Source organism: Butyrivibrio proteoclasticus (assembly GCF_900115735.1).
Taxonomy (GTDB): Bacteria; Bacillota; Clostridia; order Lachnospirales; family Lachnospiraceae; genus Butyrivibrio; species Butyrivibrio proteoclasticus_B.
In genome coordinates this window covers 1,694-59,364 of sequence record NZ_FOXO01000010.1, presented here as the reverse complement: position 1 = coordinate 59,364, position 57,671 = coordinate 1,694, and the positions used below count along the sequence as shown (strand labels likewise).

Annotated in this window: 52 protein-coding genes and 1 other annotated feature (1 of these 53 cut by a window edge); of the genes, 43 read left to right on the top strand and 9 right to left on the bottom strand. The window is 39.6% G+C overall.

Annotation, left to right across the window (positions count from 1 at the left end):
• Positions 1–639 carry the 5' portion of an ABC transporter permease gene (locus tag BM146_RS07950; RefSeq protein ID WP_074886963.1) on the bottom strand. 228 nt of this gene lie to the left of the window's left edge, so 639 of the gene's 867 nt are visible here — the first part of the coding sequence; its start codon is at positions 637–639; the stop codon falls past the left edge of the window.
• The gene (locus BM146_RS07945; protein ID WP_083413455.1) at positions 617–1,609 is read right to left on the bottom strand and encodes an ABC transporter ATP-binding protein; all 993 of its coding nucleotides are present in this window, start codon (positions 1,607–1,609) and stop codon (positions 617–619) included. Before BM146_RS07945 ends, BM146_RS07950 begins: the two co-directional genes overlap by 23 nt.
• 161 nt (positions 1,610–1,770) lie before the next feature.
• Between BM146_RS07945 and BM146_RS07940 the strand changes: the two genes are divergently transcribed.
• Positions 1,771–4,233: a clostripain-related cysteine peptidase gene (locus tag BM146_RS07940; RefSeq protein WP_074886957.1), complete on the top strand. Its 2,463-nt coding sequence runs from the start codon at positions 1,771–1,773 to the stop codon at positions 4,231–4,233.
• 15 nt (positions 4,234–4,248) lie between these two features.
• Positions 4,249–5,058, top strand: coding sequence for a YlmH/Sll1252 family protein (locus tag BM146_RS07935; protein ID WP_074886954.1), 810 nt, complete (start codon positions 4,249–4,251; stop codon positions 5,056–5,058).
• Positions 5,059–5,120: 62 nt separating this feature from the next.
• On the opposite strand, the gene BM146_RS07930 is transcribed toward BM146_RS07935, so the two are convergent.
• Together BM146_RS07930 and BM146_RS07925 are read right to left on the bottom strand one after the other, a co-directional pair.
• Positions 5,121–6,056, bottom strand: coding sequence for a 3'-5' exonuclease (locus BM146_RS07930; protein WP_074886953.1), 936 nt, complete (start codon positions 6,054–6,056; stop codon positions 5,121–5,123).
• Between the two features lie 22 nt (positions 6,057–6,078).
• Positions 6,079–6,906: an alpha/beta hydrolase gene (locus tag BM146_RS07925; protein WP_074886950.1), complete on the bottom strand. Its 828-nt coding sequence runs from the start codon at positions 6,904–6,906 to the stop codon at positions 6,079–6,081.
• Positions 6,907–7,063: 157 nt separating this feature from the next.
• On the opposite strand from BM146_RS07925, the gene BM146_RS07920 reads away from it, so the two are divergent.
• A complete protein-coding gene (locus BM146_RS07920; protein ID WP_074886947.1) occupies positions 7,064–7,606 on the top strand; it encodes a glutathione peroxidase in 543 nt (180 codons plus the stop codon).
• A gap of 52 nt (positions 7,607–7,658) precedes the next feature.
• On the opposite strand, the gene BM146_RS07915 is transcribed toward BM146_RS07920, so the two are convergent.
• A complete protein-coding gene (locus tag BM146_RS07915) occupies positions 7,659–9,113 on the bottom strand; it encodes a D-alanyl-D-alanine carboxypeptidase family protein (protein WP_143087451.1) in 1,455 nt (484 codons plus the stop codon).
• 113 nt (positions 9,114–9,226) lie between these two features.
• On the opposite strand from BM146_RS07915, the gene trmB reads away from it, so the two are divergent.
• From trmB to BM146_RS07900, 3 genes are all read left to right on the top strand, one after another.
• Complete coding sequence (gene trmB / locus BM146_RS07910) at positions 9,227–9,880, top strand: tRNA (guanosine(46)-N7)-methyltransferase TrmB (protein WP_074886943.1); 654 nt, start codon at positions 9,227–9,229, stop codon at positions 9,878–9,880.
• The gene (gene trxA, locus BM146_RS07905) at positions 9,880–10,200 is read left to right on the top strand and encodes a thioredoxin (RefSeq protein WP_074886939.1); all 321 of its coding nucleotides are present in this window, start codon (positions 9,880–9,882) and stop codon (positions 10,198–10,200) included. The genes trmB and trxA overlap by 1 nt, the downstream gene beginning before the upstream one ends.
• Before the next feature lie 71 nt (positions 10,201–10,271).
• Complete coding sequence (locus BM146_RS07900) at positions 10,272–11,012, top strand: SH3 domain-containing protein (protein WP_074886937.1); 741 nt, start codon at positions 10,272–10,274, stop codon at positions 11,010–11,012.
• Here the strand turns inward: BM146_RS07900 and BM146_RS07895 are convergent.
• On the bottom strand, positions 10,998–11,447 hold the full coding sequence (locus BM146_RS07895) for a hypothetical protein (protein WP_074886934.1): 450 nt from the start codon (positions 11,445–11,447) through the stop codon (positions 10,998–11,000). The two genes, BM146_RS07900 and BM146_RS07895, sit on opposite strands and share 15 nt — an antisense overlap.
• 30 nt (positions 11,448–11,477) lie before the next feature.
• Between BM146_RS07895 and murI the strand changes: the two genes are divergently transcribed.
• The 12 genes from murI (at position 11,478) to BM146_RS07835 (ending at position 24,961) form a co-directional block, all read left to right on the top strand.
• On the top strand, positions 11,478–12,299 hold the full coding sequence (gene murI / locus BM146_RS07890; protein ID WP_074886931.1) for a glutamate racemase: 822 nt from the start codon (positions 11,478–11,480) through the stop codon (positions 12,297–12,299).
• A 164-nt stretch (positions 12,300–12,463) separates the two neighbouring features.
• Complete coding sequence (gene nrdD / locus BM146_RS07885) at positions 12,464–14,698, top strand: anaerobic ribonucleoside-triphosphate reductase (RefSeq protein ID WP_074886927.1); 2,235 nt, start codon at positions 12,464–12,466, stop codon at positions 14,696–14,698.
• An 81-nt stretch (positions 14,699–14,779) separates the two neighbouring features.
• Positions 14,780–15,331, top strand: a complete 552-nt coding sequence (nrdG, locus tag BM146_RS07880; RefSeq protein WP_074886924.1) for an anaerobic ribonucleoside-triphosphate reductase activating protein — start codon at positions 14,780–14,782, stop codon at positions 15,329–15,331.
• Positions 15,312–16,274, top strand: a complete 963-nt coding sequence (locus BM146_RS07875) for an ORF6N domain-containing protein (protein ID WP_242949365.1) — start codon at positions 15,312–15,314, stop codon at positions 16,272–16,274. The genes nrdG and BM146_RS07875 overlap by 20 nt, the downstream gene beginning before the upstream one ends.
• 568 nt (positions 16,275–16,842) lie before the next feature.
• The gene (locus tag BM146_RS07870; protein WP_074886918.1) at positions 16,843–17,031 is read left to right on the top strand and encodes a hypothetical protein; all 189 of its coding nucleotides are present in this window, start codon (positions 16,843–16,845) and stop codon (positions 17,029–17,031) included.
• A gap of 139 nt (positions 17,032–17,170) precedes the next feature.
• Positions 17,171–18,214, top strand: a complete 1,044-nt coding sequence (locus tag BM146_RS07865; RefSeq protein ID WP_074886915.1) for a Fic family protein — start codon at positions 17,171–17,173, stop codon at positions 18,212–18,214.
• A gap of 3 nt (positions 18,215–18,217) precedes the next feature.
• Entirely contained in the window at positions 18,218–19,630 is a 1,413-nt protein-coding gene (locus BM146_RS07860) for a TFIIB-type zinc ribbon-containing protein (protein ID WP_143087450.1), read from the top strand.
• Between the two features lie 23 nt (positions 19,631–19,653).
• Entirely contained in the window at positions 19,654–19,902 is a 249-nt protein-coding gene (locus BM146_RS07855) for a hypothetical protein (protein ID WP_074886909.1), read from the top strand.
• Between the two features lie 37 nt (positions 19,903–19,939).
• Complete coding sequence (locus BM146_RS07850) at positions 19,940–20,359, top strand: TFIIB-type zinc ribbon-containing protein (protein ID WP_074886906.1); 420 nt, start codon at positions 19,940–19,942, stop codon at positions 20,357–20,359.
• Positions 20,360–21,139: 780 nt separating this feature from the next.
• The gene (locus BM146_RS07845; protein ID WP_074886903.1) at positions 21,140–22,162 is read left to right on the top strand and encodes a sugar kinase; all 1,023 of its coding nucleotides are present in this window, start codon (positions 21,140–21,142) and stop codon (positions 22,160–22,162) included.
• Positions 22,163–22,207: 45 nt separating this feature from the next.
• Positions 22,208–22,440: a binding site (T-box leader), on the top strand.
• Between the two features lie 68 nt (positions 22,441–22,508).
• A complete protein-coding gene (proS, locus tag BM146_RS07840) occupies positions 22,509–23,942 on the top strand; it encodes a proline--tRNA ligase (RefSeq protein WP_074886900.1) in 1,434 nt (477 codons plus the stop codon).
• A 14-nt stretch (positions 23,943–23,956) separates the two neighbouring features.
• The gene (locus BM146_RS07835) at positions 23,957–24,961 is read left to right on the top strand and encodes a pectinesterase family protein (protein ID WP_074886895.1); all 1,005 of its coding nucleotides are present in this window, start codon (positions 23,957–23,959) and stop codon (positions 24,959–24,961) included.
• A 53-nt stretch (positions 24,962–25,014) separates the two neighbouring features.
• Here the strand turns inward: BM146_RS07835 and BM146_RS07830 are convergent, their stop codons facing one another.
• The gene (locus BM146_RS07830) at positions 25,015–26,697 is read right to left on the bottom strand and encodes a GGDEF domain-containing protein (protein WP_074886892.1); all 1,683 of its coding nucleotides are present in this window, start codon (positions 26,695–26,697) and stop codon (positions 25,015–25,017) included.
• On the bottom strand, positions 26,690–28,411 hold the full coding sequence (locus BM146_RS07825; RefSeq protein ID WP_074886889.1) for a GGDEF domain-containing protein: 1,722 nt from the start codon (positions 28,409–28,411) through the stop codon (positions 26,690–26,692). Before BM146_RS07825 ends, BM146_RS07830 begins: the two co-directional genes overlap by 8 nt.
• Positions 28,412–28,507: 96 nt before the next feature.
• On the opposite strand from BM146_RS07825, the gene BM146_RS07820 reads away from it, so the two are divergent.
• The 16 genes from BM146_RS07820 (at position 28,508) to BM146_RS07745 (ending at position 49,423) form a co-directional block, all read left to right on the top strand.
• Complete coding sequence (locus tag BM146_RS07820) at positions 28,508–29,851, top strand: CCA tRNA nucleotidyltransferase (RefSeq protein WP_074886886.1); 1,344 nt, start codon at positions 28,508–28,510, stop codon at positions 29,849–29,851.
• 14 nt (positions 29,852–29,865) lie between these two features.
• Entirely contained in the window at positions 29,866–31,824 is a 1,959-nt protein-coding gene (locus tag BM146_RS07815; protein ID WP_074886882.1) for a PEGA domain-containing protein, read from the top strand.
• The gene (locus BM146_RS07810; protein WP_022772257.1) at positions 31,825–32,064 is read left to right on the top strand and encodes an RNA-binding S4 domain-containing protein; all 240 of its coding nucleotides are present in this window, start codon (positions 31,825–31,827) and stop codon (positions 32,062–32,064) included. It abuts the gene before it with no gap.
• Between the two features lie 71 nt (positions 32,065–32,135).
• Positions 32,136–32,447 carry an FtsB family cell division protein gene (locus tag BM146_RS07805; protein WP_083413454.1) on the top strand — a complete coding sequence of 104 codons (312 nt, stop codon included), beginning with the start codon at positions 32,136–32,138 and terminating at the stop codon, positions 32,445–32,447.
• Positions 32,448–32,519: 72 nt separating this feature from the next.
• Positions 32,520–33,938: a tRNA lysidine(34) synthetase TilS gene (gene tilS / locus BM146_RS07800; RefSeq protein ID WP_074886876.1), complete on the top strand. Its 1,419-nt coding sequence runs from the start codon at positions 32,520–32,522 to the stop codon at positions 33,936–33,938.
• Position 33,939: 1 nt separating this feature from the next.
• Entirely contained in the window at positions 33,940–34,464 is a 525-nt protein-coding gene (hpt, locus tag BM146_RS07795; RefSeq protein WP_074886873.1) for a hypoxanthine phosphoribosyltransferase, read from the top strand.
• A gap of 24 nt (positions 34,465–34,488) precedes the next feature.
• Positions 34,489–36,348 carry an ATP-dependent zinc metalloprotease FtsH gene (ftsH, locus tag BM146_RS07790; protein ID WP_074886872.1) on the top strand — a complete coding sequence of 620 codons (1,860 nt, stop codon included), beginning with the start codon at positions 34,489–34,491 and terminating at the stop codon, positions 36,346–36,348.
• Positions 36,349–36,560: 212 nt separating this feature from the next.
• Positions 36,561–38,654, top strand: coding sequence for an alpha-glycosidase (locus BM146_RS07785; RefSeq protein WP_074886868.1), 2,094 nt, complete (start codon positions 36,561–36,563; stop codon positions 38,652–38,654).
• Between the two features lie 90 nt (positions 38,655–38,744).
• Positions 38,745–39,608 carry a class II fructose-1,6-bisphosphate aldolase gene (gene fba / locus BM146_RS07780; protein ID WP_074886865.1) on the top strand — a complete coding sequence of 288 codons (864 nt, stop codon included), beginning with the start codon at positions 38,745–38,747 and terminating at the stop codon, positions 39,606–39,608.
• Positions 39,609–39,689: 81 nt separating this feature from the next.
• A complete protein-coding gene (gene greA / locus BM146_RS07775; RefSeq protein ID WP_074886861.1) occupies positions 39,690–40,193 on the top strand; it encodes a transcription elongation factor GreA in 504 nt (167 codons plus the stop codon).
• Positions 40,194–40,204: 11 nt separating this feature from the next.
• Positions 40,205–40,720, top strand: coding sequence for a flavin reductase family protein (locus tag BM146_RS07770; RefSeq protein ID WP_074886858.1), 516 nt, complete (start codon positions 40,205–40,207; stop codon positions 40,718–40,720).
• 39 nt (positions 40,721–40,759) lie between these two features.
• Positions 40,760–42,073 (top strand): ABC transporter substrate-binding protein, encoded by a 1,314-nt coding sequence (locus BM146_RS07765; protein ID WP_074886855.1) that lies wholly within the window; start codon positions 40,760–40,762, stop codon positions 42,071–42,073.
• 24 nt (positions 42,074–42,097) lie between these two features.
• Positions 42,098–45,190, top strand: a complete 3,093-nt coding sequence (locus BM146_RS07760) for a response regulator (RefSeq protein ID WP_074886852.1) — start codon at positions 42,098–42,100, stop codon at positions 45,188–45,190.
• A 66-nt stretch (positions 45,191–45,256) separates the two neighbouring features.
• A complete protein-coding gene (locus tag BM146_RS07755) occupies positions 45,257–46,450 on the top strand; it encodes an FprA family A-type flavoprotein (RefSeq protein WP_143087449.1) in 1,194 nt (397 codons plus the stop codon).
• A 78-nt stretch (positions 46,451–46,528) separates the two neighbouring features.
• Positions 46,529–48,181, top strand: coding sequence for a DUF5722 domain-containing protein (locus tag BM146_RS07750; RefSeq protein WP_074886844.1), 1,653 nt, complete (start codon positions 46,529–46,531; stop codon positions 48,179–48,181).
• A 165-nt stretch (positions 48,182–48,346) separates the two neighbouring features.
• The gene (locus BM146_RS07745) at positions 48,347–49,423 is read left to right on the top strand and encodes an AAA family ATPase (protein ID WP_083413452.1); all 1,077 of its coding nucleotides are present in this window, start codon (positions 48,347–48,349) and stop codon (positions 49,421–49,423) included.
• Between the two features lie 84 nt (positions 49,424–49,507).
• Here the strand turns inward: BM146_RS07745 and BM146_RS07740 are convergent, their stop codons facing one another.
• Positions 49,508–50,128 (bottom strand): ECF transporter S component, encoded by a 621-nt coding sequence (locus tag BM146_RS07740; RefSeq protein WP_074886841.1) that lies wholly within the window; start codon positions 50,126–50,128, stop codon positions 49,508–49,510.
• Positions 50,129–50,216: 88 nt separating this feature from the next.
• On the opposite strand from BM146_RS07740, the gene BM146_RS07735 reads away from it, so the two are divergent.
• The 9 genes from BM146_RS07735 (at position 50,217) to BM146_RS07695 (ending at position 57,466) form a co-directional block, all read left to right on the top strand.
• Entirely contained in the window at positions 50,217–51,284 is a 1,068-nt protein-coding gene (locus BM146_RS07735) for a MocR-like pyridoxine biosynthesis transcription factor PdxR (RefSeq protein WP_074886838.1), read from the top strand.
• 91 nt (positions 51,285–51,375) lie between these two features.
• Positions 51,376–51,906, top strand: a complete 531-nt coding sequence (locus BM146_RS07730; protein ID WP_074886834.1) for a hypothetical protein — start codon at positions 51,376–51,378, stop codon at positions 51,904–51,906.
• Positions 51,893–52,084, top strand: a complete 192-nt coding sequence (locus BM146_RS07725) for a helix-turn-helix transcriptional regulator (RefSeq protein ID WP_022772280.1) — start codon at positions 51,893–51,895, stop codon at positions 52,082–52,084. The genes BM146_RS07730 and BM146_RS07725 overlap by 14 nt, the downstream gene beginning before the upstream one ends.
• Before the next feature lie 344 nt (positions 52,085–52,428).
• Positions 52,429–53,181: a helix-turn-helix domain-containing protein gene (locus BM146_RS07720; protein ID WP_074886831.1), complete on the top strand. Its 753-nt coding sequence runs from the start codon at positions 52,429–52,431 to the stop codon at positions 53,179–53,181.
• 36 nt (positions 53,182–53,217) lie between these two features.
• Positions 53,218–54,147, top strand: a complete 930-nt coding sequence (locus BM146_RS07715) for a ParM/StbA family protein (RefSeq protein ID WP_074886827.1) — start codon at positions 53,218–53,220, stop codon at positions 54,145–54,147.
• A gap of 23 nt (positions 54,148–54,170) precedes the next feature.
• The gene (locus BM146_RS07710; protein ID WP_074886825.1) at positions 54,171–54,530 is read left to right on the top strand and encodes a hypothetical protein; all 360 of its coding nucleotides are present in this window, start codon (positions 54,171–54,173) and stop codon (positions 54,528–54,530) included.
• Positions 54,531–55,198: 668 nt separating this feature from the next.
• Complete coding sequence (locus BM146_RS19000) at positions 55,199–55,591, top strand: plasmid mobilization protein (protein ID WP_177201621.1); 393 nt, start codon at positions 55,199–55,201, stop codon at positions 55,589–55,591.
• Complete coding sequence (locus tag BM146_RS07700) at positions 55,540–56,751, top strand: relaxase/mobilization nuclease domain-containing protein (RefSeq protein ID WP_074886821.1); 1,212 nt, start codon at positions 55,540–55,542, stop codon at positions 56,749–56,751. The genes BM146_RS19000 and BM146_RS07700 overlap by 52 nt, the downstream gene beginning before the upstream one ends.
• Positions 56,687–57,466, top strand: coding sequence for a DUF6040 family protein (locus BM146_RS07695; protein WP_074886817.1), 780 nt, complete (start codon positions 56,687–56,689; stop codon positions 57,464–57,466). Before BM146_RS07700 ends, BM146_RS07695 begins: the two co-directional genes overlap by 65 nt.
• Positions 57,467–57,671: the final 205 nt, after the last annotated feature.

Below are 57,671 nucleotides of genomic sequence, written 5' to 3'. Positions count from 1 at the left end.
CAGTAGCGCCATGATGTTTGATCTGGTCATGTATCTGATAACAAGAGAAAGAATGGCGGCTATAACAATGAGAGATATAAGAGCGCCAACTGCTGTTGCTGAAACATAGTCAGAGAGGCTTGCGCAAAAATAATTAAAGAGCATGAAAGCTACGCATATTCCGGCGGCGATTCCCTGTGAATCGGTCAGCGCTGAAATATACATTCCCATGCTTATAAGTGCCATGCCCATAAATATAAAAGCAATCATTGAGCCGTATGAAGTAGGCAGATACACATCCCCAAACTGCGCAAAGATTAGTGGATAAATACAAATAATTATTATTGGAATGAGGAAAACTACAAACAGAGATAAAAACTTTCCGACAATAATGTCAGTAGAAGTTATAGGGAGAGAGTACAGAAGCTGATCTGTTTTCTGTTTCTTTTCCTCAGAAATAATTCTCATGGTGAGAATTGGGACTATAACGATAAATATGATCGAGATAAAATCCAGTACATATTCGAAATTCGCAACGGATGCATTGATGTTGTATAAAAGAGCTCCTATTCCTGTGAAAAGGAGCAGAAAAGCACCAAAGATATACCCCGTCATGCTGTGGTAGAATAGCGAAAGCTCATGCCGTAATACTGCTATCAATTTCTTTTTCCTCCAAAGTTATAATGTTGTTTTCATCTGATTCTGAAGTGAGCTCCATAAAGATATCTTCAAGGTTTGTCTTTACAGGGTTCAGCTTAAACAAAGGAATATCCTTAACTGCAAAGGCGCGGAATATAGCCTTGCTTATATCTGTAACGTCGCAGTTTTCCACATGGAGCTTCAGGATGTGATCATCATCATTTTCACAGGCTTCAAACCTGGTTATATTCTGGATGTCTTTAAGGATTTCTTTTGCCTCATCGGTGGAAACATCTGCACCAATTTCTATAACACTGCCTGATGATGAGTCTTTTCCCAGATTATCAGGGGTGTCGAAGGCCACAAGCTTTCCTTTATATATAATAAGAACCTTGTCGCAGATGGCTTGAACCTCAGAAAGAATGTGAGAACTGAGGATAACTGTGTGTTTTTGTCCCAAATTGTGGATAAGTTCCCTGATTTCCAGGATCTGCATTGGATCAAGACCAACAGTTGGCTCATCAAGAATGATTATCTGTGGATTGCCCAGAAGTGCCTGAGAAATACCAACTCTCTGGCGGTAGCCCTTTGAAAGGAATTTGATGGGCTTATCCAGGACATGATCGATATTGGTTTCCTTTGCGACACGCTCAATTTCTGCAGGTCTGTCTTTTTTGGAAACTCTTTTGGCCTCTGCAACGAAATCCAGGTATTCTCTTGGTGTCTGATCAACATAGAGGGGTGGAATCTCAGGCAGATATCCAATCAGTTTTTTGGCTTCTTTGCTGTCTTCAAATATGTCATAGTCCCCAATCTTGACGGTTCCTTCTGTTGCAGCAAGACAACCTGTAAGAATATTCAGGGTAGTTGATTTACCGGCGCCGTTAGGGCCGAGAAATCCGTAGATATGTCCGTCTTCAATGGTAAAAGACAAATCGTCTACAGCCAGGGTAGAACCGTAGCTTTTAGTCAAATGATCGACAATGATCAACTCTTTTTCCTCCTTAGTTTTGTATATAGTAAGTCAGAATCTAGAATAAAACCCTTACCTAAAACGAACCTAAAAAGGAAACTCTGTAAAAAAATAATTGAAAAAGTGTATACTATACTTAATTGAAAAAGAAAATGGTATGTATCATCTGGGAGGGAACTATGGCAGATAAACCAATTGGAAGAAAGAAAAATGTAGGAACGGGCGGTTCCGGCGTTCATAGAAGAGGAAAAGCTTTAGGAACAGGACCGGTTGGAAATCCTGATGGATACTCATCTTCAAATAAGAATCCGGGAGTTGGTACGCCTCAGAGATCAGGTGGCAGAAGCCCACTGTTTATGATAATTGTCATTTTGATCCTTGTGCTTGGAGGAGGCGGTGGGCTGACTTCATTCCTTGGAGGTGGTGACAGCTATACAACGGAGGAAACTGCACAGCCTGAGTTTAGCAATACAACAAGCCAGACTACCACAGGAAGCGGCGTATCTTCAACAAGTTCAACAGGCTCAGCTTTGTCTACCCTTAGCCAGCTCTTTGGAGGATACAGTGCATATTCAGGTGGAAGCTCATCTTCAGCAGCCTGGAGCGAGCCTGCAAATACAGGAAAATTAAACACAGCAGTGGATGAAAATGCACGCCCTAAACGCACAACAATCCTTGGAGATGGCGAAGACGTCATTACTATCATGGTTTACATGTGCGGAGCAGATCTTGAATCCAGAAGCGCTATGGCAACAAAGGACATCCAGGAGATGATGGCAGCGAGCCTTGGAGAAAATATAAATCTCATCATCTATACCGGTGGAGCAAGGCAGTGGCAGAACAATGTAATCTCAAGCTCAACCAATCAGATCTATCAGGTAAAAAATGGTAAGCTATCTCTTTTGCAGGATAATATAGGAAACCTTCCTATGACAAAGCCGTCAACACTCTCAAGCTTTATTAAGTGGGCAGCCGGTAATTTCCCTGCAAACAGATATGATCTTATTTTCTGGAATCATGGCGGCGGATCAACAGGTGGATACGGCTATGATGAGAAGTTTGCTTCAGCAGGTTCCATGTCTCTTTCAGGGATAAATACAGCCCTTAAAGATGGCGGAGTAACTTTTGATTTTGTGGGATTTGATACATGCCTCATGGCGACTGTTGAGAATGCCCTTGTGGTCTCTAACTATGCTGATTACCTGGTAGCATCAGAAGAGACAGAGCCTGGCATTGGCTGGTATTACACAAACTGGCTCACAAAGCTGTCACAGAATACATCAATGGACACCCTTAGCATAGGAAAGAACATAATCGACGATTTTACAAATGCCTGTGCCCAGAACTGTCCCGGTCAGAAGACGACTCTTTCAATCATAGATCTTGCTGAGCTCTCACAGACAGTGCCAAAAGAGCTTGCTGATTTTTCAAAAGATACAACAGAGAAGATAAAGGGCAATGAATACGGAGAAGTTTCTACAGCCCGCAGCAGTTCAAGAGAATTTGCAGCATCATCCAAGATAGATCAGATAGACCTTGTGGACTTTGCAATCCGAATGGGAACAGATGAGTCAAAAGAACTTGCGGAGACTTTAAAGAGTGCCATCAAATACAACAGAACAAGCACAAATATGACAAATGCTTATGGCTTGTCCATCTACTTCCCATATAAGAAGACATCAAAAGTCGACTCCATGGTTAGTACTTATGACGCGATAGGCATGGATGATGAGTACGCTAAATGTATTCAGAACTTTGCATCCATGGAAGTTGCAGGTCAGGTTGCATCCGGCGGTACATCAAGTCCTGTTCCGTCACTTTTTGGCGAACTGTCATCACAGGGAAGCGGAAGTGCATCAGCCGAGATGATAACGCAGCTTCTTACAACATTTTTATCAAGTGATTTCAGCAGCATAGATGGGCTTACATCGGGCAATACATCTTTCCTTGGAAAGAGCCTTGATGTTGAGCAGGCTGCCGGCTACATCGCATCTAATCAGTTTGATGCATCGAAGCTTGTATGGACCAAAGCTTCAACTGGCGAAGACGCGATCAAGCTCTCAAAAGATCAGTGGCAACAGGTAAAAGATGTTACATATAAAACCTTCTATGATGATGGAGAAGGATATGTGGAGCTTGGCTGCGACAACGCGATTGAGATCGATGACAACGGATGCCTTCTTGCGCAGTCAGATAAAACATGGCTTTCTATTGATGACCAGATCGTGGCATATTATGTTATTGATGTTCAGGGAACAGAAGATAACTATGCGATCACCGGCCGCGTTCCATGCTACCTCAATGGAGAGAGAACCAATCTTATCATCGTATTTGATTCAGAAAATGAAGATGGCTATGTAGCAGGTGCTTGCAGCGATTATCAGAACGGAGAAACTGAAACTATTGCTAAAAATGCCACAGAATTGGTAGAAGGTGATAAGATAGACTTTGTTTGTGATTTTTACTCATACGATAAGACATTTAACGGTGCATATCTGCTCGGAGAAGAGATGACTGTGACAGGTCCTATGTCCGATATGGTCATTATGAATCTTCCTGTTGGCGAAGGCGATGTTCTTGAAACATACTGCTTCACTGATATTTTCGGGCAGACCTACTATTCACCAACAATAAAGTACTAAAGAACGGATAGTAATATGGAAGAAAAAACAAAAGATTTTCTTGCAGGGCGCGTAAGAGATCTTGCCACAAGGGCATATATGAACAACTTCGTCACCCATACAGATTTTTTGTCAGTCTCTGAGATTGCTATGTTTCATCAGATACTCGCAGCTGAGGGCGTGTCGTCCAATGTCCATGAATACTGCGGTGCAAAGTACATTATATATGGCGGATTTGATGAAGCTGAAAGGGCAATGATATGTTTTTTGCCTGATTACATGGATGAAGAAACATTTCTAATGATGGAAAAAAGTGAATCATCTGTCTGTAGCTGCGTAAGGATTAGGCCGATAAATAAGAAGTTTGCTGATGAATTAAACCATAGAGATTACCTGGGATCACTTATGAATCTTGGGATAGAAAGAGATCAGCTCGGCGATATCTTAACCGGAGATGATGTGGCATACGTATTTGCAACTATGGATATTGCCCGGATGATCTGTAATGAACTGATAAGGATAAAGCATACATCTGTAAAGTGTGAGATAGTCACATCGGATGAATGCAATATAAGACCCAAATTTGAGGAAGTAACAGGAAGTGTGGCATCAGAGAGAATCGATGCGATACTGGCTTTTGTTTATCACCTTTCAAGGTCAGAGGCCCAAAAGCTGATAGAAAGTGAATCAGTATTTATTGATGGCAGAACCGCATACAGCGGTGGATATGATCTAAAAGAAGGGTCCAGAGTCTCTGTCAGAGGGTATGGTAAATTCATATATTTGGGAATGCAGAACACCACCAGAAAAGGCAGACTGTTTATTTCAGTTAATAAGTTCATATGATAAAAAAGGCTTTGAAAGAGGTATGTGCCACTTTCAAAGCCTTTTGTGTTTACAAATTATTCCTATGGTGTTGGTCTTTTTTTTGCCTTTTTCTGCTTGGCTTTCATATCCTCGAGTTCATCAGGAGATATGAACCTGCTGGTTTTAACCACAAAAAGACGCCCGTCTTCAGCTTTTTTAATACGAACCTTAGCTTTCATATAGCCATGCTTATCGCAGGCGGCCACAGCATAATAGTGCTTGCCATTTGGTGTGAACCACTTTATCTTTCTGCGGATATTTTTGTGGCATATATAGCACTTGGTACTCATGATCTCCATATTTTCGAGAATGTCTTCTTTTGTATCAAACTCTCTGGAGATGTATTTCTCATAATTGTCAAAAACAATCTTGATCTCCTGCTTCTTGGTCTTTGGAGTGACATAAGTGTCAAAAGAAATTCTTTGTAAAATTCTTTCGCTAAGAAGTTTGAAAATCTCTGCAGTATAAGCTGCATCAGCCAGAGCCCTGTGAAATGGATAATCAAGATTTATTCCTTTTTCTTCTGCGGCGGTAGAAAGAGAAACACGGGATTTACCATCGTCAAATGAAAGGCTGTATAATTTTTGAACATCATAAAAAGCAAGCGGTCTGTCAGATAGAAGAGGAAGTCCAAAGAAATCCAGGTTGCATTGGAACTCTCTAAGATCAAGAGGGCCCCAACTGCAGAATTTGGGGTCTTCTCCGCACCAGTCTAAAAATTCCCTCGCAGCATCCTGAAAAAGTTCACCTTTTTCAAGATCCTCCATAGAAAGATGAATAAGTTTTCCCGTTATCTTATGCATTTGAGTGTAGACCTGAGGCTTTATAAGTCGTGAAAACTCATCTATCTTTTGTCTTTTTTCATTAAGTTTTATTGCACCGATTTCAACAATCTCAAAATTTAAAGTCTTACCATTTGAGACGGTCGGAGCATCACCTTGATTCCATTCAAGGTCAAAAACAATATAATTACTCATAAAAAGTCTCTTTCAGTTTATTTCAAAAGAATCTGTCAAGCCATGTTGTGGCAAGGTCGATCCATGGAGCAGCGGAAGGAACGTCTTCGTTGCCGCCATTGCTGAGAGTGAGCTTATTTGCAAGTGAAAGTCCATGACCACCTTCAGGGAAAATATGGAGTTCAGTGTTGATATTATTTTCTCTGAGTGCAGTAGCAAATAAAAGAGAATTTTCAACAGGAACGCTGCCATCAGTGAAGGTGTGCCAGATAAATGTCTTTGGAACATCACTGTTTACCTGATTTTCAAGTGACATGTCTTCCTTCATATATTCATATCGGTCACCAAGAAGGTTCTCAATAGAGCCTCTGTGAGCGAATTTGCCTGAAGTTATTACAGGATAGCAGAGCATAAGTCCGTTTGGACGAAGCTTTTCTTTTGAAGAGTCTTTAGTGTCACCAAGAAGCGCTTTGGATACGAAATCTCTTTTCCACATACAAGCATAGCTTGCGGCAAGATGTCCACCGGCAGAGCAGCCTTCGATTATGATCGCATTTTCATCAACTTCCCACTCTTTAGCATTTTCTCTGATAGTGAGGATTGATCTTCCAAGCTCTAAAAGAGAAGCAGGAAAAACAGCAGGTGCACATGAATACCTGAGTATAGCTACGTTTAAGCCTTTTGCCATAAATGCAAAAGCAAGTGGTTCAGCTTCTCTATCTGATGTATATGCATAAGCGCCACCGGGACATAGAAGGATAAGTGGCCTTTTGCTAATGCTTAATGACTCGGATGGTTCCTGTATATAAACATTGAGTTTTGCATAATCCAAAGAACCCTCTTCAGAAATTCTAAATTCTTTATAAATCATCTAAAAATACCCCCAATACTAAGCTCTTTCCTATAAACTATAAAATGAAGAAAAAATATTTGCAATAGGTATTGACATTTTAGATTGTGCACAATATAATCATATCAAACCCGAACACAATTAAATTTTATATAATCGAAAAAATGGAGGTATAAACATGGGATTCTACGATTATTCAGTAACAGATAACCAGGGCAACGAAGTTAAGCTTGATCAGTTTAAGGGCAAGGTAGTACTTGTAGTAAACACAGCTACAGGATGTGGATTCACTCCTCACTATAAAGACATCGAAGAGATGTATGAAAAGTTCCATGACCAGGGATTTGAAGTTCTTGATATCCCTTGCAATCAGTTTGCAGGTCAGACTCCCGGAACAGATGAGGAGATTCATGAGTTCTGCCAGCTTCATTACAACACAAAGTTCCCACAGATGACAAAGTCAGATGTCAATGGAGAGAACCAGCTTCCACTTTATAAGTTCCTCAAAGAGCAGAAAGGTTTCGAAGGATTTGGAAAAGGACCTTCAGCTCTTGCAATGGGCGTAATGCTCAAGAAGATCGACAAGGATTACAAGAATAATCCTGATATCAAGTGGAACTTCACAAAGTTCGTTGTAGACAGAGACGGAAATGTTGTTGCACGTTTTGAGCCTACAGAGAAAATGGAAAATGTTGCTGCTTGCGTAGAAAAGCTCATGTAATGATAATAAAAAGCTGTGAAAATGAGAAATCATCTTCACAGCTTTTACTTTTTTAGAATTTGAATTTTTTACTACTCTTATTGAACTCACGTTTCCTTCTATTGTAGCGGACCCTGTCACTTTTACTGATTCCCTTGCGGCTGCGAACTGTTTTTGAGGAAGATGTTCCAATTATAGTCATGATAATGACAAAGACTGCAGCAACGATAAAGAGAATTTTTACATTTATATAGAAGGGCCTTATGGTTGGAGTATTTGTTTCGGCTGAGCTTTCGGAAACACTAAGGGAATAGCAGATCATAGCATTTCCAATGCCTACGTCGTGATAGGTGTAATTAACTTTGGCAATTCCCGTAGGATATTTAGCCCTTTCCTCATCACTCAAGTCGTAGGTAACTTCGTAGTCAGCTTCACTTATCTGAGATGTTTTGGGGAGCACTATAACACTGCTGTCGTCAAGTTTTAAAATCGTTCCTGATTTTCCAAAAACATCGTGATCAGATTCAAAGAAAAGAGAGTCATCCGGCATATAGCGTGTTTCTTCATTGGCAACATTAACCAGGTGGAAGTTATTAAATGCATAATCAAAAAGAGTAACCGTATCTGTAAACTGTGTGGGAGATTCCTCTTTGAATACGACACATACGAGTTTCATCCCATTTTTTTCAGCACAAGTCACAAGAGTCTCTCTGGCCTGATCTGTGTATCCTGTCTTACCGCCAACAATTCCCTCATAGGCTATTTCACCTGTGATAAGTTTGTGTTTGTTATTCAGATAAAAATCATCCGGCTGAGTAGAAGTGGGTTCAAAATGGTATCTGGGTGTATTTCCGACTTTACACAGCAGATCATTGTTGAAAAATTCTTTTGAAATAAGGGCCAGATCATAAACGCTGGTATAGTGGTTATCGTTTTGAAGTCCATTAGTGTTGGCAAAATGAGTATTGGTGCAACCAAGTTCTTTTGCTCTATCATTCATGAGAGTTACGAAATCGTCAATGCTGCCACTCACATGCTCTGCAACAGCGTTGGCGACTTCGTTAGCACTACCAACCATTATTCCATAGAGTGCCTGCTCCAAAGTAATCGACTCTCCAACATCCATTCCAATACTTGAACCATCGTTTGGAACACTAAAAACAGCATCGTGAGAGAATGTTATATTATCGTTTAAACTTGCATTTTCAACAGCCAGAAGACATGTCATTATCTTGGTTGTACTTGCGGGATACAGTTCTTCGTGGATGTTTTTAGCATAAAGAATAGTTCCTGTTTCAGCTTCCATTACAATTGCGGACTCAGCTGATACTTCAGGCCCTTCAGGCCAGTTTGCAATGTCGTTGCTCTGGATCGGAAGAGCCTTCCTTTCCTGGGCAAGGGCTGCGTAGTCAACAGTCTCTGCATCTGCCCTGACCGGGAGGGAAGTGACCATTATTAAAAAAGCTGTTGTGCAAAGAAAAGTCTTATATATAAAATTGTGTTTTTTCCTATTAAATAAATTATCCATAGTATGTAAATAATACAATATTTGAAGAAATATTAAAATCTCAAATAGCTAACTTTTCAACTTTCATCAAATGTTGTAAAATTCTCTTATAAGAATTACAGGTAGGATAAGGAATGCGCTTAAGAAACATCGCAGGATCCCGCGAGGTGATTGCTGATAGCAATTTTACTGTTAAGGATCCGGAGAAGAAAAAAGGTCTTTGGAAAAAAGAAATATTTGGCAATAATAATGAACTTCATATTGAAATTGGAATGGGAAAGGGCAGATTTCTTATGGATCTGGCGGCACTTAATCCCAATATCAATTATGTTGGAATAGAGAAATATTCAAGTGTACTTTTAAGAGCAATCCAAAAACAGGAACAGCTTTTTTTACCAAATGTTAAATTCATCCGAATGGATGCAGAAGATATAACGGAAGTATTTGCTCCGGCGGAAGTAGATAAGATTTATCTTAACTTCTCAGATCCTTGGCCTAAGGACAGACACGCAAAAAGGCGGCTTCCATCAAGGCAGTTCCTTGGAAGATACGACCAAATCTTAAAACCGGATGGTGTCGTAGAGTTCAAGACTGATAATAAGGATCTTTTTCAGTTCGCACTTGATGAGGTGGAACCTGCAGGCTGGAATTTAGATGCAGTAACATACGATCTTCATCATGACCCTGTTATGAATGAGGGCAATGTGATGACAGAGTATGAGGAGAAGTTCTCATCGCTAGGTAATCCAATTTACAAATATATTGTAAGCAGAAAGGGGATTAAATAATGGACTATAATTTAAACAGTCAGAACTTTGATGAGGAAGTATTGAAAAGCAAATTACCGGTTCTTGTTGATTTCTCTGCAGACTGGTGTGGCCCTTGCAAGATGATGGCACCACTTATCGATGAATTTGCTGATGAGTACGAAGGGGAGCTTAAGGTAGGAAAGATAAATGTAGATCAGTCACCTGATGTAGCTCAGAAATATAACGTTATGTCGATTCCAATGTTTGCATTCTTTAAGAATGGAGAGGTTATCGAGACAGCTGTTGGAGCATTAAATAAGGCAAAACTTCAGGGAATTATAGATAAGGTGCTGGCCTAAGGGTCAGCACTTTCTGTTAGGGGAGTAGAGTTCGGATTCAGGCGAGAGTACTGATCATTGGGAGAAACGTTTTGGGAGATAAGATTACTAATTTTTCTGATTATAAAAAAAGAGAAAATAGTGGCAATAAAGATATTAAAGCAGATGAGCCCAAGGATTTATTTGCCACAACAGAGATAAATAACATTGAGATAGAAGATCCTTATTCATTTTTTACAGCAGAAGAGCGAGAGGAGTTCCTTCGTGAGCAGGCCAAAAATCAGGCATCTAAACCTGAAGAGGAGCCAGAGGATAAGGAAGAAAAGCCTGGTCCAAGGCCTCGAAGAGAACGCGATTATCATGAGGATCGTGAAGAAGATGATTATGATGAGGAAGATGACGAGGACTATGATGAAGATGAAGAAGACGAAGAGGAATATGAAGATGAGGAAGAAGAATCTTCGGGTGGTATAACCCCGGAATTCCTTGTAAGAGTAGCATCCATTATAACCGGCGTTTTTATCCTTACAATGCTTGTATTTTTTGTAAAAGTGAAATTTATAGATAGATTTTTGGTTGATCCTGATACTCAGGAAACAGTTGTGACTGCGATTCCTGAGGGATATACATTAACAAATGACACGGTTACACTGACTGCAGATCTCAATCTTCGATCTGTGCCAAGTTCAGAAGATTCAAGCACTATCATAGCGATTGCCCAGAAAGGAACAACACTAAAGAGAGTAGCTGTAAGTAGTGATGGTAATTGGGCGCTTGTAGAGTATGAGAACACGCAGCTTTACGCTTCAATGAAGTATTTATCTACGCCTTGAGTGAAGCCATGTGTAAAACTTGTCCTCAGCTTCAGCAAGATTATTGCTTGAACGCGAGAACGAATCTGCATGTGACAGTACGTCTTCACTTGTAGTGCCTTTAGCGTAAGCGGCAATTTTATCTGCGCAGCTTGTTTCTAAAGACAGATAGTCCATGTTGATCAAAAGAGTATTATGTAGAGATTTTATAGATGAATATATGGCGGGGTATTTTTTTTGTACCAAAGCCATTTCATCTAATATCTGTTCTCTGCTTTGAAGGCAGAACAGAATATAGATCGATTCAACAATCTCAGTAGGCTCAATCTCGTCCTGATATGAGTTGTCCTCATAATCATCCTGAGTAGAATAATACTCACAGATCTCTTGAACAAGAGATCCTATTTTTGTGCTATCATATAGTTTTTGAAGTTCGTCAAATTTTTTTTCACTCATATTACTAGTATAACAAAAGAGGAAAAAATAATGAAGATTGGCATTTTTGATTCTGGTATAGGTGGCTTATCTGTTCTTCACGAAGCATATCATCAGTTGCCGGAACAAGAATTTATTTTTTATGCAGATACAGAACATGTTCCTTACGGATTAAAAACTAAGGAACAGATAATGGAATATGCGATTGAGATAACTGAATTTCTGTTAGGACAGGGGGTTGATGCTATAGTAATAGCTTGCAACACCGCTACCAGTGTGGCTGTAAAGGAACTTAGAAAGCGCTATAGCCTGCCAATACTGGGAATGGAACCAGCTGTAAAACCTGCTGTTGAAGGAACTGATAAAAAGCGTATAATGGTTATCGCTACGCCCGTTACGATCAGAGAAGATAAATTAAAAAATCTGCTTCACAGGGTAGATGAAGATCATAGAGTAGACCTTCTTCCGATGCCCAAACTTGTAGAGTTTGCAGAGAGAGAAGAGTTTGAATCAGAAGAAGTAAGAGAGTACATATACAGTCAGTTTTCTGAGTATGATAAGGATGACTATTCTGCTTTGGTACTGGGCTGTACGCATTTTAATTATTTCAAACCAATATACAGAGATTTTTTTGGACCAGATACACATCTTATAGATGGTAATTTTGGCACAATAAGGCATTTAGCGGATGTACTTAATATTCCCCTTTCATCTGCTCCAGATAAAGTGGTTTATTTTGAAGACTACCACAATATGTTGTGCGACACAAAAACAACATATTTTTTCTCCGGAAAGAACAATTCGGATGAGAAAATGCTGAAACACTTGTGCAGACTGCATAACAGGCTCGAAGATGTTCGAAAAATAAAATAAAAATTATCCTTGAATTAATCAAGATAATGTATTATTCTATTTATAGAACACAACATATAGTAGTAAATGATATTGCTGACATGTTTATTGCTTGAAAAATAAACATGTCTAATTTATGGAAAAAAAAGATAAAACAGGAATAAAAATAACAGAAGGGGGTTCTTATGAAGATCATTAAGAGAAGCGGCAAGGAAGTGTCTTTTGACGGTAATAAAATTCTTGCAGCTATCGAAAGAGCTAATAACGAGGTTACTGAAGAAAAAAGACTTACAGCAGGTCAGATAAGTGATATTGAGAGAGCTGTAGAGAAGCAGTGCGCGACCCTTACTCGTGCGGCAAGCGTTGAGGAAATCCAGGATATGGTAGAGGATGGACTCATGAGATCAGGTAAGCTTGATGTTGCGAGAAAATATATCACATATCGTTACAAGCATGCTCTTATCAGAAAGTCAAATACTACTGATGAACAGATCATGTCTCTTATTGAGTGCAGTAATGAAGAGGTAAAACAGGAAAACTCAAATAAGAATCCTACTGTTAACAGCGTGCAGAGAGACTACATGGCAGGCGAGGTTTCAAAGGATATAACAAGAAGATTCCTTCTTCCTGAAGACGTAGTAAAAGCACATGAAGAGGGCCTTATCCACTTCCATGACTCAGACTATTTTGCGCAGCATATGCACAACTGTTGTCTTGTAAACCTCGAGGATATGCTTCAGAACGGAACAGTTATTTCTGAAACAATGATTGAGAGACCAAAGAGCTTCTCAACTGCCTGCAATATTGCAACTCAGGCAATTGCTCAGATAGCAAGTTCACAGTATGGCGGGCAGAGTATTACTCTTTCTCACCTTGTACCTTTTGTTGATGTTTCAAGACAGAAATTCAGAAAAGAAGTAGCGCTTGAGTTTGAAACTGCCGGAATGAAGATCAACAAGAAGCAGGTAAATGAGATCGCAGAGATGCGAGTTAGAAAAGAAATAGAGAGAGGCTGCCAGGTAATACAGTATCAGGTAATAACCCTTATGACTACAAACGGTCAGGCTCCATTCATCACTGTATTTATGTACCTTGATGAGGTTCCGGAAGGTCAGGAGAGAGAAGACCTTGCTATGGTTATAGAGGAGATGCTCAAGCAGCGTATTCTTGGTGTTAAGAACGAGAAGGGACAGCTCATTACACCAGCATTCCCTAAACTTATTTACGTTCTTGATGAGGATAATATCCACGAGGATTCCAAGTATTGGTATCTGACAGAACTTGCAGCTAAGTGTACAGCAAAGAGACTTGTTCCTGATTACATTTCAGCCAAGAAGATGAAAGAATTAAAGGGCGGTGATGTATATCCTTGCATGGGATGCAGAAGCTTCCTTACACCTGATAACGAGAATGTAGCAGAAGGTCTTTGCAACAAAGATAATAAGGCACATGCTTTGAACTACAAAGAAGGCGATCACAAGTATTATGGTCGTTTCAATCAGGGTGTAGTTACAATCAACCTTGTTGACGTGGCATGTTCATCCAATAAGGATGAAGAGAAGTTCTGGCAGCTTATGGAGGAGAGAACAGAGCTCTGCAAACGAGCACTTATGTGCAGACATAACAGACTGCTTGGAACTCCTTCAGATGTAGCACCAATCCTTTGGCAGAACGGAGCATTGGCAAGACTTGCTAAGGGAGAGACAATTGATAAACTGCTTTTTGGCAACTACTCGACAATTTCTCTTGGATATGCCGGTCTTTGCGAATGTACAAAGTACATGAAGGGTGTATCTCACACAGATCCTAAAGGAAAAGACTTTGCTCTTAAGGTAATGCAGTTCCTTAATGACAAGTGTTCGAAGTGGAGAGCTGAAACAAATATATCTTTCTCACTTTATGGAACACCACTTGAGTCAACAACATACAAGTTTGCTAAATGCCTTCAGAAGAGATTTGGAATCATTCCTGAAGTAACAGATAAGAACTATATTACAAATAGCTATCACGTTCATGTAACAGAGCAGATTGATGCTTTCACAAAGCTTAAATTCGAATCTGAGTTCCAGGCTCTTTCACCTGGAGGAGCAATCAGCTATGTTGAAGTTCCTGATATGAACAACAATATCGAGGCAGTTATTTCAGTTATGAAGTACATCTATGACAACATTATGTACGCTGAGCTTAACACAAAGTCTGATTACTGCCAGTGTTGTGGTTACGACGGAGAGATCAAGATCGTTACTGATAAAGACGGAAAGCTTATTTGGGAGTGCCCTAACTGTGGAAACCGTGACCAGAACAAGATGAACGTAGCAAGACGTACATGTGGTTACATTGGAACACAGTTCTGGAACCAGGGACGTACACAGGAGATCAAAGAGCGAGTTCTTCATATGTCAAACCCTAAATGCAGTTAATACGAGTATGAAAAAGTTTATTATATAAAAAGTGAAGAGCCGGGAGAAATCCCGGCTTATCGCTTATCAGAGAGGTATATTATGAATTACGGGCAGATTATATATACAGATGTTGCAAATGGTATTGGGTGCAGGACATCTTTTTTTGTATCTGGTTGCACGCATCACTGTAAGGGATGCTTTAACGAGATGACCTGGGACTTTAATTATGGTGAGCCATATACAAAAGATATAGAGAACGAGATAGTAGAGTCCCTTAAGCCTGATTATATTAATGGCCTTACAATTCTTGGCGGGGAACCAATGGAAGTTGTTAATCAGAAAGAGGTAAGGCCCCTTCTGGAGAGGATAAAGAAGGAAGTTCCAAAGGCCACAATATGGATTTACTCCGGATACACATGGGAGGAACTAACTGATCCAAACAATAAAAGATGTCACGGGGAAGACACAGACGCCATTCTTTCCATGTTAGATGTATTGGTAGATGGTGAATTCATTTTGGATAAAAAAGATCTGATGCTCAGATTCAGAGGCTCCTCCAATCAGCGAGTCATTGATGTTCAGGAAACCTTAAAGAGCGGAAATATAGTTCTTTCTAAATACAATGACAGAGATGAATCAAGAAAAGCATGACAAGAACCTATACTTTCTTGCGAGTGGCATAAGAGTTATGCTTGATAGTGACATTGCTGTATATTTTGGCGTCGAAACAGGTGCATTAAACAGGGCTAGGAAGCGTAATATAAAGCGTTTCCCAGAAAGCTTTTGTTTTCAGCTTACGGATGAAGAGGTATCGAGATGCCAATCTGTCATCTCGATGCAGACCGAGGGCAAAAAAGGTGGTAGAACATATAACCCTTATGTGTATTCTGAACAGGGCGTGGCAATGCTTACGTCAGTGCTACACACTGATGTTGCAATACAGGCCAGCATAGGAATAATTGAGGCATTTGTTGAAATGTCACATTATATAAGACAGAATCAGCAGTTGCTACCTTATGAGGATCTTAAGAGCCTGGAATTAAGACAACATCAATTGTCTGATAGGATGGAAAACATTGAAAAGAACATGGTAACAAAATCAGAACTATCAGATCTTATGAAGCTCTTTGAGAGTGGAATTACTGATGATGAAATTCTTATTCTCAATGGCGAACCGTTTAAAGCGGATTTGGCGTATCAAAAGATTTATAAGAAAGCCAAGTCTAATCTGATTATTGTTGATGATTATATTGGGACTAAGACATTACAGCATTTGACCCATGTAAAATCTGGAGTAGATATAACAATTATCACTGACAATAAGGGTTATGCAGCTCACAAGAAACAAGAGTTCAATGACTTTATGACAGAATATCCATCAATGAAGAGAAGCTTTATTAAGACAGCAAATAAGTGCCACGATAGATATATCGCTACAGATTACGGTAAGAATTCAATGAAGATGTATCATTGTGGTGCCAGCAGTAAGGACGCAGGCAATAAGATAACTACAATTACTGAGATAAACGAGATGGATAACTTTAAGGATATGATTAAAGATCTTTTATTGAATCCACAGTTAAAGCTGAAATAGTTGATAGTATTATAATATGCACATGAAGCTCTTATAATTATTTATAAGGGCTCCTTTTTTCAATCGTCCTTTTAACGTTTATATTTCATAAGAACGCTCGTCCAAAACCTGGATATAAACATAGAGGACTTTGAAATGTACAGTAAAGCACGGAGAAAAAGCAATCTCAAAGTTTCTAATATGGAAGCATATCACTAAAAAATCTGAACATGATGGAGAAGAAGACCATGAAAAAATGTTTATGAAATCAGCTTGTTTTTTTAAAGCTTCTCAAGTAGAACCAACAATTTAATAATTGACTAAGCAGTCACAGACGGGAATTTATCACAGAAATCCTTTTGGTAGTGGCTGCTTTTTCGCCAGGAGAGCCGAGCCTGGCCCATCTCCTGGAACGCTCCCCCCAAACGCGTCGCAGAGGACGGGAAAATTAAGTGCGCCGTGATAAGATTTGGGAAACCCCGCTCCCCTCTAAAGATGCGCCCCTTCCCCAAGCCCTTTCCAATGAAATTTAAGCAGGGTATATTTATTATAGAAATGACCACGACTTATAAGGAAAGATGGGATTGATATGAGCGAATATTTTTGCAAATACTGTAGAGAAGAAGATGAGGACACCATGGAAGATATGATCTTTGAGGAAGTTCTTAATTTTGAAGTTTGGGGAGATCTTAAGGTTGATGTACACGTATATTCAGATACGAAATCAATGGTTTTAGATATTAACAGAGTTAACACAGTTGTCGGGATAAGAGTCTAATAGGGAAATTGAGAGAAAAGTAAGAATCAATTACTGCCCGTTTTGTGGTAAAAAACTTTAATAGAAGTCTGGTATTATAAATTGATTTACTTCCCAAAAAATTGTAAACTTTAGGAAGTAAATAAAAAGGGAAACAAATATGAGGAAATTTGACTATTCATTTTTAAAAAAAGGTATACCTGGAAATATAGTCGGTACTATAGGCATAATTTCGGATCTTAATGCGAAAAATCAGATACGAAAAATGCAGTATGAACAGGCTTTTGAAGAACTCAGAAAAAAGGCAATAATTGAATCTGTAATAGGTAGTAATGAAATTGAAGGTATCGTTACTACAGAAGAAAGAATAAAGGATCTGATTGAAGGTGCAACACCTGTTACTCATGATGAAAAAGAAATCTTAGGGTATAAAGACGCATTGAATCTTATTCATACTGAAAACAAAAATCTCGATGTTTCTAGAGATGTTATTCTTATGTTCCATAGAATGATGGAAGAAAACGTTAATCCTATCGAAGCAGGGAACTTTAAATCTAGAGATAATCTGATTATGGAGTATATGCCAGACGGAAGCAGAAGGGTAAGATTTAATCCAGTAAAAGCAAATGAGACAGAACAGGCAATAGAACAATTACTTCTTGCTTATTATGACGCTAGACAGGACATGGAAATACCAGTTTTGTTTTTGATACCTTGTTTTATAGTGGATTTCTTATGTATACACCCATTTCTTGATGGAAATGGAAGAGTGTCGCGACTTCTGACAGTACTTATGCTATATATAGCGGGATATGATATAGGAAAATATATTTCTGTAGAAAATCAGATAAATGAATATAAAGAAAGCTATTATGCTGCGCTTGAGCAATCATCTGACGGTTGGCATGATAATAAAAATGATTATACACCTTTCATAGTCAATTTTCTTCAGATACTATATAAATGTTTTAAAGAGCTTGATGAATCATTTATGGATATTTCGCTTAAAAAGGCAAAAAAATCAGAGAGAGTTGAAGCTGTCTTGATGGGTGCAGTTGTACCGATATCCAAAGCAGATATCGAAGGAAAGCTCCCAGATGTCAGTGTTAAAACAATAGAACTTGTTCTTAATAAAATGCTAAAGGATGAAAAAATCGAGAAAATCGGAAGTTATAGAAATGCTAGATACATGAAGAAAAGGTAATGAATGCAATTAAAAACTAACATGATAATAATTTTTTTAAGGGAGATTGTAGGGGTGAATATTAAAAAAATTGATAAATGTGCAAATTGTGGCGCTGAGATTCAAATACATGAGGGTCAGGAAAGAGCATTTTGCCAATATTGCGGTGCTGAATATTTTATAGAAAAAGATAAGCCTGGATTAACAGAGGCTGCATTTTCTTATCTTAACAAAGTTGGTGAACGAAGACAGGATGAATTAAGAAGAAAAGAAGAAGCAAAAGAACGCGAAAAAATCCGTCAAAGACATGATAGCAATAGGGCAATATTGATATTAGCGGGAATAGCTGTATTTTGTTTTATTTTTTCATTTCTTTTTGGAGATAAAAGTACGGAATCAATAGACAAAGAAATCAATGAAAATGCAGCTACATCTGTGACTGAAAACAACATAAATGAAACGAATAAAAAATCAAAAGATGGTTTTGTAACATCAACAAATCAGAAACAGCACGTTGGAATATATGATTTTTATGTCCCTTTATATTACAAAACTAATATAGCTGAAAGTGACAGGTATAGTGCATATGCAGAAACAGACGGTAAAGTGGTTATGTTACAATGCAACTCGATTGCTGATAATGAAACCGTTGATCTGGATTGGTTTAAAGATGAAGAAAATGCAAAGGAGTATGCAGAATCATTTTTGACATCTGTTTCTGGGGGAGAGTTTATAGAGGGATCTATAAAGAAATTTGGAGGAACAGAAGGTTATCTTTTAAAATATAAAATGTCTCCTAATGATATCCCTGGAATTGGCTGGGTGTTCATTTTCCCCTCTATAAAGGATAATAACTGGGTCTCTGTGGTATTGGGACAGACCGATAACTCAGAATATGACTATTATAGTGACTATGAAAAGATTATTTCTTCATTTCAGATAAATGATGAAGTTGGTGTAGAGGCTTCGGAGAAGGAAACCACACAAGAACCAGCGGAAGATATGGACGTATCTTTTGATAAAGAGATGGCTTTGAGAGCGTTTGTTGTTGCAGTTACAAACGCATTTTCTGCTGATATTTTCACAGCAGATGGCAGTACTGTTGATATAAGTAAACTACATAGTTATTCAGATACCAACTGTGAGTTCTATTTTAACATAGTTTCAAAAGGAGAGTGGATCCCATCAGATGAAAATACCTGGCATGGTTATGATATTAAGTTAAGGCCGTGCAGCGGAGCATCTCAAGCGGTAATAAATGATGGAGTATGTAATGTCACATTTGATGGAACTAACTATATTGTAAAAGATTTAAGAGGAGTGTTGGCAATATTCGGCCAAGAAGAATATGGAACAAAACTATCAACTATAGAGGATTGGTCAGATGCTGACACATACTTAGTTATACCGCAGAAACTTATTGAAAAAGACAGATAATAGTTGTGAGGTGAGAAAGAAATATGAGAACGTATAGTGCAGAGCAGATTTTGAATTTTGATAAAAAGAAAATCTCGAGTTTTTCTAGAGAAGAATTAAATGAAATAAGAGAGATAATAAGCCCGATATCTGTTAGAGGTGATGTGGATCCTGCAAAAGGAAGAGCAGCACGTCGCGTAGTCGACATGATTGATGATGAAATTAGTAAAATTGATTGGAAAAATAAGGAAATAGGTTATCCAAAACACAGTGAAGGTGGATGGTACCTATAAAAATAATCACAATAAAATATGGGAGACTATGTGAATTATGAGTTTAGAATCAATGAAATGTCCAGAGTGTGGAGCACAATTGCACTTTAGTGAAGACCAGGATTTTTGTTTTTGCAGTCATTGCGGTACTCAAGTAAGAAAGAACTCTAATAATAGTATTAAAATTCAAAAAACAATTATTAACAGAGATGAAGCTAAGATTTTGGAAGCAGAAAATAAAATCAAAGAATTTGAGTATAGAGAAAGAATGCAGAAAAGAAAATTTAAAATGATTTTGATAATAGCAGCCATTATTGCTATCGCTATTATTGCGGTTATTATTGGAGTGATTATGTTGTATCATACTTTTGGAAGGGAAAGCTTTACAAGAGGTGTGGCTATTGCAGTTTTTTCTATAATAATGATTGCTATGTTTTGGTCACTAGGAACGATTTCATATCCAAATAGTAAAAAATAAGATAATATTGTAATACACATGAATATTTTTACTGATATAAACATTTTTCATATGCGATATCAATGATATTTTCTTTGAGTTACAAGTTTTTTTGAAGATATTATTTTGTTTTGCGGATATTTTCAAATAATCCCGAGTTTGAGTGCGAGTTTATTTATGCATGGTAACAAATTTTTCGAAAGGAGAATGTTATCATGCTATGATCAGGCGGAAAAAGAGGTACAGGACCTTCATCAGCGAACAAAGGAAGGTCTTTATATGTGTAGTAAACCATAAATCCACAAGTGCCCATACCTTTGGATAGAGCGATTTAGTATGAGCAATAGAGACAGTTAATATAAAATAAAAGCCCTGTTTTCTGTTCTGAATAAGCATGAAAGAAAACAGGGCGCATTATTTTATATTTACTGTGTCTTTGCGAATACTCCGAGATCTATCCGAAGGTATGGGCGCTTCTGGATTTTATGCCACTCGCAAGAAAGTATAGTTTTATACAATGTAAAAGAAGACTGTTGGGGACAGTCTTCTTTTTGTGTTAGAGGTTTTTATAAAGGAAATACGTTATGGCGAACGTAAATCGGCTTATTAAGTATCAGCTCTCAGCTGATGATGCAATGATACATTAATATTGCATGCTATGTAAGTGCTTACATGATACAAAAAGTGGAAAAAATGAACGACTCCAAACATTCAGTATTTGCAAGATTTACAAGATGTAAGCACTTTCATTTTCGGCGCTCACGATTTATGATTTAAAATATAGTAAGGAGGGCATTTGATATGGGAGAAAAAAATTTTGATCTGATAACACTTGGCGAGATAATGCTTAGATTATCACCGCCTAATTATGAGAGAATGACAAGAGGCGATGTTTTTGATAAAAGAGCCGGTGGCTCAGAGCTTAATGTTGCTTCCGGAGTTGCTCTCTTGGGACTTCGTACCGGCGTTATTTCCAAACTTCCACAGAATGCGCTGGGAACATTCATCAAGAACAGGATTAGATTTGAGGGTGTTTCTGATGACTATCTTATCTATGATGAATCAGATGATGCCAGACTTGGAATCTACTACTATGAGAATGGCGCAGCACCACGTAAGCCTTCTATTGTATATGACAGAAAGAATTCTTCTATGACAAAGATCTCTTTAGAAGAGATCCCTGAGGATGTTTATACATCAACAAGAATGTTCCACACCAGTGGAATTACACTTGCGCTTAATAAGAACACATGCGAGGTTACAACAGAACTTATTAAGAGATTTAAAAAAGGCGGAGCCCTAGTTTCTTTTGACTGCAATTACAGAGCTAATCTTTGGAGCGAGGAAGAGGCAAGAGCAGCCATTAAGCACATATTGCCATATGTAGATATTCTCTTTGTTTCTGAGGAGACATCACGCCGAATGATGCAAAAAGATGGCGACCTTGCAGACATCATGAAGAGCTACACAACTGAGTATCCTGTTAAGGTAGTATGCACAACTCAGAGAGAAGTAATCAGTCCTAGAAAACATAACTTTACTTCTACAATATACGATGCACGAAAGGATAAGTTCTACACAGAGCAGCCTTATAAGGACATCGACGTTATCGACAGAATTGGTTCAGGTGATGCATATGTATCAGGTGTTCTCTATGGACTTCTTAAGTACGATGATGTAGAAAAAGCCCTTGAATACGGCAATGCTACATCCAGTGTAAAGAACACAATTCCCGGAGATCTGCCTGCAAGTGACCTTAGAGAAATTGACAGTATTATCAAGAATCATAAAGCAGTTGGTCCTACAAGTGAGCTTAACAGATAACTTGACAATGAAGTTAAATCTTAATAAAATCATTTTTAAACATATTTATAGACGTTGAAGAGGAATAGTAGTTTAGCAAAGCGTTTCAGAGAGAGAGCGGTTGGTGCGAGCTCTTACGATAGCTAAGTGAACCTGCCTTGGAGTCCTGTGTGAAAACATTTTTGCGATGGTGCGTAAACACAGCGTTTCCCGCGTTAAGGGTGTCAATGAAGTGAAATCTGCTAATTGGATGCAGATTTAAATAGGGTGGTACCGCCGACTAGCCTTCGGTCCCTGTTTATAGGGATGCGAAGGCTTTTTTCATTATTTTTCGTATCCACTTCATAGATTAAAAGGAGAAAGAAAAATGGCAGACAACAAGAAACTTGTAGCTGAGATCACATCTATGGATGAGGATTTCACACAATGGTACACAGACGTATGTATCAAGGCTGACCTGGTCAGCTATTCCAACATTAAAGGATGCATGGTAATCAAGCCTGCAGGATACGCAATCTGGGAGCTTATTCAGAAACACCTTGATGCAAGATTTAAGGAGACAGGAGTTCAGAATGCATACCTTCCAATGTTCATTCCTGAGTCACTTCTTCAGAAGGAGAAGGATCACGTTGAAGGATTCGCTCCTGAAGTAGCATGGGTTACACATGGCGGACTTGAGCCACTTGCAGAGAGATACTGTGTAAGACCTACATCAGAAACTCTTTTCTGTGACTATTACAAGGGAGAGATTCATTCATATAAAGACCTTCCACAGGTATTAAACCAGTGGTGCAGCGTTGTTCGTTGGGAAAAAGAGACAAGACCTTTCCTTAGAAGCAGAGAGTTCCTCTGGCAGGAAGGACACACAGCTCACGCAACATTCGAAGAGGCTGAAGAGCGTACACAGCAGATGCTTAATGTATACGCTGATTTCCTTGAGAACGATATGGCTATTCCTGTTATCAAGGGTCAGAAGACTGATAAAGAGAAGTTTGCAGGAGCTGAGGCTACATATACAGTAGAGGCTCTTATGCATGATGGCAGAGCGCTTCAGAGTGCTACAAGCCATAACTTCGGTGATGGATTTGCCAAGGCATTTGGAATCCAGTATGCAGGAAAAGATAACCAGCTTCATTATGTAAACCAGACATCATGGGGACTTACAACACGTACAATCGGAGCTATGATCATGGTTCACGGAGACAACTCAGGACTTGTAGTACCTCCTAAGATCGCTCCAATCCAGGTTGTTGTTATTCCTATTCAGCAGAAGAAGGAAGGCGTTTTAGATGCAGCTTACGATATCGCAAAGAGCCTTTCAGCATTCAGAGTAAAGACAGACGATACAGACAGAACTCCCGGTTACAAGTTCTCTGAGCAGGAGATGAGAGGTATCCCGGTTCGTATCGAGATCGGACCAAAGGATCTTGAAGCTGGAAAGTGCGTACTTGTTCGTCGTGACACAAGAGAAAAGATCGAATGTGCTATAAGCGATGTACCTGCAAAGGTAGGCGAGCTCCTTGATCAGATCCAGAAGGATATGTTCGACAGAGCTAAAAAGCACCTTGAGGCACACACATTTGCTGCACACAACAAAGAAGAGTTTGAGGAAGCCTTCAAAGAGACAAAGGGCTTTGTAAAAGCTATGTGGTGTGGATGCCGCGAGTGTGAGGATAAGATCAAAGAAGATTATAACGTAACCAGCCGTTGTATCCCATTTGAGCAGGAAAAACTTTCAGAAACCTGCGTGGTTTGTGGAAAACCTGCTACAAAGATGGTTTATTGGGGAAGAGCATATTAATCCGGGGAGAAACTATGCTGGAAATAAGCGTAAAAAAACAGGGTGGAGATTATTCTACTATTACAGAGGCTATACAGGCAGCAACATATGAAGAGAAGAATGTAATACGCATTGGAGAGGGAACATTCAGGGAAAAGATTTTCTGTGAAAAGTCAGATATAACTTTCATCGGAGAAGGCATTGATAAGACAATCATTGAGTTTGACGATGGTGCCTTTGAAGAGATGGAAGATGGCTCCAAGCGTGGTACATTCCGCACAGCAACAGCCTTTTTTGGAGGCAAAAGAGTTGTTGTAAAAAACATGACCATAAAGAACACTGTTGGAGATGGTTATACACATGGTCAGGCACTTGCTGTTTATGCCGATGCAGATGAGTGTTATTTTGAAAATGTGAAGATGACTGGTTGCCAGGATACACTGTTCTGCGCGCCGCTTCCACTTACTGAGAGACAAAAAAATGGCTTTATGGGACCAAGAGTTTTAAATCCCAGAAAAAAGACAAAACAGTATTACAAAAACTGTGAGATCTACGGTGATGTGGACTTTATTTTTGGCGGAGCGGATGCAGTATTTGATGACTGCTTCATTCAGTGCAATAACAGAAAGCTTCAGCCTCATGGTGAAGACAAGGGCGAAAGATTCATAAATGGTTATATCACAGCAGCCTGTGGAAGTAAGGATGATCTTGGCTTTGTATTCAGGAACTGCACTGTAAAAGGTGAAGATGGCTGCGATGAAGCTTCAGTATTTCTTGGAAGACCCTGGAGAGATGAGGCGAAGACAGTATTTCTTGACTGCAAGATGGATAAGACAGTTGCTCCTGAGCGTTTTTCAGGCTGGGGTGGCATCACTAAAGATGAGCTGGCAGTAACATACGGAGAGTACAATTCCAGAGATATTGCAGATGACAGCGAGATCTCTTTATCCCGGAAAAATAGCTGGATAATGGATATAGACAGTGATAAATACAAAGACCTTAGGAATAAGGCAGACCAGATTGTAAAACTGTTTAATTGATCTATAAGTAAAAATGAGCATACAGGATTAGGCTGATCTTGTATGCTTATTTTTTATCTTTTCATCATATGAGAATAATACTTTCTTTTATAATCGTACATTTTCTTGTCGGCAAGCATGAATGCCGCGTGGGCTTCATTTTCTGAAGTCTCTGAACGGAAGGCATAGCCATAGGAGACACTGTGGTTGATCTCAGGATCGCTTTCATCGAGATCTAACAGTTTCTTATCAAGCTGTTGAAGAAGTGAATCTATGGTTGCCTTATCTGTAGTACTTGTAATAACAAGAAATTCATCGCCGCCAATTCTGTAGCAGGTTCCTATAGAATTAAATGTTGTATAAAGAGCATTGGCAAAAGACTTTAAAAGTCTGTCTCCTGCAGGGTGGCCTGCGTTGTCATTTACCTCTTTAAGCCCATTAAGATCAAGACTTATCAAACAGAAATCATCACCAGTTTTGTCCAGTTCAGCCATTTTTTCATCACTTTTAACTCGGTTAAAGAGGCCTGTAAGGGTGTCCTCAAAAGCAATCTGCGAAAGAGAAGCATATTCTTTTCTCTGAGCAAAAGAATGAGTCATGAAAATAAAGTAGTTAAGGAGCTGCGTAATCACAAAGAATATCGAACCTGTCGGGATCGAGATAGTTGCCAAAAAACTCTGCCTGTAATCAACAAGTTTCATGGAAAGTGCAATTCCAACATATAAAACAAGGCACATACTAAGGACAAATAACCCAAGCATTATGATGTTTACAGAGGCATTTCTTTTGCGGCTGCGAATGTCTGACCAAACATAATAAAGAAAAATCAGTATCCCGGCAAAGGACAGTATATAATATGGATAGATAAAGTGGTTTATATGTACCAGTCCCAGTATATGAAGGAGAATAAACAACACGGAGAAGCCAAGGGTTGAAAAGCCCATTATTTTAAGTATTGTATTATCCTGCCGCTTGTGCAGCTCGTTAAGCAAAAGATAGATACAAGGTATTATGAGGTAAATCGAGCCGTAAGATATAAGTGTCGCTGCGGATTTATTTATCATAAAACCGGATACGTCAAAGGCAGTAATAATCCAAAAACCCAACAATACGCAGATTATAGAGCTGATGATCTGCACTTTTACACCGGAAGTTCTGAGGTAAAAGGTAAGAGAAATAACTAAAAATACCTGTCCAAAAAGAATCAGAAAAACTCCGGTAAACAACGGGAACAAAGCATCATACATAAGCTGCCTTGCCAGATCATCAAAGCTTCCTATTGAGGGACTTACCATATCCACTCGTGTGCTGTTTTCTGTAACATAGAGCTTAATGCATATTTTTTTTCCAACATAGTCTTCTCCGAGGGGAACCATGTTGTAGCCCGTGCCGACAAACCTGTTGGAATCAAGTGCATCCAGGTCTGTAGCTTCAATAAGCTCATCATTAAGAAAAACTTCGTAAGCACAGAACTGAGTCTTGAAAAAAAGATAAGGAAAATTACATTCCAGATCCTGAAGAGGTTTGTTCATGTTAAGAGTAATAATGTCACCTCTTGAAAAAGTGTATCCAATCTGGTCACTAAGACGTTCAAGGTTAGTGTTGATATAGCGCTGCCCCCTGTACATTACGACCCAGCCGTTTTCAAGAGTTTCTATTTTTGATTGGGGAGTGATCTTGAAAAACTGGAGTGAGAAGACTGTAATCAGTACCAGTATTGCAATTGCGAGTCCCAAAAAGGATAGAAGTTTACGCATTTTCTACCTCCTTTCGGTTGTCATTTCTGTGTTCTTTTTTCATTTCATACATTCTGGAGTCAGCAAGCATATATACCTCGCTGGCGAGTCCGTTCGGAACTTCATAGCTATAAGCATATCCATAAGAAGTGCTGTATTGGAAGGACTGTTCTTTACTGTTCCACTCGGCGATTATATTGTAAAGTTCATGAATTCTCTTTGTACAATTGAGCGCGTGTTCGTCAGTCATTACAACGATGAACTCGTCTCCGCCCATTCTTCCTATAAGATTGGCATCCCAGAAGCACTCGGAGAGAATAGTTGCAAAACCGACGATAAGTCGGTCCCCTTCATGGTGGCCAAGAGTATCATTTATCTGCTTTAGCTTGTTTAGGTCGAGACTCACGATAGTATAAGTACCGCGGTCCGCTGAAAGAATTGCCATTACCTGCTCACAACGAGCTCTGTTGGCCAGACCTGTCAGAGCATCGGTGTAAGCAAGATTGACGATATGACTTTGCATGGTTTCAAAATTACTGCTGTAAATATTGTAGTAAAGATAACTGATAAGAAGACAAGACACAAAGATCAGAGCACCTATTGTTGTTATGGTTATATTAGAATTGGTCTCACCAGCAGCAGAAAAGTACTTGTTATAGTTGTAGTTCACAATATCTACCAGGGAGGCAATCATGAAGATTGACAACCCTAATAGGAATATGGAGTCAGACAAAAGAAACTTTTTATCTGAAGAGGCTTTTTTATTGATAAGATTTTTGGCTATAAGGTACATAGCAATAAAGCTTTCGATGGCTGCTAAAGTGTGCAGAGGCATCGTAAAGTCAGTAAAACGAACAGCCTGTGAAATGTGAAGAATAATTATTATGAAGAATAAAGTCAGGTTTGTGATAAACATGCAGCGGAAAAGCTGTTTCTTTTTACCCGAAAAGACCGACATTAAATAGCCCAATATACAGGTCGGGATATTGTAAAGTGAGACATATTCACAAATAGTGTTTATAGTCGGATTCCCAATCAGAAGGTCTATGAGGCCGTAATAGGACATAATATAAAATCCCAGCAAAAGGGAAATAAATCCGCTAAAGACAAGCCTGGTGTCATTATTGTGGTAAAACAAAAGATAAGGTGAAAGAATAATAAGTAAAAAACCAAGAGAGATTAGGAAAAGACCTGATAAAATACTAAGTCTATTCACAATGATACCACCGACAAAAGTGTCTTTTCTTTCGCCTATGTAAAATGAAGATAAACCTGAAAATGCAGAAGCCTTTGCACCTGTTAGAGATATTTTTAAAGTTTTACCGCTGTACTCTCTTTTTAATGGAATAGCACTGTGGGTCTTGGGGACAGTTCTGCCATCTTCATAGGCTTCATGTCCAAAGGAATAGATTACTTCATCATCTATACTGACCTCAATAAGTGAGTGGATTGCATAAAAAGAAAGACAAGGATCTGCGTAATCAGTAATAGAGGGTAAAATAGTTGTCAGTTCAACAACATCACCCTCATTTATTACGCCAATATTTGTCTTGGATGGATTATGTGAATCAAATACGTTGCCATTTAACGAAATTTGCCAGTTATCATTAAGATCAATAATAGAATTAATAAAGGGAGTTTCAATATTGGAAAAAGACCCCATGAGGATAAGCATGGCAAATAGAAGGGCAAAAGCTGCGGCAACGAATAGTTTACGGTCATATTTGTACTTCATTTTGTGTCCTCTTGATATAAGACAAGTATATAACCAACCGTCGAAAAATCCCAGCGAATTATTCACAATTTGTGCATATTAAGCTATTATGAAGGTATGAAGATCAAATTACCTGATAATGTAAAAATGATATTGGACAGGCTTCATGAGGCCGGTTTTGAAGCGTATGCGGTTGGAGGCTGTGTAAGAGACAGTATATTGGGCAGAGTTCCGGGGGACTGGGATATTACAACCAATGCGCTTCCTCAGGATACAAAAAAGTTATTTAAAAGGACCATAGACACAGGAATTGAGCATGGTACAGTCACCATCATGGTTGGAAAAGAGGGCTATGAGGTGACAACATACAGAATAGATGGAAAATATGAGGATTCCAGACATCCAAGTGAAGTGACTTTTACCAAGAACCTTACTGAGGACATGAAAAGAAGAGATTTAACTATCAATGCTATGGCATACAATGAAGAGGAAGGCATAATAGACCGCTTCGGAGGAATGGAGGATATTAAAAAAGGCCTTATTCGATGTGTTGGAAATCCAAAAGAAAGATTTTCAGAAGATGCTCTTAGGATTATGAGAGCTGTGAGATTTGCGGCACAGCTTAATTACTCCATAGAGAATGAAACCCAAGAGGCTATTTCTGAGTTGGCCCATACACTTAAAAATATCAGTGCAGAGCGAATTCAGACAGAGCTTGTAAAACTTCTTTTATCAGATCATCCGGAAAGGCTTTTGACAGCCTATGAACTTGGAATTACAAAAGTAATCCTGCCTGAATTTGACAGGTGCATGGAAACGCCGCAGAATAACCCGCATCATATGTATAGCGTGGGAGAGCATATCATGAAGTCTGTGCAGAATGTGCGTGCCGATAGAATACTCAGGCTTACAATGCTGATGCATGATATGGGAAAATCTGCTACAATAAGTATAGATGATGACGGTATTACGCATTTTAAAGGACATGCAGATGCAGGAGTATCTATCGCAAAAGATATTTTTAGAAGGCTTAAGTTTGACCGTGATACTATGGATAGGACCTGCAATCTGATAAAATACCATGACGATAGATTTCCTGCTACACCGAGAAACGTCAGAAGAGCCATGAACAGGATTGGAGATGATTTTCCACTGTTTATTGAAGTCAGATATGCGGATACACTCGCTCAGAGTGAGCTTTACAGAGAAGAAAAGCTTAAACTCATAGATGATACTTATAATATCTACAAAGAAATATTAGCAAAAAAAGAACCGATAAATATTAAGGATCTTGCTGTTAACGGAAAAGACCTTATTGAGGTGGGAGTTTCCCAGGGAAAGGCCATAGGAGCAGTACTTAAGGCAATGTTGGAAGATGTTCTCGACAATCCCGAACATAACAGCAAGGACTATTTGTTAGAGCCGGAGCGCCTAAAAAGTTTTCTTGAAGGATCAGAATAAATGAGGGGTAGATCATGAGAAACTTTGGATGTACAGTCAGAATAGGTATAGCTTTATGTATGGCAGTAGCAGTTATGATGTCTTCATCAACAAGTGTACAGTCTGTTGCTACAAATAAAGTAGCCGTATCAATGGTGGGCAAATATGATTCTGCAGATACTGCGGCAATAAGATCCATAGACACTGAAAAGAAACAGATACGTCTAAGGAATCATACGACCGGAAAGACATATACGCTTGATTATGACAATACCAGCATGATGTTTGATGCCAGAGGAACAGTTCTTTCGGCTCAGATGCTGGAAGTTGGAGAAATCGTAGACGTTACTTTTTTAAAGAGTACCAAGCACATCACTACGCTTAATGTTTCTAAAGATGCATGGGTGATGGACAGCACCAAAGATCATGAGCTTGTAAGAAATGACGGTACAGCCCGTATTAAAGATGAGATCTATAGAATAGATAACAAGACCCTTGTGATCGCAGATGGAGAACTTGCCATTGCAGAAAACATTCTTTCCACGGATAGAGTAAAGGTATCAGGAATAGGTCGTGAAATATATAGCGTTGTAGTAACCAGTGGGCATGGATATGTTAGTCTCTCTTCAGATAAAGTTGAAGAGCAAAGCCTTGTTGGCGCATGGATTGAGCTTGATAATGAGGTGATACACAAAATATCTCCTAATATGCTGCTTAGTGCACCGGAAGGACAGTACAACCTGCAGATTTTGGGAAATGGTGCCAATTACCAGTCTGAAGTAAATATATCCAGGAACCAGGAAACTGTAGTTGATACTAGTGATATAACCATAGACAAGCCCAAAGAAGGCCTTGTGACATTCGAGATAGTTCCGGAAAATGCAGAAGTTTTTGTAGATGGTCAAAAGCTTCTTACCGGGATACCTCAGACTGTTCAGTATGGGTATCACAATCTGAAGATCATGGCTGAGGGCTATATCACTCAGAACAGATACCTCAAAGTTGGCACTGCAAAGTCCATTGTAAGCATAGAACTTGAAAAAGATTCTGATAGTGAGGAAGCTTCAACCACTTCATTATCTATAAACAATGCTAATGTGAATAATACTGCGCATAACAGCACAGCCCAATCAAGTCTCGCTGTAAAAAAGGCAAATGCCAGCGAGCTTATATCAAAGAAATCTGCAGCGACCAGGGCTTCAACTGTTAGCAGTAATAGTTCCAGTGAATCTTCAAACAAGGTTATTAACGGATACTATATCTATTTCGATAAACCTGTTGATGCAGAGATTTATTTTGATGGATATTATGTGGGCGTGATTCCTACAAAAGTTCAGAAAATATCCGGCAATCATGAAGTTATACTAAAAAGAAGCGGATATGAGACAATAAGTTACAGGATCAAAATCGATAAGAGCGAAGACAACGTATCTTATGGATTTGCTGACATGGTGAAAAAGAAGGGGGACGGTAGCAGTTCTGCAAGTTCATCTGCTTCCTCTGCGAGCAGCTCAGCAGCATCCTCTGCAAGCAGTTCAGCAAGTAGTTCGGCTTCTAGCAGTAGTTCGGCTTCAAGTAGCAGTTCCGCTTCAAGCAGCAGTTCGGCTTCAAGTAGCAGTTCGGCTCCAAGCAGCAGTTCGGCTTCAAGCAGCAGTTCGGCTTCAAGCAGCAGTTCGGCTCCAAATAGTAGTTCGACTTCAAAAAGTAGTTCAGCTTCAAGTAGCTCGGCCAGCACATCAGGAAGTACATCAGGCAGTTCTTCAGGGGCAACAAGCGCTGCAACAAGTCCTGCTTCCGATAAGGGATCAGAGAGTAAGAGCACAGCTACAGGAGAAACAACAAAAGAAACCTCGACTGAAGGAACAACAAATACAACAGATGCTCAGAAAGAGCATATCGACAGTTCACAGAGTGATTCCTCAAGTACAGGTAAAACAACAAATGATTCAGAAAAAAACAGCGACGCAGCTAGTGAGGCATCAGGAGTAAATTAAATGAGACTAGATAAGTATTTAAAAGTAACAAGACTAATAAAAAGGCGCACCGTGGCAAATGAAGCCTGCGATGCCGGAAGAGTACAGATAAATGGAAAACCCGCCAAAGCATCAGTAGATGTAAAGGTCGGCGACAAAATAACAATCAACTTCGGCAACAAGGATGTTAGCGTAGAAGTGCTTGATGTTCAGGAAACAATCCATAAAGAAGATGTCACAAACCTGTATCGTTATATTTGACAGTCGATTTATTAGTGTATTAGAATGTATTTAGAGAATTTATGTGATTCCGCACTATGTGGGGGTACGATATGGCAACCAGAGCACGCTATAAGAGGCGTCGTTCTCAGAACAGAGTTGGTATTCTCTGGGCTAGTTTTGTAGTCCTTATTCTTGTGACCGTAGTTTCTATCAAGAGTATTGGACTTATGCAGAAAGCTGGCGAGTATCAGGCGAGGGAGATGGAGCTCCAGGCGCAGATTGATGCAGAGTATGCCAGAGCAGAAGAGATACAGGAGTTCGAGAGATATACACAGACGCGTAAATATATAGAAGATACAGCTAAAGACAAGCTTGGACTTGTTTATCCAGGAGAAATAATCTTTAGAAATGAAGGCAAATAATTAATTATTGAAACAGGCGCAGACATCGTTACGTAGATTCGTAAGGGGTCTGCGTTTTAATTTGAGAAAAGAATGAATAATTTTGAGAACAAAGTGCTTAACTTTATAAGAGATAACCAGATGGTAATGGCTAGAGATAAGGTAATCGTTGGTTTTTCCGGCGGCGCGGATTCGACGGCCCTTATCACAGTTCTTTTTACGTTAAAAGAGATACTGAAGATTGAAATTATCGCAGCCCATGTTAATCACGGGATTAGAGAAGAAGCAGGAGAGGATGCGGAGTTTACCCGTAGATTTTGTGAAGAGCGGGGAATCAGATATCATCTTTTAGAAGAAAATGTTCCTCAGATTGCTGCGAATAGCAGGCTATCCGAAGAGGAAGCAGGAAGAATAGTTCGTTATGACTTTTTTTCTCAATTAGTGAAAAGCGAAGGCACAGCCAAGATCGCCATAGCTCATCACCAAAACGATGCAGCGGAGACCTTTCTCCACAATATTTTCAGGGGGAGCGGACTTCGCGGCGGTGGAGGAATAAGGCCTGTCAGAGATAACATAATAAGGCCTTTGCTGTGTGTGACAAGAGATGAAATCGAGTATTACCTTAAGGAAAAAGAGATTTCTTTTTGCACAGATGCCACAAATCTTGAAAATATCCACACAAGAAATAAACTTAGAAATAAAGTCATTCCTTATGTGGAAAAAGAAATTAATAGATCAGCAGTTGAGCACATTTACAGGGCGACAAAAGATTTTGCCATGGCTGAGGACTATATCAGAGACCAGGCCAAAAAAGTATTTAATAATATATCTGAAAAAGACAATAGAGAAATAGTGCTTGATCTAAAAAAACTGGATATTGAGCCAGAGATACTTAAAAGGTACGTTATTCTTAAATGCTTTGAGGAGCTCACTCCAAACAGAAAGGATATAACAGCAAGGCATGTGGATGCACTGCTTACACTTATTTCAGAGACTGATGGATCAGCAAGCCTTGATCTGCCATACAATATCAGGGCAGTCAGAAGTTACGATAAGCTAATCCTTTTGGAAAATATTGAAAATTGTGATGGCTGTAATTTGGATGATCAGCTAGTTATAGAGAAACTTGAACTTGGCGATGAAACAAAGCTAAACATTCCTCGATTTGGTGTCGCAACAATTGACATAATGTCGTATAATGGAAAAACATCTATTCCGAGTGATACATATACTAAATGGTTTGATTGTGATAGAATACAAGAAGCTATTTTTAGGCACAGGAAGCCGGATGATTATATCTGTATAGAGCAGAATGGCGCTATCAGGAAAAAGAAATTATCCAAGTTCATGACAGATGAAAAAATACCTGCAATAGAAAGAGATAATATATGGATTCTGGCGGATGGAGACCATTGCATATGGATCCCCGGATATAGAATAAGTTGTTCCTATAAGATTAGTGACAAAACAAAAAAAATACTAGCTATAGCTATAAATAATGGAGGTAATTAAAGTGGCTGAGTCAGTTCGCGTACTGCTTACAGAAGAAGAGGTAGACAAGCGTATTAAGGAGCTTGGAGAGGCAATCAGTAGAGATTATCAGGGACAGACAGTTCATCTTGTCTGCGTTTTAAAAGGTGGTGTATTCTTTATGTGTGAGCTTGCAAAGAGAATTACAGTGCCTGTTACAATGGACTTCATGTCAGCTTCAAGTTATGGAAGCTCAACAAAGTCAAGCGGCGTTGTTAAGATTGTGAAGGACCTTGATGAGCCACTTAAGGACAGACACGTTCTTATTGTTGAGGACATTGTTGATTCAGGAAGAACACTTTCTTATCTAATAAAGATGCTTGGCGACAGAGAGCCGGCAAGCATTAAGCTTTGCACACTTCTTGATAAGCCAGAGCGCAGAGTTACTGATGTTAAGGTTGATTACACAGGTTTTGAGATTCCTGATGAGTTTGTAGTTGGTTATGGCCTTGACTATGATCAGAGATATAGAAACCTGCCATACATCGGAGTGGTTGAGTTTAATTAACTTCTAAAAGGGGGAATTCAGAAGTTGAATCGCACAAAGGGTTATAATTCTATTTTTGCTATTGTAATAGTTTTACTGATAATGATAGTGTTTGTTGAGTATGCGAAGGGATTCATGTCATCAGATACCGGAGCATATTCAAGAACACAGTTAGAGGAAGACATACAGGCAGGAACAGTCAGAAGAGTAGTCATTATGCCTAACACAGAGACACCGACAGGTGCCATCCGTGTTAGCTTTAATGGCGGACTTGACGACGTTACTTTTTATTCTACGGATGTGACAGCTGTTGAAACGCTGGTTGCAGATAATGGCATAAGCTATGAAGTCAAAGATGTGCCGTCTGAAAATGTCCTTATTACCGGAATTATTCCAGTTGTTGTAGGACTGGTTCTAATGGTCTTTATATTCTCAATGTTTACCAATATGCAGGCTTCCGGCTCTGGAAACAACAGAATGATGAATTTTGGAAAGAGTCGTGCCAAGCTTCAGAGTGCTGATGACAACAAGATAAAACTTGATGATGTTGCCGGCCTTAAAGAGGAAAAAGAACAGCTTACAGAAATCATTGAATTCTTAAAGGAGCCCGGAAAATTCACACAGGTCGGGGCAAGAATCCCTAAAGGTGTTCTTCTTGAAGGTGCACCCGGTACAGGTAAGACTCTTCTTGCAAGAGCAGTAGCCGGTGAAGCAGGAGTCCCATTCTTTACAATTTCAGGTTCAGATTTCGTTGAGATGTTCGTTGGTGTAGGTGCTTCAAGAGTAAGAGATCTTTTTGCAGAAGCAAAAAAGAATGCTCCGTGCATAATCTTTATCGATGAAATAGATGCTGTGGCCAGAAGACGAGGAACAGGAATGGGTGGTGGCCACGATGAAAGAGAGCAGACACTTAACCAAATGCTGGTAGAGATGGATGGCTTTGGAGTAAATGAAGGAATTATTGTAATGGCTGCCACCAACAGAGTAGATATACTTGATCCGGCAATTATGAGACCAGGTCGTTTTGATAGAAAGATCACTGTTACAAGACCTGATATCGGTGAGAGGGAAGCTATTCTTAAAGTACATGCCAAGAATAAGCCTCTTTCTGATGATGTAAACCTTAAGCAGGTAGCACAGACAACAGCAGGATTCACAGGAGCTGATCTTGAAAACCTCTTGAATGAGTCTGCTATAAAGGCTGCTACAGAAAACCGACAGTTCATAAATCAGGCTGATATAAATTCATCATTTACAAAAGTAGGAATCGGAACAGAAAAGCGTAGTAAGATCATTTCAGAAAAAGAAAAGAAGATTACTGCATATCACGAGACAGGACATGCAATTCTTTTCCATGTTCTTCCTGATGTGGGACCTGTTCATACAATTTCAATCATCCCTACTGGACTTGGGGCAGCAGGGTATACAATGCCTCTTCCGGAAAATGATGATATGTTCCTTTCTAAAAAGAAAATGCTTCAGGATATTATGGTTTCTCTTGGTGGAAGAATTGCTGAGGAAATCATATTTGGAGATATTACAACAGGTGCTTCAAGTGACATCAGGAAAGCAACACAGGAAGCAAGAAGCATGGTTACCAAGTATGGTATGTCAAGCAATATCGGCGTAATTAACTATGATGAGAACGAGGAAGACGTATTCATTGGATATGATATTTCTCACAAGAAAAATCACAGTGAACTTGTTGCCGGTGAGATTGATAAAGAAGTAAAGGCTATAATCGATAAGTGCTATGCAAAGGCTAAAGAGATAATCCTTCAGTATGAGGATGTATTACATCAAAGTTCAGCACTGCTTATCGAGAAAGAGAAGATTGGAAGAGAAGAGTTTGAGGCTTTATTTGAAGGCAAGACACTTCCGGGAAACATTGAGTTGGAAATTTGATTATACAAAATGCACAAAAACCAAGAGCTGTTTTTAGTATATTTGTGGAGTATTGGTCTTTACGCTAATGGGTGTGGGTGTTAGTATAATACGCGTAACCCCCCAATACATTATATAGTTTTTTGCTATACCCCATAAGAAAGAAATACCTTCTCTAAAAAAGACAGCTACCCGCTGTCTTTTTTGCATTAATAACAAAGTTAGGACTGCCTATGAACAAAAAACTATTATTCCATGATATGACAATGGACTATTTAAGGCCGGCTGAGCCTGATAAGAATAGAATAACTGACTTTAGATTCAGATGTGGTAAAGGAGAGGTTGCAGATATCTTTATCATATGGAACAACGAAAAGCGTGCCATGAAGTATGCGGAGTCAGAAGGGAATTTTGATTATTACGATATTTCTTTTAGTGTCGGTGAAAAACCAGCCACTTATTATTTTGAAATATATGGCAAAGATGGGACAAAGATTTTTTTTGATAAAAGAGGAGCAGTAAGTCAGATTAAAGAGAGTATGCTCTTTAAAATATTCCCGGGCTTTTCCACACCGGCATGGGCAAAAGGTGCAGTTATGTACCAGATATTTGTTGAAAGATTTTGTAACGGTGATACCAGTAATGATGTTCTTTCAGGAGAGTATATTTACAATGGAAGCAGATCAGTACAGGTAAAAGACTGGGAAAAATACCCTGATCCCAAAATAGACTATGCAGAGTTTTATGGTGGTGATCTTCAGGGAGTTATGAACAAGCTTGATTACCTGAAAGATTTGGGAATTGAAGTAATTTATTTCAATCCTTTGTTTGTATCCCCTTCATGTCACAAATATGATACTCAGGACTATGATCATATTGATCCCCATTTTGGAAAGATCGTGGATGATGGTGGAAATCTCCTTGATGAAAACGAGCATGAGAATGTTCATGCGAGTAAATATATAAAGAGAGTGACAAGTAAAAGGAACCTTGAAGAGAGCGATATGCTCTTTGCTAAACTGGTGAGTGAAGCTCACCAAAGAGGCATAAGAGTTATTTTGGATGGTGTTTTTAACCACTGTGGTTCATTTAACAAGTGGATGGATAAAGACAGAATCTATGAAGGCAGTAGTGAATATAATTGCGGCGCATATATTTCTGAGAACAGCCCGTATCATGACTACTTTTCTTTTACCGGTGGAAAGTGGCCATACAACAATAATTATGACGGCTGGTGGGGATATGATACCCTTCCCAAGTTGAATTATGAAGGATCCAAGGCCCTTGAGGAATATATCCTTGGTATTGCCAGAAAATGGGTTTCTGAGCCATATAATGCAGATGGATGGAGACTTGATGTGGCAGCTGATATTGGTCATTCACCGGAATATAATCATCATTTCTTTAAGAGATTTCGAGAGGAAGTTAAAAAGGCCAATCCCGAAGCTATAATTCTGGCAGAGCACTATGGAAAAGCCAAGGATTGGCTACAGGGCGATGAATGGGATACAGTTATGAATTACGATGCCTTCATGGAGCCATTAACCTGGTTTTTGACAGGCATGGAGAAACATAGCGACGAGTTTAGACCTTTAAAATATGGTAATTCCAGAGAGTTCTTCGACACCATGCTTTATGAAGGCGGAGAAAACTTTAGTATGCCGTCACTTTATACAGCCATGAATGAACTGTCAAATCATGATCATTCAAGGTTTTTGACAAGGACAAGTCAAAAAGTTGGCAGATGTGACACTCTTATGTCATCTTCTGCAGAAACAGGCATAAAAAAACCTGTGATGAGAGAGGCTGTAATGGTTCAGATGACCTGGCCGGGAGCACCTACAATTTATTATGGCGACGAAGCGGGAGTCTGCGGATTTACTGACCCTGATAACAGAAGAACATATCCTTGGGGAAAAGAGGATATGGATATGATACGTTTCCACAAGGAAATGATCAGGATCCATAAGGAATGCAGTGAGTTAAAAACAGGTTCTGTAATGGAGCTGCTTGCGGATAATAATATTATTTCTTTTGCCCGTTTTAACAGAGAAGCAGCAACTATAGTTTTTATTAACAACAATGAATTTGAAGTTACCAAGGATATCGATGTGAGTGCTTTGGGAATTCCAAACGATGCATCTTTAAATCAGCTCATCTTAAGCGATGGAAGCGGATTCAGAACTGATATTGGCGGAATCAGAGTAAAAAATAATATTCTTACAATTACACTTTCAAGATTGTCCGGACTTGTGTTACGCTATGACAGCCACGCACCTATCAGCACAGAAGAATTCTGGGCAGACAACACACTTGATTTCGGGTGATTGTGAACTATTTAACTTTATTTTTTAAAATAACGAGTATATAATGATAGTAACCATCAATTACTACATATACAAAGGGAGAAAAACAAAATGTTAGTATCCGCAAAAGACATGCTTGTAAAAGCAAAAGAAGGTCACTATGCAGTTGGCCAGTTTAACATCAACAACCTGGAGTGGACAAAGTCAGTTCTTTTAACAGCTGAAGAACTGAAGTCTCCTGTAATCCTTGGTGTATCTGAGGGTGCTGGTAAATACATGACAGGTTTTGAGACAGTTGCAGCTATGGTTAAGGCTATGGATAAGAGTCTTGGAATCACAGTTCCAGTTGCACTTCACCTTGATCATGGTACTTACGATGGATGCTATAAGTGCATTAAAGCCGGCTTCACATCAATCATGTTTGACGGCTCACACTATAACATCGAAGAGAACGTTGCTAAGACATCAGAGCTCGTAAACGTTTCTCATCAGCTTGGTCTTTCTATCGAAGCAGAAGTTGGTTCAATCGGTGGAGAAGAAGATGGAGTTGTAGGTATGGGCGAGTGCGCTGATCCAGATGAGTGCAAGAGAATCGCAGATCTTGGCGTAGATATGCTTGCAGCTGGTATCGGTAACATTCACGGTAAATATCCAGAAGGATGGCCAGGACTCAGATTTGACGTTCTTGATGCTATTCAGCAGAAGACAGGTGTTATGCCTCTCGTTCTTCATGGCGGTACAGGAATTCCTGCAGACATGATTAAGAAGGCTATTACACTTGGTGTATCAAAGATTAACGTAAATACAGAGTGCCAGCTTTCATTTGCTGATGCAACACGTAAGTATATTGAAGCAGGTAAGGATCTTGAAGGTAAGGGATTTGACCCTCGTAAGCTTCTTGCTCCTGGTGCTGAAGCTATCAAGGCTACAGTTAAGGAAAAGATGGAGCTCTTCGGATCAGTTGGAAAGGCTTGATAATAGTACTATTAAAAAGCGGAGCCCTTTGGCTTCGCTTTTTTCTTACAATAAATCACCAGATCAGGGGGATATATTAAAATGCATAACGAATTGACCAAAAAAGATATAGAGGATATGGAGGCAGAGATCGAACATCGCAAAGTCGTTGTGAGAAAAGAGCTGCTTGAACATGTAAAAGAGGCAAGAGCTCAGGGAGATCTTTCTGAGAACTTTGAGTATTACGCAGCTAAAAAAGCCAAGAACCAGAATGAAAGTCGTATAAGATTTTTGGAAAGAATGATTAAGACTGCGACAGTAATTGACGATAATACTAAATATGACCAAGTTGGAATGAACAAAACGGTTGTAGTAAAAATTGACGATGATGGTTCCGAGGAAACGTACAAAATTGTTACAACAATGCGTCAGAATTCTTTAAAAGGACTTATCAGTGTTGAGTCCCCACTTGGAAAACAATTACTTGGACATAAAGTAGGAGACCATGTTACTATTAAAGTAAGCGATGATTATAGTTACGGTGTAACGATAATTAATATCGAAAATACTGGACTGACAGACGAGGATAGAATTAGGGACTTTTAAAGGAGGACCATATGGGCGAATTACACGTATTTCAACCAGTTAATCCAAATGATCTCGAAACAGGGCCATACAAATTTGTAGGCGACAAGATTCTCATCACGGCTGCTGATGGCAGTAAGGTCAACACTATGTGCGCAGCCTGGGGTGGAGTAGGTTATATCTGGGACAAAAGAGTAACCTTTATATTTGCCAGAAAAGGCAGATACACCAGTGAGATCATCAATGCTTCCGGTGAGTATTCAATCAGTTTCATGAATCAGGAGAAATATCGTGGAACGCTCAAATATCTGTCTATGGTATCAGGCAGGGATGAGGACAAGATTACCAATTCCAGACTCAATATTAATTACCATGATGGAGTTCCTTTTATTGATGAAGCAAGAGAAATAATTATCTGTAAAGTTCTTTATCAGAGGGAATTTGATGAAGATGCCTTGATAGATGACTCCATAAAAGAACAATTTTATTCTAATGGAGATTATCACATTCTTTTTATTGGTGAAGTGAAGACTATTTTACTCAGATAAAACTAACGACTGATGCATATCATATTTTATGAGGGAAATATGGGCGGCGAAAAGCTGAAAAAAACCTTAGTTAGTGTAGTTTTAGATATGGCGCTTATGGCAAGCGCCTTATTAGGCTGCGGTGTACAAAATCCACAGCCTGATCAAATTGAGACTGTAGCAGAAAACGATACAGAAAAAAGGACTGATAGTAATCTAGAAACAATCAGGGTTGCGACCTGGTATGACAGTTCTTATACAGCTAATCTCAGGGCGTATCTTGCCCGCAGGTTTCCAAATTATAAAATTGAATTTGTCTATATAGATAAAGCGCATTATGAGCCAATAATAGATGCTGAGTTCACATTTAACGGCGCACCTGACATTATCTATGTGGATCAGGTAATGGCAAAGAAAAATGCCAGAAATGGGAATATTATTCCATTGACAGAGTACTGCAGTAATTTCGAGGCGGAGAGCCTTGAGGCCTTTTGGTATGACAAGGATACATATGCAGTGCCAAGTACGACATGCTTTGAGTGTATATATCTGAATCAAGGGATATTCGATAAATTTGGAATAAAAGAGCCACATAATAATGAAGAGTTCATTGCAATGTGTGATTTTATCAGAAAGGCCAAGAGGATGAAGCCGCTTTCTGCTGGGATGATGGATTATGAGGCAGTATCCAGCAGCGCACAATCGATACTGCAGGTTAATTTTTTTGGAACTGAGTATGGCAGTGAATTTGGAGCAAGATTGAGAAGTGGCAGATCTATTTTTCATAATGATCTGAATGAATACCTCTCTGATTGGGAGATGCTCTTAAAACATCAGATATTTACAGCAGATATGTACACTATGGATAAGCAGGCGGCCATAGAGGAATTTGTAGCAGAAAAAAGCCTTATGCTTATAGGAGGACCGGAAGATTACAACAGAATACGAGTGGCAAATCCTCAAATGGAGCTAGGAACACTTCCTACAGGATGGGGAAGATATGGTCCGATAATGATTGGCGGATGTAATTGCGGTTTTGCTGTTAACGCAAACAGTAAAAACCTTGATACAGCAAAAGAAGTAGTTGTGTCACTTACAAATAACGAAGGGCAGTTTGCAATCTGGAAAGACCGAGTAGGCAGCAGAAGCTATTTGAAAAAAACATATTTTGATAACCCTGTAGCCTTTGAAGGAATAGAAGAAGTTTTTGCAAAGAATCAATTATACATGCCTGTGCTTCAATGGGGGGATTCAGGCTCTGACATTAACATGATTTTTGGAAAAGAATTACAGCAGGTTCTGAGGGGGAAGGAACCAATTAACATGGCGCTAATGCAAGTGGATATCAAGGTCAACAATATGTATGATAAGTAACCACGTTTAATCTGAGGGCGAGATATGGTTGAGAACAAGAGAAAACTGAATTTCCATAGTTTTAAATTACAACTGCGATTAACATTTATAGTGCTTATTGTAATACCGGTTATTTTTCTGGGAGTATATTCCTACTTTATTGCCAAAAAGAACCTCATAGAGCAGACAAAGGTGGCAATGCATGGCAGTGCCAATGTCATAGCCTATGGTATTGAGAATAATGCCAAAAGAGAAAATGATGTTATAAAGTTCTTTTCGTATGAAGAAAATTTCAGAAGTGTGCTTGAGCATGGTAAAGATGACCCGTTTTCTTTAACAGAGGAACTTACTGAAAAAATAGAGCCGCTTATCTGGTATTACATTGGAAGCGATATGAGTATTGAATCAATACACTTCTATTCAGACCTTATTGGGCAGAATCATATTGGAGAGTTTTTGAGTAAACCTAAGGATGAAATGGAAGAAAGGTGGTACCAACTGTGTCGAAATGATTATGGGGCGCAGTGGGTGGCAGAGGAGGATGGAGGGACATACATCATCAAAGCCCTTCTGGATGTGAGTACATCTTCTAAAGTGATTGGTATTGTAGTACTAAAGGTAAATAATGAATTTTTCTTTTCTATTACAAAGCAGTCCAGCTATCTGAACAACGGAATTATTATAAGTGATGAAAACGGCTCCATAATAACGGAAAAAGAAATAGCTGATTCAAATTTAAATGAACAGATAAAGAAAACAATATTCAGTGGAAACATTGATGGAGAAAGCGAATCATTTATTACCACGGATGACTATTTTCTTATGGCTTCTGGCAAGATGTCAAATGGATGGCGGCTCTTTTACTATGTCGATAGGAGCGAAATTGTAGTTGAAGTTATGTCCATACTATCATCAGTCATGCTGATTGCCGGAGTTATCTTTATTATTGCATTTCTTATTGCCACTATCATATCCAACAGGATGAGTAGTAGAGTAAGTAAGCTTAATAACGCCGCTCATCAGATAAGAAATGGAAATTTTGATATTGAGATACATGACGATGGAAAGGATGAGATAGCAGATCTTTCAAGTTCCATGGAAAACATGGCAGCCAAGCTGAAATACATGGTTGATGAGATCAATCAGAGAAATCAGGAAGATCTTCTTGTAAAAGAGAGCGACATTCATTACAGAGAATGGCTTTTTGATTTTGTGGTTGAAAAAAATAATGACATTCTCGCCGTTGTAAATGAGGATGATTACTCATGCAATTTTCTTACATCCAATGCAGAATCAATTCTTGGAATATCCATGGAAGACATGCAGAAGGACATTAGAGTCCTTACGAAAGCGCAGAGAGAGGGTAGCGAGGAAAGATTAAAAGACATTATTGAGGATTGCAATAATAAAGGCGATGCGAGGAACATTGATGAGATAAGGTTTGAGAATGTTAAGACGGGTGAGCACTTGTACTATCGTGGCGTGGTTATCTGTACAATTGATGATGGTGGAAAAAGAATGGCCATTGCCCTGTATGACATAACACAGGAGATCAGAAGAAATCATCAGCTTCAGGAAGCTCTTAATGCTGCAGAAACAGCCAATAAGGCAAAGACAAGTTTCTTGGCTAATATGTCCCATGATTTCAGAACACCTATGAATGCCATCACCGGTTTTAACCTGCTTATTGATAAACACGCAGAAGAACCTGATAAGGTAAAAGAATATACGCATAAGATAAGTCTGGCATCTCAGAATCTTCTTTCTCTTCTTAATGACGTTCTTGATATGAGTAAGATCGAGAGCGGAAAGACCACTCTTGATATAAAGGAAGTAGCTATAGGCCTTCTTTTGGAAGAAATCAATTCTGTTATAAGCTTCCAGGCCAAGGCCAAGAATCAGGAGTACATAGTAAGAATCGAGGAGATGGAACATGACACATTCATGGGTGATAAACAAAGAATAAACGAAATCCTCATGAATATTCTGGGTAATGCTATTAAATACACCCCTGAGGGTGGAAAAATCGAGTTCCTTATAAATGAGTCACCCTCTTCATCTGAAGGTTTCCAAAATGTCAGATTTACCATAAAAGATAATGGCATAGGAATGAAGCCTGAATACAAAGACAAAATATTTGATGCTTTCACACGAGAAGACAAGGGGGCAACCAAGGGAATCCAGGGAACAGGACTTGGAATGGCAATTACAAAGAGCCTTGTTGAACTTATGGGTGGCACGATCCGCGTTGAAAGTGAAGAAGGCAAGGGAAGTACATTTATAGTCAACTTAAGGCTTAAAGCTGTAGACGAAAAGGATGTTGGCTTCTGGAAAGCTCATGGAATCAGTTGTGCAATGCTTGTTGCGGAAAAACCTGAAAGCTATGAGCAGATCAGAACAGCTCTGGAGGCAGATGATCTGGAAATGATGGAGTCAAAGACCGGTTTTGAAGCGATTCATGCTATTGAAAACTGTAACAGCGCAGGGAAACTGATCGATCTGATCCTCATCGACAATGAAGTAGAAGCTATGTCTGCCGCAGAAATCGTGAAGATGGTAAGGTCAAAAGACAGAAGAAATAACAGTCTTGTGCTTGTTATGGCGGATTCTTATGAGGATGTGGAAGATGAGCTAAAGAAAGCAGGAGCTAATGACATTCTGCCCAAGCCTGTATTTATCTCAACTCTCAAACAGACTGTTGAGGATATGACAGCGAGAGCTTCGGCAAAAGATACAAAGGAGGAAAAGAATCCTCTTGAGGGAATGAAGTTCCTGGCAGCGGAGGATAATGATATTAATGCAGATATCCTCACAGAGCTTATGAGCATGGAGGGCGCAACTGTGACAAGGGGCGTTAATGGACAGGAGGTAGTTGAGATGTTCAAGGAGGCAAAAGAGGGTGATTATGACATGATCCTTATGGACATCCAGATGCCAGTTATGAACGGTTATGAGGCAGCTGCAGCTATAAGGGCAATTCCAACTGACTGGGCGCAGAGGATACCAATCATCGCCATGACAGCCAATGCCTATGCCGATGACGTACAGCAGGCCTTTGATGCAGGTATGAATGCTCATGTTTCCAAACCTATTGATATCAAAGTTGTAGAACGGACTATTTTGGAATTTAAAAAATAATAAATGTCTTTTAGTACATTTTTATGAGAAAATATAAGTATAATCAGCGTAATGGAGGGAAAGACTGTGAGAGGGACAAAAAAGATTACTGAAGATATTATATGGATCGGAGGAAGCGACAGGAGACTGTCAAAGTTTGAGAATATCTTTCCGATTCCTGAAGGGGTATCATATAACAGTTATTTTATCGATGATGAGAAAACAGCTGTATTTGATACGGCAGACATTTCTGTGTCTGATCAGTATTTAGAAAACCTTAAGGAAGTTTTAAACGGTAAGAAGCTGGATTATCTGGTGGTCCTACATATGGAGCCGGATCACTGTTCACTTATTGATACAGTTGTAAACCTCTATCCGGAAGTTACAATAGTCGGGAATTCCAAGACGTTTACATTTATGCAGCAATTCTTCCCGGGAGCAGCAGATTACAAGAAGCTTGAAGTAAAAGAGGGAGATACCCTTTCCACAGGTAAGCATACATTCCATTTTGTGTCTGCGCCTATGGTTCACTGGCCGGAAGTTCTAATTGCTTATGATGATGCCTCAAAAGCTCTTTTCTCTGCAGATGCCTTTGGTACCTTTGGAGCGCTTGATGGTGGAATTTTCGCCGATGAGTATGATTATGAAAAAGAATTTCTGGATTCTTCCAGAAGATACTATGCCAATATTGTTGGTAAATATGGAATGCAGGTACAGGCTACACTGAAAAAGGCAGCAGGGCTCGATATCCAGATGATTCTTTCTCTTCACGGCCCTGTTTGGAGAAAGAATATTGAATGGCTGCTTGAAAAATACGAAAAGTGGAGCACATACACTCCTGAGACAGAAGAAATTGCGCTTGTTTACGGAAGTCTTTATGGACACACCAAAAGTGCAGCTGAGGCGGTTGCTTCAGGGCTTAGGGAAAAGGGAAAGATTGTTAAGGTGCATGATGTATCAGGCACTGACATTTCCTATTTGATCGGCGAAGTGTGGAGATGTAAGACGATTGTTATAATTTGCCCGACTTATAACGGCGGAGTATATCCACCAATGGAGGCATTTCTTAATGACATGATCGCACTTGGAGTTCAAAATCGCATTTTTGCTCTTGGACAAAACGGAACCTGGGCACCGATGACTGTAAAACTTATGACAGATAAGCTTTCTGCGCTTAAGAATATTACTATTTTGGAAAATGCGCTTACAATAAAGAGTGCACTCCACGCTGAAGATCAGGGGCAGATAGATGCTTTCGTTGAAAGTATTGTAAAAGCGTAAATTTTTTTGACATAAGTACAGATAGTAATTATATTATTAATGGTCTAACAAAATTAAGAATTACTTTGGAGGAATGTTGTGAGAAAAGGATCTTTTTTTAAGAAGGTAATGGGTGTAGCGCTCACAGCAGCAACTATTTTTGTGGCTGCTTCAAGCTATAGCCTTGTTACAAATAATGAGGGAGTAGTAGCCCAGGCTGCAGGAAGAGTAGTAAGCATAGGGTCCTGCACTATACAGGGGGATCAGGTTGTTGTTAATGTTTCAGCAAGCACTCTTCCTTCCTCAGATGATGGAAAGTATTATCTTTATGCTGATGAAGTATATCAGGATGGCACGGTTGGAAAGGTAGTTGCCACTACTGAAAGAGCAGGAAATGCAACATTTACATTTCCGCTTAATTTCTATTCAGCAGAGTCAAACTTAAGTAAAAAATTTTTGGTAGCTGTAAAGAGCGGTGGATCAATGGTTCAGGTAAGTGACGAGCACTACATCACAAACCCTGAAGCAATTGCAACGAAGACAGTTGCTCGTAATGACCACGGTATGAAGGGCATCCTTCCTAACAGTGCTGATGAGGCTACTTTCAAGGACCTGGGAATCGCACAGATGGTCTACAATCTTTACATGGGCGATATCGTAGGCCCTGGTGATGGCTCAAACGTTGTTAACTTTAGCTACAATGGAGTTGATTATCAGTTTAACGGAGCTGCTCTTGCACAGTATGATGGATTTGTTCGTTGGTGCTCAATCAATAATTTTCAGCTTACAATGACAATTCTTAATAATAAGACAGAAGCTGGAGCAGACCTTATTCATCCGCTTTCAAGAGATGCGCATGTTTGCCCTGGCTATGCAATGAACACCAAGGAAGATTCAGGAACTCAGCATCTTAAGGCAATTGCAGCTTTCCTTGCTCAGAGATATTCAGGTGGAGCATACGGAACAGTTGATAATTGGGTAATTGGAAACGAAGTTAATGCCAGAACAGAATGGTATTACATGAATTCAACAAACCTTGAGCTCAATGTCAGCGAGTATGTAAAGGCTTTCCGTATATTCTACAATGAGATTAAGGCTGTTAATGGTAATGCAAGAGTGTATACTTCTTTTGACCAGGAATGGTGTAGAAAATCCAATCCAGGATGCTTCATGTCAAAAGAGTACCTTGATAGATTTAACTATTATATAAACCGTGAGGGTAATGTTGACTGGTCACTTTCAGTTCATCCTTACAATGCACCACTTTTTGATCCATATGCATGGAAGCAGCAGTCACAGTATGTAAGTCCTTCACTTAATACTCCTTACATAACAATGGAGAATATTTACATACTAACAGATTATATGTGTCAGGCTTCATTCCTTTCACCAAGCGGGAAGGTCCGTAATATCTCACTTTCTGAGATCGGATTTACATCAAGCTTCGGCGAGGATGCACAGGCAGCATCACTTACCTATGCATATACAATGGCGGAGAACAATCCATACATTTCAAGCTTTATCCTCTTTAGAGAGACAGATAACGCACATGAAATCGAGAGCCATATCGCTCAGGGATTAAAAAATCTTGATGGCAGCAAGAAAATGTCTTATGATTTTTACAAGTACCTTGGTACTGCACAAGCTGCTACATACAAGGCGCAAGCTTCTCAGATCATTGGACAGGATGTTGATGCACTTGTAACTAATAGAACATTCCTTTCAAGAAAAGGATGGTTCTTAAACGATTAATAGCAGATTTAAGGCGGCAGACCAAATGGTCTGTCGCTTTTTCTTTTTTATAAAAAAGTGTTAGGGGAGCTGGTTACCGTTAGCGACCGTATTTTGGTCGGTTACGGTATCCGCATCCGACCAGACTATGTCAGATAATAAACTGGCGTTATTAGAGGAGAAATAATGGATAGAGATTTGTTAGGGAGTATGTATAATGACTTTTTTACCAGTATTCCAAAAACTACTGATGTAAAAAAGTCTGAGGTTAAGAGTGAAGCAGATGCTGTAAAACAGGCAAGAGATGCCATAGATGAAGCAAAAGCACTTGTGAAGTCAGGTCCTACAGTTGAAAAATCAGAAGAAGTAAAAGATCAAGAATCGGAAACAGATCCAATGGAGGATTTAGACAAGCTTATCGGGCTTGATACAATAAAGGACGATGTAAAAGAGCTGACTTCTTTCGTTAAGGTTCAAAAGGCCAGGAAAGAACAGGGACTTAAATCTGTTCCGGTTTCACTTCACCTTGTTTTTACCGGAAATCCCGGAACAGGTAAAACTACTGTAGCAAGAATTATAGCAAGGATTTATAAACAGATAGGAGTTCTTTCAAAGGGGCAGCTTGTTGAGGTGGACAGATCAGGCCTTGTTGCAGGATATGTTGGACAGACTGCTATAAAGACTCAGGAGCAGATAAAAAAAGCAATGGGAGGAGTTCTTTTTATTGATGAAGCTTATTCCCTTGCTCAGAAGGATGATGCATTTGGCCAGGAGGCAATAGATACAATACTTAAGGCAATGGAAGATAACAGAGACGATTTTGTTGTTATCGTTGCCGGATATACAGGGCCTATGAAGAAGTTCATCGACAGCAATCCCGGCCTTAAGTCCAGATTCAATAAATATATTGAATTTCCGGATTATAATATCGATGAGCTTGAGAAGATATTCTATCTCAATTGTGACAAATATGATTACAAAGTTGATGAAGATGCCAAGCATCAGATAAGAGCTCTTATTACAGCCAAGAAGATCGAAAACATCGATAATTTTGCTAACGCAAGAGAGGTAAGAAATCTTTTCGAAGAGATAATAACCAATCAGGCCAGAAGAGTTGCAACACTGGAGAATCCTTCAAGTGAAGATATGATGAAGATTGTGCTTGAAGATCTCAGTGATAAGGTTGAAGAAGTTAAGGAGCCTGATGAGGCTGAAAAGGTAGAAAAAGCAGAAGATAATAATGAAGCAGCAAAGGCTGATTAAAATGAAGAAGGCTCAGGGGAGTGACACCCTGAGCCTTCTTGCATAATTTAATATAGAACCGAAGAGTTTGTATTAGAGCTTTTATCAAGCATTGCTCTCGTGAAGTGAAGTGGAATCAATATCTCCAAAGAGGCCAAGCTTGTAGAGTGCCGGGCGAAGTGCAATGTAGGCAACTACTGCGATTGCTGAGTTTATTACGGCATTTATGATAGTAGTGTAAGTTGTTATTGCTACAAGGGCCTTGATGGCAGAAGCAGCTTTTTCTGCATCAGGAGTTAAAAGTGTGTACCACACATATTTAAGTGAAGGCTCGAAAATGCAGTTAAATCCAAGTGCAGCAACAGCTGAAATAATTGACCATTTTACAATGTATGTCTTTGGATGATTATGTGAAATGTTAGCAATCTTATGAGCAACGAGGCCTGCGATAAGACCAATAACAAGCTTGCAGATAAATGTTCTGGGAGCTGACTGGGCATATCCACCGAGGATATCAGCAAGTGAAAGTCCGATAGCACCGGCGATTCCGCCATAAGGGCCACCAAGTAAAAGTGCTCCGAGGACTACAAATGCATTTCCTACATGAATCTTGGTTCCGGCAGCGTTGATAGCAGGGAAAATAGCATAACCAACATAGCAAAGAGCTGCCATGAGGCCTGAATAGGTTATCTTGAGTAAAGTCTGATTCTTTTCACGATTGTTCATAATATTACTCCTCCGTGTTGTTTTTTCATACTGTGTAATATAACATTAAGGTGGTACTATTAAAATTACCAAAAATGGAGAAAATTATATGACCAGATATATAGAAATCTATGAAGATGTCAGGAAAAAAATAGTATCAGGTGTTTATGCTTATAATACAAAACTTCCGTCAAAACGTGTAACTGCGGAAAACTATGGAGTAAGCGTGATCACAGTTGAGCATGCTTATGAACTGCTGGTTGAAGAGGGCTATATTATAACCAGGGAAAAAAGCGGGTATTTTGTAAGCTATAGGGAAAATGAGTATTTTTATGGTAATAAATCAGAGCAGCCAATTAGAAAAGTAAGCAGTTTTAAAGTGGCCGAGAAGGCAGAAGAGATTTCTTTTAACATATATGCCAAGACCGCCCGAAGAGTGTTGTCAGAATACGGGGAAGAGATCAAGGTAAGGCCTGACGCTTATGGCTGCGAAAACTTAAGAATGGCCATATCGGATTATCTCGCCAAAAACAGAGGGATAGAGGCGGATTATAGAAGAATTGTCATAGGCTCCGGAGCCGAATATTTGTATGGCCTTATAGTAAGAGCTTTGGGGAGAGAAAAGATTTTTGCTATTGAGGATCCCTCTTATCACAAAATTTTAAATGTCTATGAGGCAGAGGGGGTAACTACCGATAAACTGCCGCTGGTAGCTGATGGAATAGACAGTGAATCCTTGTGGGAAAGCAGTGCAGAAGTCCTTCATGTTACCCCATATCGAAGCTTTCCAACAGGAGTTACGGCCTCTGCTGCAAAGAAATCTGAGTATATCAAATGGAGCCGGAAGCGGAATGGAATTATTATAGAGGACGATTTTGAATCAGAGTTTTCAGAGAGCAGAAAGCCTGAAGAGACTCTGTATTCACGGGATGACAGTGGAAGAGTTATCTATGTTAATACTTTTAGCAGAACCATCGGCTCTTTTATGAGAACTGCCTATATGGTAATTCCTGAAAGGCTTGAAGAGCAGTTTAGGGATAAGATTGGTTTTTATTCCTGTACAGTTCCGGCTCTTGAGCAGTATATTTTGGCTGAACTTATTGAAAATGGGGACTTTGTGAGGCATATCAACAGAGTCAGAAGAAAAAGAAGAGAAAATCACAACGACAAAATGTAAAATATAGTTGACATTATGCTATCGCAAGTGTATTATGTAACTATCAGCTGAGAAAGTAGTTTATAAATATGATTTTTTTTGGAGGTTAGTTATGAGTAGTTATTCATTGGGAGTAATAGTTGGACTTGCAGTTACATTTGCGATTTTACTGATATCATTTTTTCTTAGGAAAAAGTATCATGCAGGAGAGGAGCACTACGACGAAAGGCAGATACTTATAAGAGGCAAGGGCTATAAGATAAGCTTCATAACAGTTGTCGTTATCAACGCATTTTATTCTCTTTTCTTTTATGGAATAACAAAAGATTTTGTTTCTCCACAGTTTGTGGTACTTGCATCTGCATACATCGGTATAGTTGTTTACACATTGTACTGCATATTTAACGATGCATATCTGCAGGTTGGGCAGAAGGCAAAAACATGGATAATAGTTCTGCTTATAGTTACTATAAGCAACGCATACTGTGCAATAGTAAGTCTTGATCGCGGCTTTAATGATGCAGGTTTTGCAACAAGTTTTTCATTTAATACTTTGTTTGCGGTTTCTTTTGCAGTAGTGCTTGCTGGTATAGCAATCAAGTATTTCCTGGATAAGAGAGGTGCTGCGGATGAAGAATCTTAAGATGAAAGCTGCCCGCGCCGGCAAAGATCTGTCCCAGCAGCAACTTGCCGACCTGTGCGGGGTATCAAGGCAGACAATCAATGCCATAGAAAAGGGGGACTACAATCCTACAATCAGCCTTTGTATTGCTATATGCAAGGCTCTGGATAAAACACTTGATGAATTGTTCTGGGAGTAACAAAAGAAGGTGGACACATTTGCTTACCAAAAAAGCGGATTTGAGAAATTCTCAAATCCGCTTAAATTCTGAGTCGAGGCGACAAGATTCGAACTTGCGACCTCTGCGTCCCGAATATCGAGGGGGATTTTTTATCTTATCCCTTTATGTGACAACTCGGCTTATTACCTATCTCAATCAAGTCCCAAAACATAGTTTAACACAGATTAACAAGGAATAAAAAACATAATAAGAACTTTTTGGTAGAACAAATAGTAGAATAAAAAGCTCTCTATAAACTTGTAACTTAAGTTTACGGAGAGCTTTTTAAGCTCTTTTTTTAATCCAGTCAAAGGAGCAACTAAATGGCAATACTTAAAAATAAAACTCAGGGAAACTATACAGTAGTCTCCCAAAACATCATGAGGGACAGAAACCTATCACTAACAGAGCGTGGTATGCTTCTTACCCTTCTTTCTTTGCCGGATAACTGGAATCTGACAATCAAAGGTCTCTGTCAGATCCTCCCGGATGGAAAGGACAGGGTGTCCAAGACTCTTAACAGCCTCATAGAAAAAGGCTATATCACGAGAGAGCAGAACAGGGATGGTGGAGGCAAGTTTGATTCAACTAACCTTGAAGTCCACGAATCTCCTAGCGCATCACCCTCACCTTCACCTGATGATCCAGGCAGAAAGATAATCAAAGAATTCCCCATAAAACCTGAATCTTCACCGTGTCCTGAAAACCCGGATGCGGTAAATCGGGATACGGGAAAACCGCATGCGGAAAACCCGCCACAATATATTAATAATAAATCTAATAACTATAAATCTATTACTCAAGAAGTGTGTAAGGCGGACACACTCACGGATGCTGAATATGATGATCTGGTTTCAGAGTTTGGCAAGGCAAACGTTGACTATCAGATACAGCGTATCAGGGATCGTGGCTATAAGGGATGCCTTAACTACGAGACCATAAGAAGCTGGTGCAAGGAGCGGCTTGACAGGCCGTCAGCTTTTCAGAGCTCGCCGCCGAGAAAGAATGCCTTCTGCAATTTCCAGCAGAACGAGTATGACTTTGAAGAGCTGGAAAAGAAGCTCTTATGTAACTAAAAACAAATATCAGAGAAAACGGAGGATTTTAAAGGTATGAATAATTTGTATGCAGATGGAAAGTTAGTGATCGGAATTGATCACGGTTATGGAAACATGAAAACAAGGAATGTGGTGTTTAAGAGCGGAGTTAAGTCCTATAGCGAGGAGCCTGCAATAGCAACCAACGTCCTGCAGCTTGACGGCATGTACTACGTTATCGGTGAGAACCATAAAGTTTTCATTGCCAACAAGGATGAGGATAGTGACTACTATATCCTCACGCTGGCAGCAATTGCTAAAGAGCTTGAGATCAGAGGTTTAAGGTCAGCCGATCTGATACTTGCTGCAGGACTTCCCCTTCACTGGATGTCCAAGCAGAAAAGCTCATTCAGGGATTATCTGATGAAAAGACCTGAAGTCAGTTACAGGTACTGCGGGAAGTACTATCACATCAGAATATGCGATGTTGCAGTCTATCCGCAGGGATATGCAGCAATAGCAGCTTCCCTTGGAGACTACAAGGGAGTGCATATGCTGGCTGACATAGGCAACGGCACCATGAACACGCTGGTGATAACAAACGGCCGCCCCTTATCTGACAAAAAGTTTACAGATAAGATCGGCGTTCATGAGTGCGTAAAGCATATCATGAATGAGGTTCAGGCAGAATGCGGAAAAATCCCGGATGAAAGTATCATTGAGGACTTCCTCATAAATGGAACAGCTGAAGTTTCTGAAAGGATTCAGGCGGTAATGAGGCGCGAAGCGGTCAGATATACCGAGATGATCTTCGATAAGCTCAGTGAGTACGAATATGATCCGGAGCTTGTAAAGCTCCATATCATCGGAGGCGGAGGATGCCTTATAAGGAACTTCGGAAAATATGATGCTTCAAGTGTGGAGATTATTGTAGACATCTGTGCTACAGCCAAGGGCTATGAGGAGCTGTACAATTCACAGTATCTTGCGAGGAAGGGAGCTTAAGCTCTCTTTTCTGAGGTAATGTCATGAAGGAAAAAAGACTAAGCATAAGATTTCGGATGGATAATCCCCAGGATAAAGAAGCCTGGGAATTACTCCAAAGGATTTCTGAAGAGAAAAATATATCCAAGAATGCAGTAGCTCTCAGACTTATATGTAAAGGTGCAGTAAGTACTGAGAGCATGGAAAGTATTTCATTAAATGTGGTTGCCGAAAGAATTGCTGAACTGGTCGCCAATAAGCTGGTAACAGATAATAGGTTGATCAAAGAAGCATCTTTTTGTGAAAAAGGGCACACTACCACAGCGATAACTAAGGATGAGCCACAAACAGATGAATATAGGGCTGTCAGCGAAGATGCCCTCAGTTTTCTTGATGAATTTTAATGTGGCATCACTTTGAAGCCACTTGAAAATTCATATGGCATCAAAATAATGCCATGAGGACGAAAACTGAGATTGCTCGCTGCGGCGAGGCGATTTACCAGAAATGAAAACGGCGCAGTTCGCACCGCTTTCATTTCTTCCCAGTTTGTTCGACACCTGACCACTTAGAAGGGGCAAATAGTCCACTGGACTGTTTGCTCCTTCTTCGTTTGCTGGAATGAAGAACACTAATATCACTTCCTGGCGGAACCGATATTAGCGTCCATCACTCCAGCATCATGTATCTCCAACCGGGCAAATCGCAAGACCACATATTCTCCCTATCGCCGCCACGTCATCCCGATATTCGATGCCGTATCGGCGATAGAAAGAATATGGCAAGTTTCGCAAAGTGGCAAGCCACATTGCACCGCTTCATCGAAAACGCCTATCGGCATTTTCTCTTTCGCTAAACTTGCCAGATGGGCTTCGCCCCCTTGGAACCCCAGCAAAGGTTTATCCGACCTCTGCACACCGGAGCCGACTACCGGACTTCAGAAAAAGAAATCATCCCCCGGATAATTTCTTTTTCTACGTTCGATAGTCTAGAGGCTCTGCCTCTGCACTCCGCCAAAGGGTCTCGCTCCCTTTGGAAACCAGCGAAAAAAATGAGAGGAGTAAATTTAATCATGGGAATAGCTAAACGAAGAAGAAATAAAGCAATCACCATACGCATGAATGCTGCTGAGTATGATGCATTGCAGGGCAAAATAAAAGAATCCGGATTGACACAGCAGTCATTTATCATAAGTGCAATCCGTGACTCAAACATCACCTCTGCCAAGGAGTTAGAGGTAATAAAGGATATCAGCAGGAATTTTGCTGATCAGGACAGGCAGCTGAGAGGAATAGCTACCAATATCAATCAGATGGCACATGTTGCAAATGGTCAGGGTCTTTTACCAACAGTAGAAAAACTGGATGAGATCTCTGATAAGATTTTGGAATTCCGGAAGGAGGATGATAATAGATGGCGATTAATAAGGCAGTCGGTAAGCCCGCTAAAAGCCACGGGGGCTTGAGAAATACCATAGAGTACGTGCTAAAGGATGAAAAGGTCAAGGAAGGCTATCTGGATGTAATCGGACCGTATCTTGAACCTACAGTCAACTACGATGCAGTGTACAGGACCTGGATTGAAGAAAAGAAGCTGTGGGATAAGGATTCTGGAAGGATGTGTGCCCATAACGTGATCAGTTTCCACAAAGATGAACAGGTCACCCCTGCTGAGGTGCTTGAAATTGGAAAGGCTTTTGCAGAGGAGTTCTTTTCAGGACACCAGAGCGTAGTTGCTGTTCATCAGGATAGAGATCACCTTCACTGTCATATCGTAACCAACAGCGTTTCCTATATTGATGGCCGAAAGCTCCATCAGTCCAAAAAGGATCTGGAGCAGCAGAAGGTATTCACTAATAATCTTTGCCGTGAAAAAGGACTGCATGTAGCTGAGAAAGGACGTCACTTTGATGGTACGCCTATCGAGCCAGGCGAGATCATCGCATGGAATAAGAACACTTACAAGCTTCTTACCAATGACTCAAAAAAGAGCTTTTTGGCAGACTGTGGTATTGCCCTTATGGAAGTGATCCCAAGGTCTGCCAGCAAAAAGGAATTCATTTCAGGCATGGCAGAAAAAGGATGGTCAGTAAAGTGGGAGGACAAACGCAAGCACATAGTATTTGAAAATGAACGCGGAGATAAGGTCCGTGACAGCAAGATTGAAAAGACCTTTTCAGGTCTTAAAGTGAACAAGGAGGATTTAGCAATTGAATTTGAAAGACAGAATGAACTCAGGCTTGGAAATACAGAAGCCACAGAACCTGGAAATAGATCCGAAGAATCAGAGTACCTTGATCGATACTACGCAGAAGTCGAATCAGTCATCGCTGGAATCTCTGGTGGAGGCTCAGTCGGAGGCTCTTCGGAAGCTGACAGCGGAGAACCATCAGAAGGATATGCGGATAGAGGATCTGAGAAATCAGATACAGAGCAGCTTGTCAGAGAAGTCAGAACTGATATCTGTAATAGCAGAGCTCAGAGCAGAGAACTCATCAGTGCAGAGCGTAAATCAGTCGATCGCGAAAGAGAACGACGACTTGAGGAACAGAGGCGGGCTCTTGAGCAGGAAAGAACAGCAGAAATTAGCTGCAGATCTCGAAGACACTCAGAGCCTTCTCGTTGATACTAGAAAGCTCGTTGATATATCTAATGTTGAAACGGTACAAAAAGCTCAGGCAGCCCAGGAGGCTGCCGAGCTTAAGGCGAAGAAAGACATAGCTGACTACAAGGAACTGGCTGATGGAAAGATTAACAAAGCTGTTGAGGCCAAGATCGAGGCAAAGAAAAATGCAAAGTTCATGGTGGATAGAGCAAAGAAGAAGGAGCGTATAGCTTGGGAATCTCTTTCTACTACCCTCTTCTGCTGTCTTATTGCGTATCCTGCATTCTTAAATGACTTGTGGGATGCATTAACACTGCCCTTCATGTGGGTTTGGAATGGAATAAATGACTATACTTACTGGTTGAAAACTCCATATTATTCCAGGTATATAGGCGGAGCCACAAAGCTTTATGCCTATTCTGCCGGCATGGCATGGCTTCTTAGGATAACTAGCTTGATTTTGGTGATAGCTCTAATTGTTGGTGCTTGCTATGGTATTTGGATTGGCGTTCATTACTATATAAAACGATGGTGCAACCTATCATTAAAGATGTTATTAGTATCAACTGGCGCTGTCATAGTCTTCGGTGAAGGTATCCACAATTTAATGAAAATCAATTTGGTAGCATTATTCATCTTTATACAATTAGCATATCTTGGACTTCTCATTTACTTTGATGATTATTTTGAAACTAGGAATAAGAGCTGTGAGTGGATCCAAATTCAGAGCAGATAGTTTTAGATTTTTTGAGATCATTTTTGCATATACTTGGCTTATACTAATAGCTTTGTTGATTATTGTAAAAAAAACATGATAAAATAATGTTCAACAAATAATGATATCTTGAAAAACATTGTTTTTACAAGAAAGGCTTGACAGTTATGGCGCAGAAAATACAATTGCTGACAGCACAGCACAGCACAGCACAGCACAGCACAGC

What these genes read in the sequence shown, in the direction of transcription:
- BM146_RS07760 (WP_074886852.1), top strand. Translation starts at nt 42,098, where the DNA reads ATGGTTGAGAACAAGAGAAAACTGAATTTCCATAGTTTTAAATTACAA.
- BM146_RS07830 (WP_074886892.1), bottom strand. Translation starts at nt 26,697, where the DNA reads ATGCGTAAACTTCTATCCTTTTTGGGACTCGCAATTGCAATACTGGTA.
- BM146_RS07765 (WP_074886855.1), top strand. Translation starts at nt 40,760, where the DNA reads ATGGGCGGCGAAAAGCTGAAAAAAACCTTAGTTAGTGTAGTTTTAGAT.
- BM146_RS19000 (WP_177201621.1), top strand. Translation starts at nt 55,199, where the DNA reads ATGGGAATAGCTAAACGAAGAAGAAATAAAGCAATCACCATACGCATG.
- trxA (WP_074886939.1), top strand. Translation starts at nt 9,880, where the DNA reads ATGGACTATAATTTAAACAGTCAGAACTTTGATGAGGAAGTATTGAAA.
- BM146_RS07815 (WP_074886882.1), top strand. Translation starts at nt 29,866, where the DNA reads ATGAGAAACTTTGGATGTACAGTCAGAATAGGTATAGCTTTATGTATG.
- BM146_RS07860 (WP_143087450.1), top strand. Translation starts at nt 18,218, where the DNA reads ATGCAATTAAAAACTAACATGATAATAATTTTTTTAAGGGAGATTGTA.
- proS (WP_074886900.1), top strand. Translation starts at nt 22,509, where the DNA reads ATGGCAGACAACAAGAAACTTGTAGCTGAGATCACATCTATGGATGAG.
- BM146_RS07700 (WP_074886821.1), top strand. Translation starts at nt 55,540, where the DNA reads ATGGCGATTAATAAGGCAGTCGGTAAGCCCGCTAAAAGCCACGGGGGC.
- BM146_RS07710 (WP_074886825.1), top strand. Translation starts at nt 54,171, where the DNA reads ATGAAGGAAAAAAGACTAAGCATAAGATTTCGGATGGATAATCCCCAG.
- greA (WP_074886861.1), top strand. Translation starts at nt 39,690, where the DNA reads ATGCATAACGAATTGACCAAAAAAGATATAGAGGATATGGAGGCAGAG.
- BM146_RS07915 (WP_143087451.1), bottom strand. Translation starts at nt 9,113, where the DNA reads ATGGATAATTTATTTAATAGGAAAAAACACAATTTTATATATAAGACT.
- BM146_RS07720 (WP_074886831.1), top strand. Translation starts at nt 52,429, where the DNA reads ATGGCAATACTTAAAAATAAAACTCAGGGAAACTATACAGTAGTCTCC.
- nrdD (WP_074886927.1), top strand. Translation starts at nt 12,464, where the DNA reads ATGAAGATCATTAAGAGAAGCGGCAAGGAAGTGTCTTTTGACGGTAAT.
- BM146_RS07925 (WP_074886950.1), bottom strand. Translation starts at nt 6,906, where the DNA reads ATGATTTATAAAGAATTTAGAATTTCTGAAGAGGGTTCTTTGGATTAT.
- BM146_RS07740 (WP_074886841.1), bottom strand. Translation starts at nt 50,128, where the DNA reads ATGAACAATCGTGAAAAGAATCAGACTTTACTCAAGATAACCTATTCA.
- BM146_RS07875 (WP_242949365.1), top strand. Translation starts at nt 15,312, where the DNA reads ATGAATCAAGAAAAGCATGACAAGAACCTATACTTTCTTGCGAGTGGC.
- BM146_RS07810 (WP_022772257.1), top strand. Translation starts at nt 31,825, where the DNA reads ATGAGACTAGATAAGTATTTAAAAGTAACAAGACTAATAAAAAGGCGC.
- BM146_RS07895 (WP_074886934.1), bottom strand. Translation starts at nt 11,447, where the DNA reads ATGAGTGAAAAAAAATTTGACGAACTTCAAAAACTATATGATAGCACA.
- BM146_RS07865 (WP_074886915.1), top strand. Translation starts at nt 17,171, where the DNA reads ATGAGGAAATTTGACTATTCATTTTTAAAAAAAGGTATACCTGGAAAT.
- BM146_RS07825 (WP_074886889.1), bottom strand. Translation starts at nt 28,411, where the DNA reads ATGAAGTACAAATATGACCGTAAACTATTCGTTGCCGCAGCTTTTGCC.
- BM146_RS07770 (WP_074886858.1), top strand. Translation starts at nt 40,205, where the DNA reads ATGGGCGAATTACACGTATTTCAACCAGTTAATCCAAATGATCTCGAA.
- BM146_RS07870 (WP_074886918.1), top strand. Translation starts at nt 16,843, where the DNA reads ATGAGCGAATATTTTTGCAAATACTGTAGAGAAGAAGATGAGGACACC.
- BM146_RS07805 (WP_083413454.1), top strand. Translation starts at nt 32,136, where the DNA reads ATGGCAACCAGAGCACGCTATAAGAGGCGTCGTTCTCAGAACAGAGTT.
- BM146_RS07845 (WP_074886903.1), top strand. Translation starts at nt 21,140, where the DNA reads ATGGGAGAAAAAAATTTTGATCTGATAACACTTGGCGAGATAATGCTT.
- BM146_RS07855 (WP_074886909.1), top strand. Translation starts at nt 19,654, where the DNA reads ATGAGAACGTATAGTGCAGAGCAGATTTTGAATTTTGATAAAAAGAAA.
- BM146_RS07835 (WP_074886895.1), top strand. Translation starts at nt 23,957, where the DNA reads ATGCTGGAAATAAGCGTAAAAAAACAGGGTGGAGATTATTCTACTATT.
- nrdG (WP_074886924.1), top strand. Translation starts at nt 14,780, where the DNA reads ATGAATTACGGGCAGATTATATATACAGATGTTGCAAATGGTATTGGG.
- BM146_RS07920 (WP_074886947.1), top strand. Translation starts at nt 7,064, where the DNA reads ATGGGATTCTACGATTATTCAGTAACAGATAACCAGGGCAACGAAGTT.
- BM146_RS07930 (WP_074886953.1), bottom strand. Translation starts at nt 6,056, where the DNA reads ATGAGTAATTATATTGTTTTTGACCTTGAATGGAATCAAGGTGATGCT.
- BM146_RS07730 (WP_074886834.1), top strand. Translation starts at nt 51,376, where the DNA reads ATGAGTAGTTATTCATTGGGAGTAATAGTTGGACTTGCAGTTACATTT.
- BM146_RS07850 (WP_074886906.1), top strand. Translation starts at nt 19,940, where the DNA reads ATGAGTTTAGAATCAATGAAATGTCCAGAGTGTGGAGCACAATTGCAC.
- BM146_RS07785 (WP_074886868.1), top strand. Translation starts at nt 36,561, where the DNA reads ATGAACAAAAAACTATTATTCCATGATATGACAATGGACTATTTAAGG.
- BM146_RS07745 (WP_083413452.1), top strand. Translation starts at nt 48,347, where the DNA reads ATGGATAGAGATTTGTTAGGGAGTATGTATAATGACTTTTTTACCAGT.
- tilS (WP_074886876.1), top strand. Translation starts at nt 32,520, where the DNA reads ATGAATAATTTTGAGAACAAAGTGCTTAACTTTATAAGAGATAACCAG.
- BM146_RS07820 (WP_074886886.1), top strand. Translation starts at nt 28,508, where the DNA reads ATGAAGATCAAATTACCTGATAATGTAAAAATGATATTGGACAGGCTT.
- trmB (WP_074886943.1), top strand. Translation starts at nt 9,227, where the DNA reads ATGCGCTTAAGAAACATCGCAGGATCCCGCGAGGTGATTGCTGATAGC.
- murI (WP_074886931.1), top strand. Translation starts at nt 11,478, where the DNA reads ATGAAGATTGGCATTTTTGATTCTGGTATAGGTGGCTTATCTGTTCTT.
- BM146_RS07940 (WP_074886957.1), top strand. Translation starts at nt 1,771, where the DNA reads ATGGCAGATAAACCAATTGGAAGAAAGAAAAATGTAGGAACGGGCGGT.
- BM146_RS07935 (WP_074886954.1), top strand. Translation starts at nt 4,249, where the DNA reads ATGGAAGAAAAAACAAAAGATTTTCTTGCAGGGCGCGTAAGAGATCTT.
- BM146_RS07735 (WP_074886838.1), top strand. Translation starts at nt 50,217, where the DNA reads ATGACCAGATATATAGAAATCTATGAAGATGTCAGGAAAAAAATAGTA.
- fba (WP_074886865.1), top strand. Translation starts at nt 38,745, where the DNA reads ATGTTAGTATCCGCAAAAGACATGCTTGTAAAAGCAAAAGAAGGTCAC.
- BM146_RS07725 (WP_022772280.1), top strand. Translation starts at nt 51,893, where the DNA reads ATGAAGAATCTTAAGATGAAAGCTGCCCGCGCCGGCAAAGATCTGTCC.
- BM146_RS07715 (WP_074886827.1), top strand. Translation starts at nt 53,218, where the DNA reads ATGAATAATTTGTATGCAGATGGAAAGTTAGTGATCGGAATTGATCAC.